Origin of the sequence: Planktosalinus lacus (assembly GCF_014640155.1) — a bacterium.
GTDB classification, from domain to species: Bacteria; Bacteroidota; Bacteroidia; order Flavobacteriales; family Flavobacteriaceae; genus Planktosalinus; species Planktosalinus lacus.
The window spans coordinates 1-57671 of sequence record NZ_BMGK01000002.1; the positions used below are offsets into that span (position 1 = coordinate 1).

The following is a 57671-nucleotide window of genomic DNA, read 5'->3' on the forward strand; positions in this document are numbered from 1 at the left end:
GTTCTGTAACCAGTTTTTCAAAATCATTCTGTTTTTCTATATCTTTCATATGTCTAAATTAATAAATTATTAATTTGACACACTTTTTTGAACAGTCTCACAAATCACCAGTCACTAATCACTTTTCTCTTCTCTCTTCTCTCTTCTCTATTTTCTCTATTCTAAATTACTTTCAATCAACCTCTTTGTAAGCTTATTAAACCGCAGATATAGCAGTAATGCAGAGGCAGAGAGAGCGACAAACAAGCCCAGCCAGATACCCATCGCTCCCAGGATTTCTTCTTGCCCTAAGTAAAAACACACCGGAAAGCCTACCAGCCAATAGGCCACAAAACAAATCCAAGAAGGGACTTTCACATCCTGCAAACCTCTCAGGGCACCCAGAAACACCACCTGAAGTCCGTCGCTAAGCTGGAAAATAGCCGCAACGACCAACAAACTCGATGCGATGGAAATTACTTCGGCATTGTCGATATAGAAGGTGGGTAAGATGCCTTTGGTGATGATAAACATCAAGGCAAATACAGCCTGTATCACCAAGACCATAAAGAAAATGGAAAAAGCAATGCGCCGCAGTTCGGTGAAATTTCGTTTACCTTTTTGGTTGCCCACCCTAATGGTGGCTGTTACACTAAAGCCAACGGCTATCATAAACGTCATTGAAGCCAGGTTGAGCGCTATTTGATTGGCTGCTTGTGCATTAGTACCCAACAATCCCGCGAGAAATATAGAGGCAGTAAACAAAGCGACTTCAAAAAACATCTGCATCGCCGTAGGAAAACCCAATCCGAAGAGGCGTTTAAAAATGGAACGGTCTAACTGTTTCCGTTTGGACCAGACAAAATAAGGAATGAACTTCTTTTTGTTTTTCAGAATTAAATAAATAAACGCCAGCATAAAAAACCGTGAGATCAAGGTACCAATGGCTGCTCCTTCCAGCTCCAGCCGGGGGAAAATCCACACTCCATAAATCAACAGGTAATTGAACACCACGTTCACTACATTGGCAAACAGGGTAGCAATCATCGCATATTTGGTTTGCGAAAGCCCATCAGCAAACTGTTTGAACCCCTGGAACAACATCAATGGAATCATAGAAAAAGCCACAATCTCCAAATAGGGAATCGCCAGATCAACCACTTCGGGAGGCTGATTTAAGCTGTAAAGTATGGGTTTGAGAAACAACAGCAACACAAACAAAAGCAAACCGTTGATGCCACACAAAATCATTCCGTGGTGGAAAAAACTGCGCCCGTTTTCAATGTTGTTTTCTCCATCGGCTTCCGCGATGAGCGGGGTGATGGCAAAAGAAAACCCTATACCGATTGAAAGTGCAATAAAAATCAAACTGTTGCCCAGCGAAATGGCTGCCAACTCAGCGGCACCCAGTTGACCCACCATCAGGTTGTCAACCAAGCCCACCATCACATGCCCCAGCTGCCCAAGCATCACGGGGTATGCCAACTTGAAGTTATAACGGAATTCTTTGGTATAAGCACTCAAGGCCATGGCTCAAAATACTAAAAATGAAAGCCGCAAAGTTAGCAGTATTTAAAGAATGTCTTTATGCCTTTAAGTGAAATATTTTAAATTGTTTTTTTGCTGTTTGCGGAATAGGTATTCAACTTATATCAAGAACTTATATCCAATTTTTATAAAGTTAAAAAGTATCCATTGGTAATCGCCACTACCAGTGACTATACTGAAAATACCCTACAAGAGTTTCAGTTAAACACAATGGGAAGAAAGGAATGATTGCAATTGATAAAATTAGAACCATTGACAAAACCCTTATTATCAAAGTTTTTGAAAAACTGACCAATGCTGAAATTGAAAAGTTTAAAGAAATGATCAAGGAAACCTATGTAGACTAATCCAGTAGACAGCCTTGCTCTATAAATGTAGTGGAGCACATTACTCAAACAGATCTTGCACTCCCACTATTTAAAATATGCTGTAAACTTCTTTACTTTGTTTGTAATTTGCTATCTTTACGAAGCAAGATTTGGCAAATAAAATAAAAAATAAACAACAGCTTTGTTATTTTCTTTGAAACCGTGTCAGTCAGCCAAGCCTGTCTAATAGTTTTGGAATCTGAATAGCAATACCAAAAACTTGCTAAGACGTGTATCCCACTATTTGATTTCTCCCCACACATTTATTTCGATTTAACATAAACCCCTAAATAATAGCAATTGCATATGAATATGCTTAACTTTATAACATGATTTCAAAAAACATCCACATCCTGCTTGCCGATGACGACTTGACTGATTGCCTCCTGTTTCAGGAAGCTTTGGAAGAACTCCCGGTAACTGCAACTTTAACCATTGTACATAATGGCGATCAGGTAACAAAATTGCTTACCAAAAAAGGAAACAAGCTGCCTGATGTGTTGTTTTTAGACATTAATATGCCGCGAAAAAACGGTTTTGCGACTTTAGGAGAAATAAAACGCACTAAAAAGCTGGAGGAACTCCCCGTGATTATCTTTTCTACTTCAAATGAACTGGAAGCGGTTAAGAGGGTTTACAGTGACGCGGCACACTATTACATCTGCAAGCCTGCTAATTTTTTGCAACTAAAAAAAGTGATTTATGAAGCGCTGAGTCTTTTAACCAAGCAAAAAAAATCTATGCCGCTCAAAGAAAATTTTATGATAACAGGCAATTCCATTCTAATTCCTGACAGCAATGAAAATTAAACAAAGAGTAAATAGGTCTGAGAGCTGTTGTTTACCATACATAACTATCAAATTGCCCTACTAACAATGAAAAAGAGCAAATCAAAATCTGCCAAATCCAAGGCTCTTCCCGCATCCAAAAATAATTTTCCCGTTGTTGCCATTGGTGCATCGGCCGGTGGGCTGGAAGCTATGATGGAGTTATTAAAACACCTTCCGCCAGACACGGGTATGGCGTTCATTTATGTGCAGCACCTCAGCCCCGATCACAAAAGTATGCTGACTGAAATTTTGTCGAAAAAGACTGAAATGAAGGTGCAGGAAATTGACGACATGGACAAGATCAAGCCCAACAATATTTTTGTCATTCCCTACAATAAAGGCATTGAAGTCACAGACGGACACATAAAATTGATTCCCCGTTCAGAAAGTACCACAGCCATTTCTATTGATATTCTATTTTCCTCACTTGCCCAGGCGCAAAAAGAAAGAGTGATTGGTATCATCCTTTCTGGCAGCGCCAGTGATGGTACCGTGGGTATCAAAGACATCAAACATGAAGGTGGTTTAACTTTTGCACAAGATGAAAGTGCACGGTTCACAAGCATGCCCCACTCTGCCATTGCAGCGGGTATGGTAGACTTTATTTTATCACCCAAAGAAATTGCCCTCGAATTGGCGAGGCTTAGCAAACACCCGTTTGTAAAAACTGCCAATGGCGGAGAAAAAACGGATAGCGAGGATTTGATTGATAATAGCGATCCTGATTTAAAAGTCATTCTCAATAAATTGTATAAAACCACTGGAGTCGATTTTAGTGAGTATAAAATGAATACCGTCAAGAGGCGCATCAGTCGCAGAATGTTATTATACAAATTAACAAACCTCAAACAATATGCAAAAATGCTTACTGAAAAAAATGAGGAAACTCATATCCTATATCAGGATTTGTTGATTAATGTCACCCGTTTTTTTCGCGACAGCGACACGCACACCTATTTACTAAGACATCTTTTCCCTAAATTATTGAAACGAAAAAAAGAGGGAGAAACACTTCGCATCTGGGTGCCGGCCTGTGCAACAGGTGAAGAAGCCTATTCCATGGCCATGATGTTGCTTGAAATTAATGAGAAACAAGCCACCAGCACAGCCATTCAGATTTTTGCTACCGACCTCAGTGAACACGCCATTGGTAAAGCCCGCATTGGAATTTACACCAAGCAGGAATTAGAAGCTGTTTGTCCTAAGCGCATACAACGTTTCTTTACAAAAGCAGAAGGTAGTTATCGAGTGAATAAAGCCGTGCGCGATATGTGTGTGTTTGCTCCTCATAATATTTTGATTGACCCGCCTTTTTCACGTCTTGATTTTATAAGCTGTTGCAACCTTTTTATTTATTTAGATACCGCGGCACAAAAAAAAGCGGTCAGCACGTTTCACTATGCTTTAAACAGTGATGGGTATTTAATGCTTGGCAAATCAGAAAACATCAGTCATTCAACCCATCTTTTTACAATCTCCAACAGCAAGTATAAAATATTTTCGCGCAAAACAAACTCAGGAGCACGCCGGTTACCGGAACTTTCCCGAAGCTATACACAGCAAACTGAAACTAAATTTCAAAAAAATATACCGTCAAGAAACCGAAATAAAACAGACATCAATATTTCTGTTTCACAACAGGAGCTTGACAATGCCATTGATGACGTGCTTGTTTCTGATTTTATGCCTGCAAGTGTTGTGATCAATCACCAAATGGAAATCGTTCAATTTCGAGGCACCACCGATGTATTTCTTACCCACCCAAAAGGCAAAGCCACTTTTAATATCCTAAAAATGGCCCGTCCTGAAATTGCTTTTGAATTGCGTGGTGTCATTACAAAAGTGATTAAATCAAATCAACGCATTCGCAAAACCGGAATTGAATTGAAATTAGATTCGGCTGTAAAGATTATAAGTTTAGAAGTTGTCCCGCTTGATATAGAATGGAATGAATCCCTGCTCCTGGTTATTTTCACTGAACATGAACAAGCAGAAATTTATTCACAGCTGGCGAAAAGCGGTAAGGATACTTCGCAAGCAAAAGACCGGAGAATAAAAAAACTGGAACAAGAATTGGCCGCATCCCATGCGGATGCGCTTTCGATCTCACAGGAGCAAGAAGCCTTTACCGAAGAACTGCAAAGCGCGCATGAAGAAGTAGTCTCCAGCAACGAAGAGTTGCAAACCGTGAATGAAGAATTAGAAACTTCAAAAGAAGAAATAGAATCTACCAACGAAGAACTTATTACCAGCAATCAGGAATTGCAAACACGCATTGACCTGCTCAATGAGTCGTATGAATATTCCAATGCCATTGTTTCTACTATGCACGACCCCTTGCTGGTGTTGGGAAAAGACCTTCGTGTGAAATCTGCAAACAAGGCCTTCTATGATACATTTGATGTTGCCGAAAAAGACACCGAAGGAGTGCTTTTATATGAATTGGGCAACAAACAATGGAACATACCCGCCTTGCGCAAATTACTTGAAGACATTGTTCCAAAAAACACCCAATTCTTTGATTATGAAGTGAAGCACACCTTCCTGGACATAGGTGAAAAAATAATGTCACTCAACGCCAGCCGTATTGTCCAGAAAACACACCGTGAAGAATTAATTCTTCTAATTATTTCAGACATTACTGATGTGAGACGCCTGATCGTTGAAAAAGAAGAACGGGATAAAAAATTACTCAAGAAAGAAATTCGCGATCGCAAAGCAGAAAAAATAAAATTAGAAAGAGCCGTCAAAAATAGAACACAGGAATTAAAAGAAGCCAATGAATCGCTTGATTCCAGAAACAAAGAATTGCTGAACCTGAACAAAGAACTGGAAGCCTTTACGTATGTTTCCAGTCACGATTTGCAGGCACCGTTGCGCAAATTACAAACCTTTACGGGAATCATTTTAGAAAGAGAAGAGCATAAATTATCTGAAAAAGGGAAAAAATATTTCCAGCTTATGCTAAAGGAAACAGAAAGAATGCGGCAACTCATTCAGGATTTACTTGTCTTCTCAGGAATCAGTGCAGGTGAACGAAAGTTTGAAAACACTGACCTTAATGAAATTATAGACGCAGTAAAAGAAGATCTTAAAGAGTTGATTGAAGAAAAAAATGCTGTCATAGAAATAAAAGAGATGTGTGATGTGCATATTATTCGTTTTCAGTTTCAACAGCTTATGTTTAATTTGATCAGCAACTCCCTTAAGTATTCAAAACCTAATAAACCGCCTCACATAACAATATCAAGCCGGAAGGTTGAATATGAAAAATTAAAGATCAAGGAACTTCCCCCGCAAAAAGAATACTGTGAAATCAAAATCAGCGACAACGGCATTGGTTTTGAACAAAAATTCAGCAACAAAATATTTGAAGTGTTACAAAAGCTTCACGGAAAAGAAGAATTTGACGGAACAGGCCTCGGTCTCGCGATTGTTAAAAAAATAGTTGAAAACCACAACGGTGTCGTCACCGCCACCGGCAAACTGAATAAAGGAGCCACCTTCACTATTTACCTGCCTACCGACCAGAAAGGCATTTCCGTTTCATAAAAAAATAAATCAAATTGGAAAAAAAACCATTACATATCCTTCTTGCCGATGATGATGAAAGCGACCGTCTTCTTTTTATGGATGCTTTTGCAGAATTAAAAATTAACACCATTGTGAACACAGTAAATGATGGAGCCCAACTCATGGAGTGGCTCAATAAGGAAAGTAACCGGTTGCCTCATCTTATTTTCCTTGACCTCAACATGCCTCGCAAAGATGGAATGGAATGCCTCAAAGAAATCAAGAGAAATGAAAAACTAAAAGACATTTCCATCGCTATTTATTCAACCTCAGATAATGAAAAAGATATTGAAGAAACATTCCGAAATGGAGCCAATGTTTACATTACCAAACCCAATAGTTTTAATAAACTCAAAAAAGTACTTGAAAAAGCGGTTGTAACGGCCTATCAATATGAAGACCAATCCATGATAAGACAAAATTTTTTACTACGTATTTAATGAATGTTTTATCTAACTAAACAGCACTTTAATCAGTAAAAAGAAGTCGATAACATCAGAATATATACTTCATTGAATATGAATCGTTAACTCATATTTGATGGTTTTTAACTAAATTTAAATGTCATGAAGCAAGTAGCATTACTTTTGGGAGTTTTTTTAATCCACTTTTCATGTACAGATACAAAAGAAAACTTTTACAATGAAGACAGTGTTAAACAAGAAATACTTCAACTTGGTGCATTAATAGTTCTGGCTTTGAATGAAGGTGATACAGAAACTCTTATAAGAGATTTTTGGCAATCAGATTCTGCCTTGTTTTTAATAGATGGAAATAAAATACAAGGGTATGAAAATATCTTATCTGTACTGAATGGAATTCCCACCCGAAGAAAAGACCTGGTTCTTGATGTTGACCATGAAGAGGTAGTCGTTTTATCGGAAAACATGGCCCTTCACATAGTAGAGTTCCAAGAGAAAATTACCCATATGAATGATACCACTTCAAGAGGTCAAGGAGTATGGTCGACTTTGTACAAAAAAATAGAAGACAACTGGAAAATAATAATGGTTCATGAATCCCACTTAAAAAAACAGGATAATTGAAAACTACTATTGTATTTTTTCTTCAGGAGTCGACGCATCAATTAAACCCTTAGTTCCTGCTTCTGCCGGAAAACAATTTTAATTCCCCACTTTTTAATCCCCACATTGGTTAATGTCAACTTTAAAAAATAATAAAAATGGAAACTATTTGGTTTGAAAATTGGGACAGCATACTCAGAATACTTATCATAACGCCCTTAGCCTATTTCACTTTGATCTTTATGTTGCGGGTTTCCGGTAAAAGGACATTGGCAAAAATGAATGCTTTTGATCAGGTTGTTACCATTTCTTTAGGAACAATTCTCGCGAGTGTTGCACTCAATCATGACATTCCGCTTGCTGATGGTATCACTGCTTTCATCGTTTTTATTGGGTTTCAGTTTTTATTCACCTGGTTATCTGTTAGGGTTAAGGCAGTTAAAACCTTAATCACCAGCAAACCCTCACTGATTTTCTATAAAGGTGAATTTAACTATACGGCTATGAAAAAGGTAAGAATAACCGTTGAGGAAGTGAATAGCGCCGCCCGTATCAAAGGTTTTTCATCATTAAATGGCATCGATATTATAGTTTTAGAAACCACAGGAGACATCGCAATCATTGAAAAGATCACAGAGCATACCGAAACTACTTTTGATGACGTGGAGTTGACACCCTAAACAGAACTGGGGATACTACAGATTTAGATTTAGTAGCGAGCTCATAAAATGGCTAAGAAGATAACGAAACACAAAGTGCAAGTTTTAATTTTGACAATCACTTAACAACTTAAAAAATGGAAAAGCTATTGTTTAGATGGAATGAATTAAAAGCCACTTTTTGGTTTGTACCGGTCATTATAATTATTTTTTCAATCCTGCTCTCATTAGGACTGGTTTATTTAGACGGCCAGATCACTATTCCTCAAAACAGCTTAAGCCGTTTCTTTTTTGTGAGCAGTCCTGATTCTGCCCGAAGTATCTTAGCAACCATTTCCGGAGCCATGATGGGTGTGGCAGGAACCGTTTTTTCAATCACGCTGGTAGCCTTGACGCTCGCCTCTTCACAATTCGGTCCGCGGCTCATTAAGAATTTTATGTATGTTCGGCTCAATCAAGTAGTGCTGGGTGCCTATGTTTCTACCTACCTCTATTGCCTGCTCGTTTTAAATGCCATACAAGACGCTAACGATTATACCTTCATCCCTTCTTTATCTATCCTGGTTGCCATTTTTGCGGCTATTTTAAATATTATTTTACTCATTGTTTTTATTCACCAAATTGCCATAAGCCTGCAGGCAGATAAAATAATCTCTGATATTTCAGAGTTTATTTCTAAACAAACAAAAGTGCTGTTTCCAGATAAAGCAGAGGAAACAAAAGAAAGAGAAGAAAACATTGATCTCGCTGCTTCTCTTTCAAAGTATCACAATCGAATTTCAATACAATCACCGAAAAGCGGATATCTGGAATACATAGACAAGGAGTCTTTGATAGAAACAATCAGTGAGCATGATTCACTACTGGTGTTGTTTCAAAGACCCGGAGGGCATTTGGTGGAAGGCATGGAAATAGGTTTACTGTATTCAAATAGCCATTGGGAAAAAGAGGCGTTGGAAAATATTATCAGCCAATTTGAAATCGGGAAAATCAAAACCTCTCAACAAGACCTTGAATTCTCTATCCACCAGATGGTCGAAATCGCTTTAAGAGCGCTCTCTCCCGGAATAAATGACCCCTATACAGCCATTGCCTGTATTGACAACCTCACAGCCGTTATGTCTTATTTAGCAGAAGCTAAATTCCCCTCAAAATATCTTTTTGATAAAGAAGAAAACCTCAGGATTGTTACTGACACGTTTGAGTTTGAAGGCCTTCTCGATGTCGCATTCAACCAAATCAGACAGTTCTCAGGTAGCAGTCCTGCTGTGATGATCCGGTTGATGGAAGCATTGATAACCATCAATAAATTCACAAAGAATGAACGCCACAAAAAGGCAGTCATCAAACATGCAACTATGGTTTTAAATGTTGGAAAGCGATCCATAAAAGAAACGCATGACTTGGATGATCTCAATAAAAGAGCAGAAAAAATATTAAAATAAGAAAGCAACGTCCAGAATATTGCAAACCGCTTTACAAGCCTTTGATTCTTGAAATCTCTATTGGGATTCCTAAAATCAGAAATCCGCAGGTTTATAGGTGAACGAATAGATTTTCATCCATATTATAACTTTCTTTGTAATTGGCTATCTTTGGCTCGCGGTGATAAACTCCACAGAGATTATTAACCCGTAAACATAGCCCACAACCCAAATAGAACGAAAACAAAGCACAGATGAGTATAAAGAAGTTAAACCCCATAAAAAACAGCCTTTTAAAATTTCTTACCAGCTTTTTTAAAAACACCAAACACCCAAAAGGCATCAACCTTAATTCCAATAAACCCTTACATATTTTAATCACCCGACCCAACCACCGATTGGGAAATCAATTGTTGTTCACTCCCCTGCTTCAGGAATTGGAACACAGGTTCCCCAATGCAACCATTGATATCATGGTGAACGGCAACTTGTCGTTTATTTTATTTTCTGAATTCGATTCCCTCAGGAATACATACAACCTCCCTAAAAAACCATTCAACAACATCGGTCAATATCTCAAAAAAGTGATGCAAATGATGTCAAACAAGTATGACCTTGCAATTGCCGGAGAAGAAGGCTCAAACTCCTCAAAAATATTTGTCAAGCTGTCAAGGTCAACAAACAAGATTTATAATTCCGGGGAGTTTACAACTGATAAACCAACCCATATTAGCAAAAAACCAATTTATAGCCTGTTAAAATACATCGAACCCACTTTAGATTTAAAAAACTACGCATATCCCAAGCTGACTATCAAACTTACAGAAGACGAAATAAAACAAGGTAACACCCTACTCAAAAGCTTGTTTAATAACGAAAAAGAAACGATTTGCATTTATACCTTTGCAACCGGCAAGAAATGCCATTCAAAAGAATGGTGGTCTGAAACTTACAACGCCCTAAAAAAGGAGTTTGTCAACTACAACATCTTAGAAATGCTACCCATTGAGAATGTATCTCAAATAGACTTTGAGAGTGTGCATTACTATAGTAAAGACCTGCGTGAGATAGCTGCGATCCTTGAAAACTGTAAGGTCTTTTTTGGTGCAGACAGTGGTATGATGCATCTCGCTGCTGCTACAAACACAACAACCATGGGTTTGTTCAATGTTACCAAACCTNTGATACCAATACCACACAGGTAGATGAAATCATAGAAAAAATCAAAGCGACACTAATCTAAACTAATACTTAATTATGTTCCTTACTGTTTCACCACTTTATACACACTCCTGCCCTTGGCTGTTTCGATGACAACCGAATAAAAACCGGTCGTCAAAGTGGAGACATCAATGGTTTTAGGGTTGCCGGTGACTTCCAGTGCCTTGATGCCTTCAACGGTATAAAATTGTACCCGTTCAATAGCTCCCTCATAAGCAATGTGTATAAATGCTGTTGCGGGATTGGGGTACACCACAGCCCCATTGTCTTGAAAATCATCTGTATTCAAAATAGTTAAATTTTCAAACCACATTAACTCCCTGCCAGGGGATGTTGTTAAAAACAAATCTAAATCACCATCACTGTCAACATCAGCTAAGTTTAAATTGCCGGGTTTAAAAAAATTAGAATCTATAATTTCTGCTTCATCAAATGTACCGGCATTATCGATGTTTTTAATCCAAATGATATGGTTGTTTTCAGGAAACACATTGGCTAACAAGCCCACTATGTCAGGAAACCCATCGTTGTCAATATCACCAACTTTTACATCTGTAACATCTGTTGATCCGAACTCAGTTTGAAACAAGATTTCAAAGTTGCCAAAGTTACCTTCACCATCATTTTTACGCCAGCCTATGTTTGATGGGTTTGAAGTGCTTTCAAACGTTTTAGAAGAAACAAGATCCAAATGACCATCCCCATCCATATCAACCAACTCAAATGATCTTTCATAGAGTCCATTAAACTCGATTATATGCTGCTCCCATTGTTGCCCGATCCCGTCTAAATTTTCATACCATGCCATCCAATTTGTACTGACCATATTAGATACAATATCCAGGTCACCATCTCCATCGACATCCCCCACCCGCTGGGTGCGGGCTTGTGAGGGGGTGGCGTCCACCATGTGCAACTGCCAGGTCACGCCCTGTCCATCCACATTTTCTGCCCAATAAAACCCTGTGCCATTTACAATCCCTATCACGATATCCATATCGCCATCTTGGTCTAAATCTACCGGTAACACATTAAAACAACTATCCAAACCATTGGCAATAATTACTTTTTCTCCAAAGTTCCCCGAGCCGTCGTTGGGGTACCAGGCTACATAATCCAGGTCAAAATAGGAAACAATTATATCCGTAAACCCATTTTGGTTCATATCAGCAGCATTAACGCTATAAGCCTGTGATTGATCCAATTCAATGGGGATGGCCTCACTAAAGCTACCTTGACCGTCTGTGTTTTGATACCAGGAGACGATATCAATGCCACCCATCAACACATCAGGATGTTCATCCTCATTCAAATCAACAACTTCGATATCCCTGTAGATAACATCGGTGTCAATTAGTTGCCGCGGTCCATACAGTTGCCCTGAAACAGGTAACCATAGAAACAAACTCATCATCCATAGTAAATGGGTTTTATAGTTGCTAATATATCCTCTAAGTTTATTCATTTTCCTTTAAAATGATTGTTTGTTCAACTGCTCCATCCTCATAGTGTTTTTCTATGGCATACAAACCCGGGTCAAGATTGTTGATGAGTTGAGGATTGTTGATGGCTGTGGAGTCTTGCTCTGTGATGGTGACGTTGGCATTAAAAACATTGTCATTAAACTTGGTTAATAAACCATCTTTCGCCGGACTATTCCAGTTGTCGTAACAAGCTTTGACTTGATTCACGCCCAAAGCAGTGTTCAATTCAACTAATCTTATAGCAGAATGGTTTGGGTGAAAAATAGTACTATAGTCTGTTTCGTTTATTGAAACATATTTTACCAATCCATTTATATTATAAGTAAATGTCTCATTATAAGTAGCCGGTACGTCAAAATCTCCTTCACAATGGACAAAAAAATAAGTGAAACCGGATTGAAAATAGGGAATGTGGTTATTGCCGGGGAATCCGTCAAAAAAATACTCCCCTTTATAAGGCTTATAAAGAGACGCATAGTCTGTTTTTACATCTTCATACACACCTTGACAATCCACAACAAAACCTTCATGAATTCGTATCATTTGACCGGTTGTAAAGAGCGAAGTGCAGGTGGTAGGCGCATAGCCCATAATATTAGCAATATCATCTTCATCAAATATCCAAGGAGTATTAGCGCAATCAGCTCCATTTTGATTTTCATATACACATCCATCTAAGTAATAATTTTCAGTGTAGTCAGCAGCCGCAGCAAATGCATCGGGATATGACATACCTTGATCCATATAAATATTGATTAATTCCGTTCTATGTTCATCTCTAAAATTGGGAATGGCATTGGTATCAACAACCCGGTCACCATGGGTATCAGCATTAAAACCACCCACTCCCGGTGTACGAGAAACTTTTTCACAGTCTGCAAAACCTTGATATATTTCACCATAATAGCTCCTCCATGTATGTGCTAACCCAAGTGCATGACCCATTTCATGAGGATTGGTAGTATGGTTCTCATCATAAAAAACCCCTCTGGTTACTCTAAATTGTTTTGAAAAAATACTCCTTGCTGCACTATTCTCATATTTAGCAGTTACATATACATTTATTGCGTTTTCATTAATAGTAGTGAAACCAACGTTATCTTGGGAATCTTCAATATCATCTAATAAATCCCAAAACCCTGAATTCGAACTATCATAGTTATAAATACTATTATTTTCAATTGAGTTATAGCCTCTATATTTAAAAAATATCTTATAGGGATTGAAAACCTTGTTATACTCAGCGATCATATCCAAGGTTTCCTTTTCAAAATCCCAGTTTGGATAAGAGTCTCCTGAAGCGACAGTGCCGTCATCTTGCAACAATTCCCAGAAATATACATTGAGGACTACCGGTTCAAAAGCATCCAAAGTAGCCTGGTCATAAGCTGCTGAAAAATCATCATCACAAGGTAATGCACCGGGTCCATCCATAGCACACTTTATGGTATTTTGTTGTGCGAATACACCGGTGTTTGAAAAAAGTATTGAGATAAACATCAAATAGGTAAATAGCCTTGCTTTTAAATGAATAAAACTATTAGAGCAATTGTGTGTGTGTGTGTGGAAACACGGTTTTAATTGATTTCATTATTGGTTGGTTTTTGTTTATTTCACTAAGATAGCAAAAAATAATGAACCCGTTAAAACGGTGCAAACTACAACATCTTAGAGATGCTACCCATTGAGAATGTATCTCAAATAGACTTTGAGAGTGTGCATTACTATAGTAAAGACCTGCGTGAGATTGCTGCGATCCTTGAAAACTGTAAGGTCTTTTTTGGTGCAGACAGTGGTATGATGCATCTCGCTGCTGCTACAAACACAACAACCATGGGTTTGTTCAATGTTACCAAACCTGAAATTTATGCCCCTTACGGGAATAAAAATCTATTCATCGATACCAATACCACACAGGTAGATGAAATCATCAATCAAATCAAAGCAGTAACCGTTTAAAACAAAACTTCAACAAAAAAAGCACTCCCTTCACTTCTTTTTTTATTGGCTCACTAATTTTCTTTGTGAAACCTAAGTATTAAAAGACCACTTTTAATACGCTGATCCAACGTTCCTGAAAAGTAGGAAAGGTATCAAAAACACCCTTTGAAAAAATATTGTTATATTTGAATGCTGCGCCCTTTTATAAAGCCCCCTAATTTACTTTACCCTCTGCTTTTCGCAACCCTACTGTCGAAAAAACTGGACCATTCAGCTTTTGAACCAATTTAAAACAATATATATGAAACCAACTAAATCACCTTTTACTAAACTCATTTTTTTGCTCACCACTCTTGTTCTTTGCTTCGGAATACTTTCGTGCAAATCTGATAAAAAGGAAGATACAGACGAAACTCAGACGATGGCTGATACTGAAAAAGAAGCTGTCATAGAAATCATCACTGAAGCCATGGAGTTTCAAATGCAGGACACCATTCCGGCGGGCTGGAATAGCTTTCACTACAAAAACCAATCTCCTCAAACACACTTTTTCCTGATTGAAAAATACCCCGATGGTAAAACCCTTGAAGATGCTTTAAAAGAAGTAGTACCGGTATTTACTGAAGGTATGGACCTCATTAACAAAGGCCAATTTGACGAGTCTATGGCTGCTTTTGGAAAACTACCTGAATGGTATGGTGAAGTGCAGTTTATGGGAGGCTCCGGTTTGCTTTCACCCGAAAGAACAAGTGAAAACACCCTCAAACTCGATCCGGGTTACTATTTGATGGAATGCTATGTAAAAATGCCCAACGGTGTTTTTCATACCAGTATGGGTATGATACGCGACTTTGTGGTTTCAGATGAAGACTCAGGCATTGCAGAGCCGGAAGCTACAATCGCTTTAGAAGTTTCAGGTGCAGAAGGCATTGTCGTGAATGATTCCATTACTGCAGGAACGCATACCTTTTCTGTTTTCTTCAAAGACCAAAAAGTACATGAGAACTTTGTGGGCCACGATGTCAACCTTGCCAGGCTTGAGGAAGGTGACAATTTTGATATCCTAGAGCAATGGATGGACTGGTCAAGCCCTGAGGGACTTATAGAACCTGCTCCTGATGGTTTTACCTTTTTGGGCGGTGTAAACGATATGCCCCAGGGAGGCATCGGTTATTTTACTGCAACCCTTGAACCCGGCAACTATGTGCTGATAGCAGAAGTGCCCAATACCCGGGAAAAAAACATGCTAAAGAAAGTGGTGGTTCATTAAGTTGTCGTTGGATCGTACCTTTAAAACACCCTAGGATCCTGCAAGCTTTGCACTTAAGTGGGTTCATTGGGTATTAAAATATTGTTTTAACCACAACTATATACTATATTTGGATACCTTTTTCTGACTATACTATTGATTTTATACAGTAACCATTGAACGAACAAAACGCAACCCCCACTTGTGATGTGCCTGCACTTTGGATGGAGCATAAAACAGCACTCTATCACTACATCCTCAAACGGGTGAAGGATCGGGAAATGGCAGAGGACATCCTTCAGGAAGTACTGCTCAAGGTGTATCACTTCTGCCTTACCAAGAGCGGGGTGCGCAATCTGCGCAGCTGGCTCTTTCAAATTGCCCAAAATACCATAACCGATGTTTACCGGCACAACCAAAAAGTCAAAACCACCGATAGCTTCCCCACATTAGCTGAAGAAGATGAACAACAAGCCTTTCAGGAAGCCCTTCCTTACATACTCCCTATGCTCGACTTTTTACCGGAAGCCTATGCACGCCCCCTTAAAATGGCCGACATAGACGGGATGAAACAAGCAGAGGTGGCAACAGCTTTAGGACTTACACTCACCGCTGCCAAGTCGCGCATACAACGGGGCCGCGAACTGCTAAAAGCCGAGTTCATCACCTGCTGTCACTTTGAAACCGACAAGAACGGAAACCTGATTTCGTTTGATATCAAGGAGAGTTGCAAGCCGCTTCAGGAACTCAAGAAAAAAAATACTTAATTTATTGCGTCTTTTTAAAAGCCCTTCCGTCATGATGGTATAAACTTTAAAACAACACCATTATGAAACGATTTCACGTACACCTCAGAGTAAAAAACCTGGAAGAAAGTATTGCTTTTTACACCGCCCTGTTCAAGACTACTCCCACAGTAGTTAAACCCGACTATGCCAAATGGATGCTGGAAGACCCCAGGATAAACTATGCCATTTCTACCGGTCACGCCGAAACAGGTATCGAGCACCTGGGTTTACAAACCGAAAGCGAAGTGGAGCTACACGACGTCTATGAAGCGATGCAAACAGCCAAAGGCACTATCAGGGAAGAAGGGGAATGCACTTGCTGCTATTCAAAATCTCAAAAGAGCTGGATCACTGATCCCCAGGGAGTAGACTGGGAAGCGTTTTACACCCACGGCACCGCTACAGTCTATGGCGAAGGCATCAATGCCCGCCCCGCCCCGGAAGCCATGGAACAATGGAACGAAACCCCAACCACGATTACTGAAGCTCCTGTAAAAACGCACAGCAGCTGTGAAACGGGCAGTTGTGGTGTATAATCACATTTAAAAAGAGATACTTAGGGTTACTTATAAAAAAAGCTGCACATTCGTTGCAGCTTTTTTTAGTAGTATGTCCCGTCCTGAACTAATTGACAATAAATCAACAACAGCTACTGTTTCACCACTTTATACACACTCCTGCCCTTGGCTGTTTCGATGACGACCGTATAAAAACCGGTCGTCAAAGTGGAGACATCAATGGTTTTAGGGTTGCCGGTGACTTCCAGTGCCTTGATGCCTTCAACGGTATAAAATTGTACCCGTTCAATAGCTCCCTCATAAGCAATATGTATAAATGCTGTTGCGGGATTGGGGTACACCACAGCCCCATTGTCTTGAAAATCATCTGTATTCAAAATAGTTAATTTTTCAAACCACATTAACTCCCTGCCAGGGGATGTTGTTAAAAACAAATCTAAATCACCATCACTGTCAACATCAGCTAAGTTTAAATTGCCGGGTTTAAAAAAATTAGAATCTATAATTTCTGCTTCATCAAATGTACCGGCATTATCGATGTTTTTAATCCAAATGATATGGTTGTTTTCCGGAAATACATTGGATATCAAACCCACAATGTCCGGATAGCCATCATTATCTATATCACCCACCCTAACATCTGTAATATTTATTGATGAGAACTCTGTTTGAAACAAGATTTCAAAGTTGCCAAAGTTACCTTCACCATCATTTTTACGCCAGCCTATGTTTGATGGGTTTGAAGTGCTTTCAAACGTTTTAGAAGAAACAAGATCCAAATGCCCATCCCCATCCATATCAACCAAATCAAACGAATTTTCAGCAATGCCGTTAAATTCAATAATGTGTTGCTCCCACTGCTGCCCGGTGCCATCTAAATTTTCATACCAAGCCATCCAATAGGATCCACTCATTCTTGACACAATATCCAAATCGCCATCCCCATCGATGTCCCCCACCCGTTGGGTGCGGGCTTGTGAAGAGGAAGAATCAACCGTATGCAACTGCCAGGTCACGCCCTGTCCGTCCACATTTTCTGCCCAATAAAATCCTGTACCATTTACAATCCCTATCACGATATCCATATCGCCGTCCTGGTCTAAATCTACCGGTAACACATTAAAACAACTATCCAAACCATTGGCAACAATAATTTTTTCTCCAAAATTACCCGTGCCATCATTGGGGTACCAGGCCACATAATCCAGGTTAAAATAAGAGACCACGATGTCGTTGATCCCATTCTGGTTTATATCAGTAATTTTAACACCATAAGCATTAGACTGGTCCAATTCGATGGGGATGGCTTCGCTAAAGGAGCCTTCCCCGTCAACGTTGCGATACCAAGCCACCAGATCGACACTTCCTATTAAAATATCAGTATGACCATCGCCATCAATATCACCCAATTCTATATCTCTAAATATTTTATCAGTATCAATTAGTTGCCGTGGTCCATACAGTTGCCCTGAAACAGGTAACCATAGAAACAAACCCATCATCCATAGTAAATGCGTTTTATAGTTGCTAATATATCCTCTAACTTTATTCATTGTCCTTTAAGATGATTGTTTGTTCAACCGCTCCATCGTTGTAATGTGAAAAAACCCAATTTTTGTTTGATGTCATAAAAAGAGACTCCATTTATCATTTCTCTAAATTAGTGATTATTATTGTAATCATCTAAGTTGTTAAAACAAGCCTACCCTAGAACAACCATAAACAGTCACGAGTCCCGTGCATTACTTCAGTACAATAAACTAACATCCAATGCTATAAAAAAAAATAAATGATATACAACCCAATGACCCCATTTGACCCCTTTTGACCCCTTTTGACCCCTTTTGTCAAAATTGGAGAGGTTTTCTCCAAGTCTTGTTCGAGAATTGTTTGAGAAAAGCCTTTAAAAGAGTAGCTTTTAAAGAGAATCCTCAAACAATGGTGGAAGGTTTTGCAATGGAAAGACAAGATCCCCGCCCCTACCTTCGCTGAAGCTTCGGCAGGCAAGTTCGCGGGTATTTTAGAGGGTAATATTCCCATGCTTCCGGTTAGGAAATGAATGGGCAAGTCCCACTTTGATGGACGAGATACCCGCCTGCGCGGGTATTTAGAGAGGAATGTTCCCGTGCTTTCGGTCAGGGCGGTTCACTGTCTTGCTTTCCAGTAAACTGAAAGCTTTCAATAGTTTCCTGCGGGTGTCGCGGGGCATGATGACCTCATCGATGAATCCGCGTTGGGCGGCTTCAAAGGGTGTGGCGAACTTCTCGGCATACTCGGTTTCTTTTTCCTTGAGTTTGGCTTCGGGGTCATCCGCCTGTTGGATTTCTTTTCTAAAGATGATTTCACTGGCACCCTTGGCGCCCATCACGGCAATCTCCGCCGTGGGCCAGGCATAGTTAAAGTCGGCACCAATGTGTTTGGAATTCATCACATCATAAGCACCGCCATACGCTTTTCGGGTAATCAATGTGACACGCGGTACGGTGGCTTCGCTTAACGCATACAGCAACTTGGCACCATGCAAGATGATACCATTCCACTCCTGGTCAGTTCCGGGAAGGAAACCGGGAACATCCACGAGAACCAATAACGGAATGTTGAAACAGTCACAAAAACGCGTAAAGCGGGCAGCCTTTTTGGAAGCATCCACATCCAGCACCCCTGCCAGACTCATGGGTTGATTAGCAACAATACCAATGCTGCGCCCACCCAAACGGGCAAAGCCCACGATGATGTTTTGGGCATAATCCTTATGGATTTCAAAAAAGCTATCGGTATCGATAATCCCCTTGATTACGGCGTGCATGTCATAGGGCTTGTTGGAACTGTCGGGCACAATGCTTTCCAATTCGTCACTGTATTCTTCTTCAGCTGTAAAAGGCAGCTTTGCCGTGGTTTCTTTGTTGTTCTGCGGGAGAAAGCTCAGCAACTTTTTAACGTCTTCCAAACACGCAATATCACTCACAGAGGTCACGTGCGTCACTCCTGATTTGGTAGCGTGGGTACTCGCCCCTCCCAATTCTTCTGAAGTCACGTTTTCATTGGTCACGGTTTTCACCACATTGGGACCCGTAACAAACATATAGCTGGTGTCTTGTACCATCAGGGTAAAATCAGTCATTGCAGGCGAATACACAGCCCCACCGGCACAAGGACCCATAATAGCAGACAGCTGTGGGATCACCCCCGATGCCTGCACATTGCGGTAAAAGATATCGGCATAACCGCCCAGTGACCTTACGCCTTCCTGTATACGTGCTCCGCCGGAGTCGTTTAGGCCTATCATAGGCACGCCCAGCTTCACGGCCAGGTCCATGGTCTTACAGATTTTCTCGGCATGGGTTTCTGAAAGCGCCCCGCCAAACACGGTAAAGTCCTGTGCAAACACACACACGGGACGCCCGTTGATGGTTCCGTAACCGGTCACCACCCCGTCGCCATAGTATTTCTCCTTCTCCATCCCAAAGTCAGTCGTGCGGTGGGTCACCAGAATCCCGATTTCCTCAAAGGAACCTTCATCCATCAAGTACTCCACGCGCTCCCGGGCGGTGAGTTTTTTCTTTTCGTGTTGCTTGTCAATGCGTTGCTGCCCGCCACCCAAGTGGGCAAGGGCGATCTTTTCCTGTAGTTTTTTCGTATTGTCACTCATATCATATGCCCGCGAAGGCGGAATGTCATGTCCACGCAAGTGGGCATCTCGTTAATTATTTATCAATTCTTATTTCAATTATCCATATTTTGGATAGTTACTTTTATAAGTTTACGTCTTTGTTGTACCACTGAGGTTTCACGCAAAGCAGCGCAAAGGGTTTCACAAAGAACGCAAAGCAATTCGGTTTGTCTCTTTTCTCTATTCTATGCTCTCTTTTCTATCATCTCATGTCTAACATCTCCTGTCTCAAATCTACTCCGGCAACCGCAACACTTCCCTATCCTTCAAATACGCCTTTAAGGCGACCATTGCAGCGAGTTTGGCTTCGGCGTTGTTCTGCTCCAATAACTTTTCAGCAGAATAGTATTTCTTGACAAAATGGGTATCAAAGTCACCACTGCGGAAAGCCTCGTGTTCCATCACAAACTTGCCGAAGGGCAAGGTGGTGGACACCCCTTCAATTTCATAGCCGGCAATCGCTTCTATCATGCGTTGAATGGCTTCCTCGCGGGTGTTGCCATAGGTAATGAGTTTTGACAGCATGGGGTCGTAATAAATGGGTACTTCCATACCTTCTTCAAAACCGTCGTCCACACGAATGCCGGCTCCTTGTGGCGGGCGGTATCGGCTCAAGGTACCCACGCTGGGCATAAAGTCGTCGAGCGGATCTTCGGCATAGACGCGTAGTTCCATTGCATGACCTTTAATACTTAAATCTTCCTGTGCAACCGAAAGGGTTTCGCCCCGGGCGATTTTGATTTGCTGTTCCACCAGGTCGAGGCCGGTGATGAGTTCGGTAACGGGGTGTTCTACCTGCAAACGGGTGTTCATTTCCAGGAAGTAAAAGTTCTTGTTTTCGTCCAGCAAAAACTCCACGGTACCCGCGCCCACATAGTCACAGGCTTTGGCTACCATAACAGCCGCCTCACCCATTTGTTTTCTTATTTCAGGTGTCAACACTGATGAGGGTGCTTCTTCCACTACTTTTTGGTGGCGGCGCTGAATGCTGCATTCTCGTTCGAAAAGGTGTACCACATTGCCGTGGGTATCGGCCAGCACTTGTAGTTCGATATGGCGTGGGGAGCTAACATATTTTTCGATAAACACCGAACCATCCCCAAAAGCCGATTCGGCTTCGCTGATGGCGCGTTTCATTTGTTCTTCCAGGTCGGCTTCCTTTTCAACGATGCGCATCCCTTTTCCTCCACCCCCTGCAGAGGCTTTGATCAAAATGGGAAACCCTATCTCTACAGCAATGCTTTTCGCTTTGGCAACATCGGTCACGGCTTCGTCGATTCCGGGTACCATTGGGATGTCATACCCTTTGACAGCCTCTTTGGCAGCGAGTTTGCTGCCCATAATACGGATGGCGTGCGGCTTCGGACCGATAAAGGTGAGTCCGTTTTTCTCTACAGCTTCCGCAAACCCGGCATTTTCACTCAGGAATCCATAACCCGGGTGGATGGCATCCACGTTCAGGCTTTTAGCCACTTCAATGATGTGGTCGCCCCGCAAATAAGATTTATTGGAAGCGGCTTCCCCCACACAAACGGCCTCATCGGCAAAGCGCACGTGGGGTGCGTTACGGTCGGGTTCAGAGAAAATGGCCACGGTTTTGATGCCCATCTTACGGGCGGTTTTCATCACCCGCAATGCGATTTCTCCCCGGTTTGCTACTAATATTTTTTTCATATTCATTGCCCGCGTAGCGGGTATCTAAATGCTCGCGTAGGCGGGCATCTCGTTAATAATATTTCTTATTTATATCATCTTATCTAACACGTATGCGACCCCACCGGGGTCTGTTTTATGGTGTCTCATTTTCTAAATGCTCGCGTAGGCGGGCATCTCGTTAATAATATTTAAATCTATTTCATTTTATCTCTCACGTATGCGACCCCGCCGGGGTCGGTTTTTATGGTGTCTCATTTTCTACAAATAGTTGACCCCGCCGGGGTCGGTTTTTTGGTGTCTCATTTTCTTAATGCTCGCGTATGCGGGCATCTCGTTAATATTATTTCTTATTTATATCATCTTATCTAACACGTATGCGACCCCCGCCGGGGTCGGTTTTTATGGTGTCTCATTTTCTACAAATAGTTGACCCCGCCGGGGTCTGTTTTATGGTGTCTCATTTTCTTAATGCTAGCGTATGCGGGCATCTCGTTAATATTATTTCAATCTATTTCATCTTATCTAACACGTATGCGACCCCGCGGGGGTCGGTTTTATGATGTCTCATTTTCTACAAATAGTTGACCCCGCCGGGGTCGGTGTACATAATAAACTTTAAGTACACATATCTGATATAATATCTATTGTCTCCAGTCCATCGTCTAAAGTCTATCATCTATACTCACTCCATCTCAATCAACAACTGACCTTTATCAACGGTATCCCCTTTTGCTATAGCAACCGCTTTTACCACACCATCGCGGGGTGCGGTGAGGGCATTTTCCATTTTCATAGCTTCCAGTACCAGCAGGTAATCGCCTTCCTTGACGGTATCGCCGGCTTTTACGGGCACATCGAGAATCAGGCCGGGCATAGGGGCTTTGATATCGTTTACGGCAACAGCCTCTCCCAGGGAAAGCCCCATCGCCTCGATAAGCGCGTCAAGTGGGGTGCCGATTGCAACCCTGTAGCTACTCGAATTGATTTTAACGGTATAGGTTTTATTAATGAAATCGGTGGCGGTGACTTCTATGGTTTTAGACTGATTTTGGTGTATGAGATGCAGACTGTTGTCAGTTATTTGCTGAATGTCCAGGTTTTGTATTTCATTTTCGGTCAGTGAAAAGTCAAACTCCTCATTAACCTGTAGACGGTATTTAGTCTCCATATAGTGTAGTGCTTAGTATCAATTTATAAAGGTAAAGATACATATTTCGGAACGAACTCAAAAAAGGATTTGTTGATGATTCCTAACTGATTCGTGAGCAGTGTGTTTCAAATTCTAAGTCTTGGAACAGGAATTGAAAGTGTGTCTACCTTGCTTACCTAAACATTTGGAACACGGCATTGGTTATGAATATGTGATTGTAATTGTTCTGCGAACTCTAGGATTCTTGCATAGAATATATTTAGAGTCTTTCAGGAAACAAGTTAATTGAACTCAATGAAGAATCAACCGACCTTAATAGTCGTTTCCATACTGATTTTTGAATGTATGGAATTTGAAATCAAACAATGGTGTTCACTTTTATCAAGAATGCGTTCTGCACGTTCTTCTTTTTCGGTTGAAGGAATGGTGAGCGTGGGATACAGATGAATTTCTGTGATTTGAAACTTACCGTCTTTTTTAGCTAGTATTCCTTTGGCATTGCAATCAAAGGCTATAAACTCCAGTTTTGAGTTTTCGGCAATTGCCAGAAACGTAGTCATCAGGCAACTGCAAACAGAGGCCACAAACAAATGCTCGGGCGACCATATTCCGGGCATTCCTTTGGGAAACTCCGGAGGGGTTGCCACTTCAATTTTGGTATTTAATACCGGCGAACTCATGGACCCTTTTCGGTCGTGTTGCCAGTTTAAATCTACAGTATATTCGTGTGCTTCAGTCATGATGTAAGGTTTTGAAATAAATTTAGCATACCAAAGTTAGTTTGATAGATGCAAACAAACTATGACAAGAGTCAGTAATGGCTTAACTATCGTGCTTCAAATAAGGTCAGGTAAAGATGGGAAGCCATTTTACGGGCATTGTTTTTGGCGCGATTGGCATTTTCGCCTTCAAACAGGGAGTCGATGGTTTCAAACCAAAGATTGATCCAATTCCCGAAATGCTCCATTTGAAGTGCATTGTGGTATTTTTGGTCTAATTTGATATGCGCTTTTGCAGGATTGCCTTTGAATTTGGCTTTAAAAAACAGATTGCTTTCCCAAAAGTCTGTGAGTTTTTCCAAATGTGCATCCCAGTCAGTAATGGTGTCATTGAAAAAATGGCCTATTTCCGCACTCTTTTGCACTTTGGCATAGAACGAAGAAACAAGTAAATAAACATCTTCTCTGTTTTTTATGTCTTGCATGGACTGTTTATTCAAAATATTGAAAGTAAACCGGTATGTGTTGGTTTAAGTTGGCTACTGCTTTTTGAGCTGTTTCCGGGTCTTTTGTCAGATCTTCAAAGAGTGCTTTCATAGGGTACAGAAAGTTGTGCAATTGGTCGTGAGATTCACCTTTCATAGTGCACTTTTCAAATACATATGCAAATTCGGTTTCCAGTTGGGTTTTTAAAGTAGTGTAATCATTACTTTCCTCCTCGAGGAACGTTGTAACATGCTTTTGCATTGCTTGAACACCTTCGGTTGTTTCAGCATTTGCTTGCCATTTAGAGCCGTTGTTGTGTTTTAAATTGAGATGCCCTTCGGGACTACCTGTATGCAGTTCAGAGCTTTCAGGTGTAGCGGTTTTTTTATCACTGTCTGCACAAGACACCAAAGTAAAACACACAAGCAGGGTTGACAATATATAGCTTTTCATAATAATATTTTTTAAAGGTAAAGCATTGTTAAATGAAATACAATAAGCACCACACTGATTAGCAAACTCAACACCAGGGAATTGTAAACAAACTTCGCTTTGAGCTGAGCCAGCACACTGGCATTGTACCACATGGCCACCGCTACTACTAAAAAGAGCTGGACCATTTCTGCTGCAGAGGTTCCACTCATCAATATTAACATAGCCGCAATTGAACCGATACAGCTGGAAGCAATGACTCCTAAAACTGCATAGGTATAGTACATTTCCTGAAATTCTGTGAGACCTTTTTGATACAAATTCATTATTCACATTGGTTTTTTGGTTCAATGTGTAAAGTTAGAATCTGTACAAGTTTCTATTTATGACCTGAGTCATAACCCGGCTAGCGGAATAATTTTCTGTTTATTATTTTGAGTTCCCCCTTTTTTTCCAGTGACTTGGTAGCCCTGATTACTGTTTCAACCCTTAAACCGGTCAAATCTGCAATTTGCTGACGCGTGATATCCACCTGAAAAGAAAACGGAGTATCGAGATGGTGGACATACTTCTTGAGGTAATCGAGTATTCTTAAAATGCGGTGTTCCGGTTCTTGGGAGGAAAGTTCAGTCGCCATGATGGCTTTGTAATACAGTCGGCTGGCAAGCGCTTTTGTAATTGAGAGATGTTCATCAGGATGTGCTTTGAGCAATTCCAGGAAATTGTCTTTTGAAACCCTTAAAACCTCAGCATCTGAAAGCGCCTCAGCATGTGCAGGATATTTCACATCTGCAAACAAAGGAGGTTCACCAAAACTTTGCCCTTTAAAGAAAATGCCCTGGATAAACTCTTTTCCGTCATCGTTGAAGTTGTTCATTTTCACTTCACCGCTCAGGATTTGAAAATAACACAAGGCCGGTTGCCCTTCAGAAAAGATTTGATCTCCTTTTAAAAAAGTTAACTTCTCTGCTTCAAATTTATATAAAATGTCCTCTGCAATCATTTACTATGCTGTTGGATAATTTGTATCAACTCGTGTTTTTGCAATACCCCCGATTGCCGCCACAATTGTTTTCCATCTCTGAACAATATCATAGTGGGTACTCCCCTAACCTGATACTGAGCCGCCAGTGGCTGATTTTTATCGACATCGATTTTAACAATTTTAATGGCTTCTCCCAGTTCTGATTTCACGTCAGTTAAGATGGGTGCTAACATTTTACAAGGTCCACACCAGGTGGCAAAAAAGTCAACCAAAACAGGTTTCTCATCCTTGATTATCTCACTAAATTTTGATTTCATATCGTTACATTTTTCTTCCTCTACACAAAGATACAACTCCCTTTTAAAACGCATCAGGAAGTCTTAAAAATACACAAAAAAACTATCTTTGCAGCATGAAAGAAACGGCATTCCAAACTTTTAAAAAACCAATTGCAGGCATTCCCATTCCTGAAAAATTCACCTTCCCTTTTTATTATACACCACACCCCTTGTCAAAGATTGCAGCCGAGGAACTTCAGGATTATTTGAGCCTTCAAAAAGAGTTTCAACACAACTTTGGTTTAAACCCAAATGAGCGGGGACCCGCAATAGGAAAAATGTTTGGGGTCTTGGTTTGTCAAAACAATGAAGGAGTGTTGGGCTATTTATGGGCCTTTTCAGGGAAACTGGCCGATGCCAACCATCACCAAAGATTTGTGCCTCCGGTGTTTGATATGCTGACAGAAACAGGTTTTTTTAAACTGGAAGAAGAAGTGCTCAATCAATATAACCGCGAAATTGAACAGCTTGAGCACTCTGCAGCCTACCTTCAGGCGTTGGAAAACAAAGAAAATGTAACCCTGGATGCTGAAAAGGATCTGGAGAAACAAAAAAAACGCATCAGGAAACTTAAAAAAGAGCGTGACCTTAAAAGAGCTGAAGCCAACACTGCACTCAATCAAACTGACTTGGATACACTGGAAACTCAGTTGAGTGAGGAAAGCAAAAAAGAGAGTATTTTGTTGAAGAAAATGACTAAGTACTGGAAGTTTCAAATAGAAGCCGCCTCAAAAACACTTGATGCTTTTAGATTGCATATTAAAGATCTTAAAGAAAAGAGAAAAAAGAAATCTGCCGCCCTGCAGCAAAAGCTTTTTGATAACTACAAGTTTTTAAACCAACAAGGCACATTGAAAAGTATTGGTGAGATTTTTGACGACAATCCGCCTGCCGGAGCCGGCGAATGTGCTGCTCCCAAGTTGCTGCACTACGCCTTTAAACATGGACTAAAACCAATTGCCATGGCTGAGTTTTGGTGGGGTGAGTCACCCAAATCTGAAGTGCGCAAACACAAACAATTCTATCCGGCTTGTAAAAGCAAATGTGAACCTATCTTGATGACCCACATGCTGGATGGGCTTAACCTGGAAGCCAATCCATTTCACTCCAATCCCGCTAAAGGCAAGGACTTGAAAATTGTGTTTGAAGACGCTTCTATAGTTGTCATCAACAAACCCGCAGAGTTTTTAACAGTTCCGGGGAAACTTTTATACGATTCGGTTTATACCCGGGTTAAAGCCCTTTACCCCAAAGCCACCGGTCCTTTAATTGTCCACCGATTGGATATGTCAACTTCAGGGTTGCTGTTGATTGCCAAAGATGAAGAGACCTATAAAAATCTACAGAAACAGTTTATTAAACGAACAGTTGAAAAAAGATATGTAGCGCTGCTGGATGGAATTCCAGAACAAACAGAAGGCTTGATAGATTTACCGTTACGTGTGGATCTGGATGACCGCCCCAGGCAGTTGGTTTGTTATGAACACGGTAAAAACGCACAAACCCGTTGGGAAGTACTCTCTACAAACAACAATCAGACACGGGTTTATTTCTATCCCATTACAGGGCGCACCCATCAATTGCGTGTACATGCAGCACATCAATTGGGTTTAAATACACCCATTGTTGGGGATGATCTTTACGGTAGTAAAGCAAACCGGCTTCACCTGCACGCTGAAAGTATCACTTTTTCACACCCCCAAACCGGGTTGTTATTTACAATTACTGAAGAAGCACCCTTTTAAATACTTTTAATTAAAACGATCATAAGCTGCTTTCTCCAACGCTTCACGGTGGTCAGGGTGTGCCAGTGAAATCAATGCTTTAGCACGCTGTTTTAGGTTTTTACCATACAGGTCAACCACACCATATTCGGTAGCAATATAATGCACGTGGGCTCTGGTAGTTGTTACCCCGGCTCCCTCTTTTAAGAAAGGAACAATTTTAGAAATTCCTTTATGTGTGATTGATGGCATGGCAATAATTGGTTTTCCGCCTTCTGAAAGGGCTGCACCTCTAATGAAATCCATCTGACCACCTACTCCGCTGTATTGCATTTTTCCAATAGTGTCTGCACAAACCTGGCCCGTGATATCAATTTCAATCGCGCTGTTAATGGCCGTTACTTTAGGGTTTCTTCTAATAATAGCCGTGTCGTTAGTATAAGCAGCTTCCTTGAAATGCACGATGGGGTTATCGTCCATAAAATCATAGAGCTTTTGAGAGCCAATGGCAAAACAGGTGACGAGTTTCCCTCTTTTAATCACTTTATCTTCACCGGTAATCACCCCTGATTCAATGAGTGGAAGCACTCCGTCTGAAAACATTTCGGTATGGATCCCCAGGCGTTTGTGATTGGTAAGGTTTGACAGCACCACATTTGGAATACCTCCAATGCCCATTTGCAAAGTTGCTCCGTCTTCCACAAGCTGCGCTACATGGTAACCAATTTGTTTTTCAATTTCGGTGGGTTCAGAGGTCTCTACGCTGTGAATGGGTTCATCGACCCACACTGCAGCATTGATATTGTTTTTATGGATAATTCCATCGCCGTGTGTTCGCGGTACTTTAGGATTTACCTGAGCAATGACAATTTTTGCTGTTTGTATTGCAGTGATTGTAACATCAATTGAAGTCCCCAGCGAGCAATAGCCATGCTTATCAGGTGGTGAAACCTGAATAAGTGCTACATCGAGTGGTAGAATATTGCGTTTGAATAACAAGTGTAATTCACTTAAAAATATGGGCGTATAGTCTCCGCGTCTGGTGTTAATGGCTTTTCTGACATTGCCTGCCACAAAACAACTGTTGGTAGTAAATGCGTCACTGTATGGTTCACGGGTATACATAGCGTCACCTTCGGTGTGCATTTGAACGATTTCTATATTTTGAAGGTTTTTATAGTTTTCACATAAGGTATTGATAAGGAATTTAGGTGTCATAGCAGCCCCTTGAAAAAACACTCTGTTGTTTGATTTCACTAAGGATACGGCTTCTTCAGCTGAGATATAATTCATTGTATTGTTAATTTTAAGTTGTTAGGTAAATTTTGATTTAAACGTGGCATTCAATTTTTGCGTCTACTTGTTGTGTCATTGGTTTTGGTGAGACGTAAGGAATTCCCAGTCCCATTCCCCGTAAGATAAATAAAATTCCGATAATGACCACGAAAACCGGAATTGCTTTACGGATTTTCTGGCGGTTGATGCCTTTTAAATATGAACTGGCGTAAATGGATATTGTCATCAGAGGAATGGTTCCCAATCCAAAAAACAACATATACAAGCTGCTTTGAGTTAATGAACCTGCTGCTATCGCTGCAAAAACGGCTATATAAACCAATCCGCAAGGTAAAAAGCCATTTAAAAAACCAATGGTAAGAAATGTGTCGGCCGTTTTCTTCTTAAAAGAAGCGCCCATCTTTTGTTTCAGTTTATTGACAAACCGGTAAAAGAATTGAGAAACCCGGGTGTTTTGAAACGGTTTGAGTGGCAGCACCACTACAAGTATCATTAAAACCCCCACTGCAATGGAAAGTTGTTGCTGCAGTCCAAAAAGTGAAAAGCTTTTGCCAAGCAGACCAAACACGAGGCCAATGAGCGCATAGGCGGTCAGCCTTCCTAAATGATAACTGCTTGTTTGAACAATTTTTTTTACCGGCTTTTTATGATCAACCGGAAGCATAAAAGCAATGGGGCCACACATACCCACACAGTGTAAACTTCCAAAAAGTCCCAATAAAAAGGCCGAGAGTAACATGGTTAAAAGTTGATTTTTTCTTTTGCTATATAGGCTTTGCCTTCCATTTCCCAGTAAAGACTTATATCCCAACGACCCTGAACCAACTCACTTTCAGGAATAAGCATTTGATGATTTGAAAGTTGTAGTTCTTTTTCAAAATCAAAGGCTTTATTGTTTACCCTGTAGAAGGAAACACTCCCGTTTTGAATGTTTGCACTCCAGGCTTCAGGAATGTTTATAAGCACTCCATTGGCTGCTTTTTCTATGCTTACTTTTTCAGTTAGCTGCGCTGCATTGTTACGGGCATCCAATTCATCCTGAAAACCGATTTCCTGCTTGTAATAATCTTCAATTACCAGGTCATGTTCAAATTCTTTACTTGTGGTCATTGTAATTACAAAATACAAAATGAATGCTATAAACAATGCAATTGCAATAACGATACCTGTACCCCAGTTTATTTTCATGATGAAGAGTTCTTTTTGATGCTTATGAATATTATTCTAAATGTATTGAACTTAATTAAAACTTCGTGGCCCCAGGAAGTTTGTACTGGTGGTTTCAATGAGTTGTCCGTTACTGTAAACTCCAATTTCTACCTTGTTTTTATGCCCTTGAAGTGCAGCGCGATTTAATTCTATAAATAAAGACCCTTCTACCAGGTCTTGCGGCGGAACTACAACTTCATTTTGCGCAACAAATTTGATTGTGCCTTTATGTGAAAGTAATTTTAATTCAATGTCTGAATATTCATTACTGGTTTTATTGATCAGTTTATAAGTATACACATTACTAACCATATTGTCTTCTTTTAACTCATACAATTGCCCGGGTAAGCGCAGTACTACGGCCTCTACATCACTTCGCAAGAACAACATTCCAATCAATACCCCAATCAGGATAACCAAAACGGCCACATAACCTTTCATACGCGGAGTAAATTCAAAAGGTTTTTTCTTAACGATATTCTCTTCGCTGGCATAGCGTATCAATCCTTTTGGGTAATTTACAGATTCCATGATACTATCGCAAGCATCCATACAGGCGGTACAGTTAACACACTCCAGCTGGGTGCCATTTCTGATATCAATCCCTGTGGGACAAACGTGTACACATTGAAAGCAATCTATACAATCGCCGTGACCCAGGGCTTGTCTGTCTTCGTTTTTACGGAATTTCTTTCTGCCTTCTTCGCCTTCACCCCGTTTGTGATCATAGGCTACGACAATTGATTTGGTGTCCAGCAACACCCCTTGCAAGCGCCCATATGGACAAGCAATAATGCATACCTGCTCCCGAAACCACGCAAAAATAAAGTAGAACACTCCTGTGAAAATCAGTAAACCTATAAAGGTACTCAGGTGCTCAAGCGGTCCTTCTATTATGTAAAGCAATAAACGATCACTTCCTATTAAATAGGCCAGAAACACATTTGCAATGATGAATGATATGATAAAAAATATAATCCATTTCAATAAACGCTTTCTGATTTTCTCAGCATTCCAAGGCATTTTAGCCAGGCGAATTTGTTTTCCCCTATCACCTTCAATGGCATATTCAATACGCCTGAAAACCATCTCCATAAATATCGTTTGCGGACAAATCCATCCACAAAATATCCTTCCGAAAGCAACGGTAAAAAGTGTGATAAAAACCACTCCAATAATCATGGAAAGGACAAATAGATAAAAGTCCTGTGGCCAGAAGGGGAAACCAAATACATTGAACTTCCGCTCCAGAATATTGAATAACAAAAACTGATTGCCTCCCACTTTAATGAATGGAGACGCAATGAAAAATATCAGTAAAAAGTAGCTAACATATTTTCTGTATTCATAGAACTTTCCACTGGGCTTTTTGGGGAAAAGCCACTTTCGTTTACCTTCTTCATCAATGGTATTGATGGAGTCGCGAAAGTTTTCTTGATTTTCCATAACGTTTTGAGGCTTTCGGGTTTATTGTTCTATTTCAACGTCGTCTTCCAGTTGTTCTTCTGTAAGCTCGGTTTGTTCAACCTTATCAGCCGCTTCTTCCAGTTTTTCCGGCGCTTTTTCTACATACAAATCACCTTCAGCTTCTTTAGCGTCGGGAGGGTTGGTGCCCTGGAAGGTTTTGATATAACTTGCCACCTGTGCTATTTGAAGTGGTTTTAAATCATTTTTCCAGGCAATCATTCCTTTTCCGGGACGACCCCCTTCAGAAATAACTTCATACATATTACTCAAACTACCACCTGCAATCCAATAATCATCTGTCAGGTTTGGACCAATTCCTCCTCCACCATCGGCTCTGTGACAGGCCACACAGTTGGTTTCGAAAATGGCTTTACCGGCTTTTAAATCTTCAGCATCGGTAAGTAACTCCACCGTACTGGCATCTACCAGACCCTTTGCAGTTTTACGATATTCTTCAATTTCTTTCTCTGCTACCGCCAGCTCTCGCTGATATTCTTCTTCTTGGGTTGGTCCATCAAAAACGTGGTAACGCACCATATAAACTACCGCAAAAATTATGGTCGCATAAAAACCATATAACCACCAGGGGGGCAGGTTGTTATCCAACTCTTTAATGCCGTCATAGTTATGATCAAGGATGATTTCAGCTTCTGTTTTGGCTTTTTTCTTTCCAACCAGTTTTCTATAAATAGTGTAAACCCAAGCAAATCTATTTGCTTCAGCTACAGCTTCTTTTTCTAAATAACGTGATTGTGCTTCTGCGTCCAGCGAGTGAAACAAAATGCGTTGCAATGAATTAACACTTATTTCAATTGCAACCATAAAGAGTATGATGGCAATCCAGACCAAAATTAAAATTGGGGTTTCCATGAGTGCCCACTGTCCCTCTGTTCCTGAAATTGCTTCAATCAAAAACAAAGAAAGGGTCGCGATGATTAAAATTCTAAAAACTGCTATTGATTTCATTGGTTCGTGGTGTTTTCGTCCTCTTCATTTTCCAGAGGAATGTTACTTACTTGATCGATATAATTCTTTTTTGCGGTAAAAACCCAAATAAAAAGGATTGCAAAAAAGATGAAAAAAATGAGTAGTGAGATAATGGGATACACTTCTATCCCATCAATCGATTCCATATGTCCTTTGATATACTTTAACATAATAACTTAGTTTTCAGTGTTTGTAACTTCTTCTCCACCTGACACTTTAATATCGGTTCCCAAGCGTTGCAGATATGCGATTACTGCAACTACTTCTCGGTTTTTCATTTCTGTAAACTCAATCCCGTTTTCCTGAGCATATTGTTTTTCAGCTTCATATACCCGTGCAAATTCTGGGTCGCTGTAAAGGTTTTCTTCAATTTGCGTTCCCTGCTCAAGCATCCATTCCTGAGCACGTGCAATTTGTTCCTCGGTATAAGGTACGCCCAGATTTACCATTACCTCCATTTTTCGCTCAGTTTTTGACTTATCAAGTTCGTTATTGATCAGCCACTTATAGCTTGGCATAATGGAGCCCGGCGAAGTACTTTGAGGGTCATAGAAGTGGTTGAAATGCCAGCTGTCTGAATATTTTCCACCCACGCGCAACAGGTCAGGACCTGTGCGTTTACTTCCCCAAAGGAAGGGGTGGTCATACACAAACTCTCCTGCTTTTGCATATTCGCCATTGTAGCGTTCAGTTTCACTTCTGAAAGGACGCACCATTTGGGAGTGACATCCCACACAACCTTCACGGATATATAAATCCCGTCCTTCTAACTCAAGCGGCGTATACGGTTCTACACTGGTAATTGTAGGTATGTTTGATTTCACCACCAGGGTAGGAACAATCTGGACAATTCCTCCAATCAAAATGGCAACAGTAGCAAGGATTGTTAATTGTACCGGTCTTCTTTCCAGCCAGGTGTGGTATGCTTCACCGGCAACACGTTTTTTAGTCACTCTTTCAAGGGCAATCGCTTCAGCAAGCTCATCTGCTACCGGAGTTCCTTGTCTTACAGTCTTCACGATATTGTAGAGCATAATGAATACCCCTAGGATGTATAAGCTTCCACCTATAGCACGCATCCAGTACATAGGCATAATTTCAACTACAGTTTCCATAAAGTTTCCATACACCAATGTCCCGTCCGGGTTGAATTGTTTCCACATAGAAGCCTGGACAAAACCGGCTACATACATTGGCAAGGTATAAATGATGATTCCAAGAGTACCAATCCAGAAGTGGAAATTAGCCAGACCGACAGAAAAGAGTTTGGTTTTAAATATTTTAGGTATCAACCAGTAAATCATACCGAAAGTCAGGAAGCCATTCCACGCAAGTGCACCCACGTGAACGTGTGCAATGATCCAGTCAGTAAAGTGGGCAATTGCATTCACATTCTTGAGGGACAACATAGGCCCTTCAAAAGTAGCCATACCATAACCGGTGATGGCAACCACCATGAATTTCAATGTTGGGTCTGTGCGTACTTTATCCCAGGCACCCCTTAAAGTGAGTAAACCGTTAATCATACCACCCCAGGATGGGGCTAAGAGCATGATTGAAAACGCAACTCCTAAACTTTGAGCCCAGGCAGGCAATGATGTATATAGAAGGTGGTGAGGACCTGCCCAGATATAAATGAAAATTAAAGACCAAAAGTGAACAATCGATAAACGATAGGAATACACCGGCCTGTTGGCAATTTTAGGCACGTAATAGTACATCAACCCTAAAAAGGGTGTGGTTAAGAAAAAGGCAACCGCATTATGACCATACCACCATTGTACCAAGGCATCCTGCACACCGGCATAGACTGAGTAACTTTTTAAACCATCTACTGGCAGTGCTAAACTGTTAAAGATATGAAGTACAGCCACCGTTACAAAAGTTGCCAGATAAAACCAAATAGCTACATACAGGTGGCGTTGTCTTCTGCGAAGGATGGTTCCAATCATATTGATTCCAAATGCAACCCAAACTACAGCAATTGCAATATCAATAGGCCATTCCAGTTCTGCATATTCTTTAGAAGAAGTATAACCTAAGGGCAACGTGATTGCGGCCGCCACAATAATAAATTGCCAACCCCAAAAGTTTATGTTACTGAGCCAATCACTGAACATTCTGGCTTTGAGAAGACGTTGCAAAGAATAATAAACTCCCGCAAAAATAGCATTCCCCACAAATGCAAAAATCACTGCATTGGTGTGCAATGGACGCAAGCGACCAAAGCTCAGCCAGGAAATACCATCGGTCATGTTTGGAAACATAAACATAAATGCCAGTAAGAGCCCTACTGACATTCCCACCACTCCCCATAATAGCGTGGCATAAATAAACTTCTTTACGATTTTATTATCGTAATAAAATTGCTGTAATTCCATAATTAGAAATCTGATTTATTAGTTGTTGATTTATTTTTAGTAGAAGTATTCTGGTGTTCTTTTTTTTCATCTGAAGGTTTGTCCTTAACTACCTCATCTTCAAAAAGCATACGCACTGAAGGGGTGTAAGTATCATCATATTGACCTTTTTTTAAACTATAAATGAAAATTGCGAAGAAAACAATAGCGACTAGAGTACTGATAATCAAGGTCAAGTAAATAACGTTCATCTGGTATAAGTTTCTTTCAAAAGTAATTGTACTCCATTCTTCAAAAAATGACAATTGTCATACTTCTTTAAAAATAACAATGCATTTATCTGAAACTTAAAAATACAAAAATTCAATGCTGACTAAAGAAGAACTCCTTTCAAGATTTAAAAAGTTTTCAAAAGCTGTTAACAAAAGCTGATTTTCTTTGCTTGATTATTTGTCTAAAAAAGTGTTCAAAAATTGAAGTTGATCAGTGGGAAGTTCTTTTCTTAAAGAAAGCAATTGCGCACTAACTTCTTCATTTTCTTTCAACAAGACACTTAACAGTTCACGGCTACTGCTTCTAAAACGCCAGTTGGGATGTACACACGCATCCAACAAATACATCAGATTTTGATTGGTAAAACCATCAAAACTATAGAGGTATTGAAATGCCAGTTGCCTTATTTCAAAACTGTATTTTGGAGCTGCATAACTGCTTAATTCATTAAAAAAATCTTGTTTTAAATGATTTTGATAACCCTCAGTTGCCAATGCTAATGTAAGCCATAACTGTCTTAAATTTTTATCCTGAAACCCAACAAGATCTATAGTTGCATCAAGATATTTTGGACGATCTTCTGGAAAATTAAGCCAAAGGTGATACAAGGCGGCTTCCTGTGTTACATAAGAAGTATCAGAAAGTAAAGACTCATAATTGGATTTTAAATGCTCAGGAATTTTGTCAAGACTTAAAGCAATGGCTTGTCGCACCAAAATTGATTCACTTTCAAAAGCTTTTAAATACAATGGGCTACTATGCTCAACAGACTCTTCAGATAGCTGAAAAACCACTGCTTGTCCTAAATAATCATTTACCGGTGGCTTCAACAGTGCATTGAAAATGGATTGTTTTTCTGATAAAGGCCTTTTTGCAATGGCTGACAAGTTCAAATATTGTTCAATAAATGGTGACTTCCTTAACGAATTTAGGGCTTGTGAAGCTTTAAACGCCGATTGGTTCAACCAGTCTTCCCGAAACCAATCTAGCTCATCATCAGTAATGGCCTCAATTTCATACAAAAAATCATCAGTGTTTGCTGAATTGAATTGATGTCGTGTTAAATAGTTTTGAACAGCTTGCCTAAATATCAACTCACCCACTCGCTCTCTAAGTATGTGCAATGCCCAGGCTCCTTTTTGGTAATAGGTCAATGAACTCGCACCTTTTTTTAATAGCGGCTCCCCTTTTCCTTCATCACTCAAACTAATCAACTGTTCAGCAGATTCATAGAGCTTCCAGTAATAATAATCATCACCAAAAATTTTACGTTCTGCAAGCAAGGCATAAAAAGTTGCAAATCCTTCTTGCAGCCAGTGGTGTTCCCCACTTTTTGCCGTAACTAAGTTTCCAAACCACTGATGTGCAAGTTCGTGCGCATTTACATTTACATAATTGCGATCTACAAAACCAATGGAATCTACCACAAAAGCTTCCGAAAAAATGGTCAGGCTTGTGTTTTCCATTCCGGCATAAAGAAAATCCCTTACGGGGACCTGTTTGTAGTTTTCCCATGGATAGTCTACACCAATTTCAGTTTCAAAAAAATCAAACATTTCACGAGTGTGCCGATACGTAGCAGCAATGTTTCCTTTGTCTTCCGGGTTAATATAATATTCCAACGGAATTCCTGAAGAAGATGTTTCTGAATACTTTTCAAATCTACCCATAACCAAAGCAAGCAAATAACTGCTCATTGGTTTTTTCATTTGGTAACTCCACAGCTTTGTTTCGTTGTTAATATGTTCCTCCTGCACACAAACTCCATTGGCTAAAACTGTAAATTGTGCAGGAGCTTTGATATGCAGGTTAAAAATAATTTTATCATTCACATCGTCAATGGAAGGAAGCCAATGTGAAGTTTCCTTTCCCTGACCCTGAGTCCATATTTGATCTTCAAAAAAATACATAGCTTGCCCGGGCTTAGCCTCATAGCTTATTGAAACCTGATATTCCTTTCCCGGTTTAAAAGAATCAATCAACCAGATTTTATCAACTGTTTGTTTTATTTTTATAGGAGAATTGGAAGTGCTTTGCTGTTCTAACTGAATGTTTTTTGCATCAAGATAAACTGAATCTGTTTTTTTAAGTAGTTGAAATCTGTAATGTGCTGTTGCAACAATCTTTTTCTCTGATGGAAACAGTTCAATATCACCGGTGATTTGCTTAAAATCCACCACTTCCAACTGCTGCGCATCACCCAATTGGCAGTAGATCAAACTGATAAATAGAACTAAAAGCCGAAATGAAGGAACCTCAAATAAAATCATAAAACAAAATAACTATTTTTTATTGATTGAATTAAGAAACATTAATTGAATTTTCTCTTTTAGGTTCCTTTCGAAAGAATTAATTTAGTAGAATGAATGCAACCTTTCTTCAAACCCCCATCGATTATCTTAAGGGAGTGGGTCCCAATCGGGCTGATTTACTCAGGAAAGAAATAGGCATTCATACTTACCAGGATCTACTTCATTTTTTTCCAAACAGATATATTGACAAAACCCGGTATTACAAAATCAATGAACTGCAACAAAGCAATGCCGAGGTTCAGATAATCGGAAAAATAATTCATATCAAAACCGTTGAACAAAAAAAAGGGAAGCGATTGGTCGCCTCGTTTACAGATGGCACCGGAACAATGGAACTGGTTTGGTTTAGGGGGCACAAATGGATTAAGGAAAATCTCAAGATCAATGAACCCTATGTCATTTTTGGAAAGATAAACTGGTATAACGGAACTTTTTCGTTACCACATCCGGAAATGGAACTTTTAAGTGAGCACGAAAATGGATTGCGCAGTGCCATGCAACCGGTGTATCCTTCTACTGAAAAATTAACTAACAGCGGTATTTCAAATAGAACTATCAATAAACTGATGCAACAGTTGTTTTTGGAATCTAAGAACAAATTTTCAGAAACACTTTCAAAAAACATCATTGAGGAACTCAAACTACTTCCTAAAAATGAGGCTCTTTTTAATATCCATTTTCCGAAAAGTCAGGAGCTTTTAGTGAAAGCTCAATACCGCCTAAAATTTGAAGAATTTTTTTATATCCAATTACAATTAATTCGAAAAAACTTAATCCATAAATACAAAATTAAAGGCTATCCTTTTGAGAAAGTAGGTCCCCTTTTTAATGACTTTTACAAATCACATTTACCCTTTGAATTGACCGATGCCCAAAAACGAGTGATCAAAGAAATCAGAAATGATTTGGGCAGCAATGCTCAAATGAACCGCTTGTTACAAGGTGATGTGGGTTCAGGTAAGACCATTGTTGCGCTAATGTCAATGTTAATAGCACTTGACAACGGTTTTCAAGCCTGTTTAATGGCTCCGACTGAAATTTTGTCAGTCCAACACTACAACAGTTTATTTGAACTATGTAAAAATCTAAATATCAGTATTTTATTACTCACAGGTTCAACTAAAACTTCAGAAAGAAAAGAAATTCATGAAAAACTTGAAAATGGGAATTTAAACATCCTAATTGGCACTCATGCACTCATTGAAGACAAGGTGAAATTTAAAAATTTAGGGTTAGCAATCATCGATGAGCAACACAGATTTGGAGTGGAGCAACGTGCAAAAATGTGGAAAAAAAATGAGTTGCCACCACATATTTTGGTGATGACGGCCACCCCTATTCCACGCACACTTGCCATGAGTGTATATGGCGATCTTGATATTTCGGTTATTGATGAATTACCCCCCGGAAGGAAAGAGGTGAAAACTGTTCATCGCTATGATTCAAACCGGTTGAAAGTTTTCAAGTTCATTAGGGACGAGATTGCCAAAGGAAGACAAATTTATATTGTATATCCACTTATTCAGGAAAGTGAAAAAATGGATTATAAAGACCTGATGGATGGATATGAAAGTATCGTTAGAGAGTTCCCTTTACCAAACTATCAAATCTCTATAGTTCACGGTCAGATGAAAGCGGCCGATAAAGAATATGAAATGCAACGATTTGTTAAGGGAGAAACACAAATCATGGTTGCAACCACCGTGATTGAAGTGGGAGTCAATATACCCAATGCCAGTGTTATGATCATTGAAAGCGCAGAGCGTTTTGGACTATCTCAACTACATCAATTAAGAGGTCGTGTGGGTAGAGGTGCTGAACAAAGCTATTGTATATTGATGACTTCATTTAAACTCTCCAAAGAAGCCAAAACACGCCTGGAAACAATGGTGCGCACCAATGACGGCTTTGAAATTGCTGAAGTAGATTTAAAACTAAGAGGTCCTGGTGATATTATGGGTACACAACAAAGTGGTGTTTTACAGCTTAAAATTGCTGATATTGTAAAAGATGGTGATGTGCTAAAGATAGCACGGAGTTATGCTTGGCAAGTCCTTAAATCTGATCCTTCTCTACAACTTCCTCAACATGCCCCAATTAAAAATACTTACACACAATTAACACGTTATAAAAATATTTGGAATTATATTTCTTAAACCACTAACTTTACCAAAAACAGTACATGTACTACCTCCTTTATCAGAACGATGATCTCGACAATGTAGAAAGTGACATTCTACCTCTTTTGAAGAATGTTAATTATGAAAAAATGCTGTATGAAGAGAAAGCTAAATTAAACTTTTCTGAAAATGATGTGATTCTCACTTATTTAAGTGATGACGTTTTACAAGAGTTTTTATCTGAAGTAACCAATGGTAAATGGCAACTGGGTGTGCTCCCCCATCCAAAAATGAACTATATAGCTTTGGGATTGGGCATTCCGGGAAATTTAGAAGAAGTTGTTAGTGAAATTATCGAGAGTGAAACTACCCATCAGGTAGATTTAATGTATTGTAATGATAAGCTGGTATTTCAGTCAGTCAATGTTGGTGAAGTATTTGAACTCGTTGATGATGGAAAAAGGAAAGGATTCTTTGGGCAGCTATTTCGTTTCTTAAAACAAATTAGAAAATTACGGGACATAAAGCACAGACCATTCACTATTTTTATTGATGACGATAAAATAATTGAAACCTCCGCAATGGGTTTAATTGCTGTTGAACACTCTAACAGTTCTCTACTTGCCAAAAAATCTGTAAAAACAAATATCAGTAACGATGGTTTGTTGCATTTGCTCATTCTTTCGCCCCAATACATTTGGCAATTGGTTTGGTACTTTTTAAAAAGTGTATTACCAGATTTTTTAGTTTCCAAAAATCGTCCGGCTTTTATTGGTCTAATGAAAATTCCCTCCGCTGTTATAAAAAGTACTTCTAAAATCGAGTACACTATCGACGGTGAAAAGTATGAAGCTGATGAGCTCAAATTTAGAGTAGATTTTCAGTGCTTAACTATGGCACACCCCATGCGAACAGAAGAAGTTGAAACAGAAAATCCGCAAAAAAAATCATTGCTCATCTCAAATCTTCCCAAAGGTGAAAAGAGAAATGAGTTGATTAAAAGAAGACTACCTTGGCTCAGAAGAGCCACTTATGAAGAGTTTAAGGAACTTTTTGTGGTACTCAAAGAGAATGCGAAACTCACCAATGCCTATTTGGTAATGATGGTTCTTTCAACACTTATAACCGCTTTTGGATTGTATGCAGACTCAGCTCCTGTCATTATTGGTGCGATGATTTTGGCCCCATTAATCTCTCCTATAGTCTCATTTTCAATGGGTCTCATCCGGTATGACGTGGTTCTCCTTAAAACAAGTTTTAAAACTATCATTTTTGGGACTCTTGCTTCCCTGATTTTTGCAGCCTTTGTCAGCTTAATAATCCCATTAAAAATAGTTACTTCAGAAATTGATGCACGTTTAACCCCCAGTTTACTTGACCTGGGTATTGCTGTGGCCTCAGGTATTGCAGCTGCGTTTGCACATGCAAAAGAAGGAATTGCTAAAAGTCTTGCAGGAGTTGCTATTGCGGTTGCACTGGTTCCACCATTGGTTGTTTCAGGAATTGGTATTGGCTGGTTAGACTGGAATGTATTTTCAGGAGCGTTTTTACTTTATTTAACCAACCTAGCCGGTATCATCATGTTTGGAGGCCTTACCTTTTTAATTTTAGGTTTTGCACCCTTTAAAACTGCCAAAAGAGGACTTATATATTCACTATTAATTGTTTTGGCTGTTTGCGTCCCACTTACATTTTCATTTTACAGAATTAAGCAGGAAGCAGAAATAACGCGCGCTCTGGAAGGAACCCAATTTGATGAAATCACCTTAAAAGATGTTAGGGTTCGTTATGGTGATATTCCCACCGTATCATTAAAAATTATTGCACCCAAAACCCTGCCAGATGTAAAGCTTGAGGAAATTAAAACTCAAATTGAAGAGAAAATCAATCAAAAAATCAACATTGAAATTATAACCGCTATTCAGTTTTAATAACTCCTTTATTTTGAGAGTTGAAAACTTTACTAAACCCAAGGGGTTTGTTATCTTTGCCCCTATTATTTTTTTAAGAATCACTATGAAAATTTCATACAACTGGCTTAAACAATTTATAAACATTGATTGGAATGCAGAAAAGACAGGTGCACTTTTAACTGACCTGGGATTGGAGGTTGAAGGAATTTCAACTTTTGAATCAGTTAAAGGAGGTTTAAAAGGCATTGTTGTGGGTGAAGTACTTACTTGTGAAAAACATCCCAATGCTGACAGGCTAAAAATCACTACTATCAACATTGGCAAGGATCAACCATTGCATATAGTTTGTGGAGCACCCAATGTTGACACCGGTCAAAAAGTGCCTGTAGCTATCATCGGAACAACTTTATATACTCCTGAAGGTGAAGCCTGGGAAATCAAAAAAGGCAAAATAAGAGGTCAGGTTAGTGAAGGCATGATATGTGCTGAAGATGAAATTGGCTTGGGAGAAAGTCACGACGGCATTATGGTTCTTGATTCAAAATTTAAACCCGGAACTCCTTTAACAGAGGTTTTTGAAATTGAAACCGATGAAGTATTTGAAATTGGCCTTACTCCCAATCGTGCAGATGCGATGAGTCACTGGGGTGCAGCAAGAGACTTGAGAGCCGGACTTTTACAACAAGGGAAACAATTGGAATTTATCACACCCTCCAATGTCAACTTCAGGGTTGATAACCGCACTCATAAAATCAATGTAGAAGTATTAAACAAGGAATTGGCACCAAGATATTGTGGAGTAACTATTTCAGGAATCAAAGTTGAGGAATCCCCTGCCTGGATACAAAATAGATTAAAAGCCATTGGTTTAAAACCAAAGAATAACATTGTTGACATTACGAACTATGTAATGCACGAATTAGGGCAACCACTTCACGCATTTGACAGCGGAAAAATTTCAGGTGAAAAAATTGAGGTCAAAACTGTTGAAGCAGGAACAAAATTTGTATCCCTTGATGAAGTTGAACGCGAACTCCATCAAGAAGACCTTATGATCTGTGATGCAGAAAAACCCTTGTGCATCGCAGGCGTTTTTGGTGGTGTTGAAAGTGGTGTTTCACTTAATACCACAAGTATTTTTCTGGAAAGTGCATACTTCAACCCTGTGAGTATCAGGAAAACAGCCAAAAGACACGGTCTGAATACTGACGCCTCTTTTAGATTTGAAAGGGGTATTGACCCAAACATAACTGAGTATGCGCTGATGAGAGCTGCTATTCTTATTAAAGAAATTGCTGGGGGAATGATAACAAGTGATGTAATAGATTTATATCCTAAAAAAATTGAAGATTTTCAGGTATTTCTTTCCTTTGAAAAAACGGCAAAATTGATAGGTGAAGAATTGCCTAAAGAAACCATTAAAAACATACTCACCTCCCTGGAAATTAAAATTAACAATGTAACCGAATCGGGCTTGGGACTCACTATTCCTGCATACAGAAATGATGTAACCAGAGAAGCAGATGTTGTAGAAGAAATTTTACGTGTTTATGGCTATAACAATATTAAGTTTACTGAAAAATTAAACGCGTCTATTTCAAAAACTTCAAAAGTTGAAGACTATCAAATCCAGAATAAATTAGCTTCGCAACTCAATGGACAAGGTTTTTATGAAATGATGGCCAATTCATTAACCTCCTCCAAACATTCCAAATTAAAGGATATTGTTGATGAGGAAACCACAGTTAAAATGCTCAATCCGCTGAGCCTCGATTTATCTGTGCTTCGCCAACATATGGTTATTTCAGCACTCGAAGCAATTGCTTACAACAATAACCGCAAGAGGCAAGACCTGCGATTTTTTGAATTTGGAAAAACATATCATAAAAAGCAAGACAAGTACATTGAAAATAAACACCTCACACTTACCATTTGCGGAAATCGCGAAACATCACATTGGAACACTCCCGACAGAAAAAGTGATTTTTTCTTTTTAAAAGGTACTGTGGAAGCTGTTTTGGAACGAATGTCTATTGCATTTAAAACTAATCCTACCCTGGAAAGCTCAATTTTTAGCGAAGGAATTTCCTATGAACATAATGGAAAAATTCTAGTATCCTTCGGTGTGATAAAAAAATCAATTACAAAACATTTTAATGTTGAACCGGAAGTGTTTTTTGCCGATTTTAATTGGGATTTAGTTTTAAAGCAATATAAAAACAATAAAATTCAACTCAAAGAAATTCCAAAATTCCCTGAAGTGATAAGAGATTTTGCTTTGCTATTGGATGATGCAGTAACTTTTGAAAGTATTTACTCCATTGCAGTTGCTGAAGAAAAAAAGCTTTTAAGAGATGTACAGTTGTTTGATGTTTATCTTGGAAAAAATCTTCCTAAAGGTAAAAAATCATATGCAGTGAGTTTTATTTTTAGAGATGATAAAAAAACACTCACAGATAAACAAATTGACAAAGTAATGAGTAAATTTCAGCAACAGTTTGAAAAACAACTGGGCGCTGAATTAAGATAAATAAAAAACGCTTTCATTTTGAAAGCGTTTTTTTTTGATACATACTAAATGCGCTCTCGTTACATCTTTGGTAAAACAACTGAGTCAATCACATGAATAACTCCATTAGATTGATTCACATCAGCGATGGTTACATAAGCTGTACCTCCATTTTCATCAACTAGTTGTACTTTGCCATCCTTTAATTTAGCCATAAGCTTTCCACCAGATACAGTACTGAAGGTAGCTGTGCCATTTGATTTTTCAATTGCTGCAATAACATCTGATGCGCTAAATTTTCCTGCAACAACATGATACGTCAATACCCCCTGTAAAGCGGCTTTGTTTTCAGGCTTTAACAAATTCTCAACAGTTCCATCAGGCAATGCTTCAAAAGCTTTGTTGACGGGAGCAAAAACGGTAAAAGGACCGGGCGACTGTAAGGTTTCTGCTAAATCTGCAGCTCTTACAGCAGCAACCAGAGTTGTATGATCTTTTGAATTTACAGCATTTTCAACAATGTTCTTAGAAGGATACATCGCTGCACCACCAACCATCTTAGTGTCTTTGCTACTTTTTTGAGCGAATACTGAAGTTCCTGCAATCAATGCAAATGTCAATACAAATGCACTTAATAAATTTTTCTTTTTCATAACATTTTTGTTTAATTGATTATTAATTTACTTACTCTATAAACGAAAATTAAATCGGTACGGTTTTATTTGCTGTAAGAATATTTACAAATAAATCTTAGATTTAATTTTTTGTTTAAAGATATAAACAATTTATTAAACAAAACATGTGTTAAGAATCAATTAGCACTTTTTTAACGGGAAATTAACCTGTTCAAAAACACAAACTTATATTCTAATTTTGAGTTTTAGAAAGGGCCAAATCTGTTGTTAAATGAAAAAAGCCTCTACTATGTTGGAAGTTGGTTTGAAGTAATCTAGTTTTTGACCCAGTGCCTGTTAAAAGGTAGATCGTATCTCCCTCAATTTTAAATCTGAGGTTTTTGCCACCAAGAGCCTTAAAGTTTGCACTTCCTTTACCTCTTTCTATAGCTTTTGCTATGGCGTGTTCATCAACCCTTCCGGGAATGATGTAATAAGAAAGAGTGTTTTTTAAATAATCGCGATTTCCCAAAGCTAAAAAAACTTCAATTTCTTCTTCGGTCATATGGGAAAAAGCCTCGTTTGGTACGACAAATAACGTGACCATTTCTTTTTCTTTAGTCAAAGTTTCAAAGTCCACCAATTCAAGAATTCTGGAATAAATGGAAAAGTTCTCAATTTTAGATAGGTTTACCTGAATTGAAAGATTTGAATAGATAGTGTCACCCTCTAATTGCTTAGTAGTGGTTGTTTGAGCAGATGTTGAATACTTGTTTTGACCGGAAACCGAAAAAGTAAAAAGTAAACAAAACAAAAATATCTGTTGAAATAGTAAGCGATGTGGCTTCATTTGATGAAATTAAAATGATTTAAGCAAATATAACATTAGAACTCATAACGCTCAATATTTTCAAATGTTTTAATTGTTTTGAGTATGTTAAAAATTTGCTTCAAAATGTATTAAAATATAATTTTATATCAAAAATGTGATATGAAAGCCACTTTGGATTTAATAACTTCTTTGGAAAACAAGAAAACTAATCAACTTCAAAGGACAGTTTCAATCAATAACAAAACTCCAAACCCGTTGGGTTTAAACCCTGAACTTTTTAATCAGACTGATGTATTTTTATTGGATGACATCAAAAGTTTGTGTATTGATTACAGACTCCGGTTTTTGGATTACAATTATTATAAAAACAGTATTCCGGTTGAGGCGATTGAAAAAATCAAAAAGCTTGAAGAGACATATAATATTAAGTTCAAAGAATTTAAAATTGTAGCTCCTGCAAAAGTTTTTCGCTTAAAAAATGCTGACGACCCGCTTTTATTTGCCGGCTTAGACAACAATTATTTCTTATTCATACACAAATGGGGAAACGATTTACACCCTTTGAGAAAAATATTTGTTTGGCCTTATAAAAGCTTAGAAAACACACTTTCAACAATTGTTCTGATAAGCATTTTATTGACATTTTTAGTGCCGGATGGTTTATTTTCTAAAGAACAATCTGTAAGTCAAACTTTTATTGTATTTTTATTTATGCTGAAATGGGTCGCCGGAATTGTACTTTTTTATGGTGTTGCCCGCGGCAAAAATTTTAATGAAAATGTGTGGAACAGCACCTATTTTAATTCATAATTAAATGGAAGAAAACGAAGATTACAAAAGAATTTACACTGGCCCAACGGTTATTATCAAAATGTTACAAAGCCATCTTGAAGAAGTTGATATTTATCCTATAGTTAAAGACAACCTTTCAAGTGGAACCTGGGGAGGTTTTGGAGGTGTGCCCGGAATGATTCAACTTTTTGTGCATCGCGATGAATATGATAAAGCTGAAAAAATTGTTGAAGATGTTCTTAAAAACATGGAATCTGAATGATACCAAAGTAATTTTACGCATTCCTATATAAGGTTTAACTACTGAATTTTAGTATTTTAGTAGTTAATTCTCAGAAAAATGTCTTCCGAAAGATGAATGCAAAAACTTTTTATGTCATCGGAATTGTAGCAATAACAGTTGCTATCCTTATCTTTTTAATATTAAGGCTTTTAGATTTCAATGATACCACCTCGATCATTGGGGGCATTTCAGGTGCCATTGTCGGTGCTGTAATTGGATATCTTATAAAAAGCTGAATACATCCCTCAGAGATATTACAAATAAGCTGATGGAATATTGTAAGATTTATGGAATTATATCCCGTAAACACAAAAACTAATTATTATACATTTTTTTTCTAAGTTCCTTAATTTTTGGATCCTCCATGTATTCATCAAAGGTTGCATAGCGATCAATGATTCCATTGGGAGTGAGTTCTACAACTCTGTTACCAACTGATTGGGCAAATTCGTGATCGTGTGTTGTAAACAAAACAGTTCCTTTAAAGTTTTTAAGTGAATTGTTAAAAGCAGTAATTGATTCCAAATCGAGGTGATTTGTAGGTTCATCCAGCATCAATACATTGGCCCTCATCATCATCATACGGCTTAACATACACCTCACTTTCTCACCTCCTGAAAGCACATTGGAAGTTTTTAAAGCTTCTTCACCACTGAAAATCATTTTTCCTAAAAACCCTCTTATATAAACTTCTTCTCGTTCTTCTTCTGTTTTTGCCCATTGACGCAGCCAATCTACCAAGGTGAGCTTGTTATCAAAAAATTCTGAGTTATCTAAAGGGAGATAACTTTGAGTAGTTGTAACTCCCCACTCAAATTTTCCTGAATCAGGTTTTAAATTATTATTTAAAATTTCATAAAAAGCTGTAGTTGCCCTGGAGTCTTTTGAATATACTACTACTTTATCACCTTTAGCTAAGTTTAAATGAGCATCTTTAAATAGAACATCATCATCAAGAGTTGCACTGAGGTGCTCGATATTCAGGATTTGATCGCCGGCCTCTCGTTCCCTTTCAAAAATAATTGCCGGATACCTTCTGCTTGAAGGTTTTATTTCTTCTATGTTTAACTTTTCAATCATTTTTTTCCGTGAAGTAGCTTGTTTTGACTTGGCTACGTTTGCACTGAAACGCTGAATGAATTCTTGCAGTTCTTTTTTCTTCTCTTCTGCTTTTTTGTTTTGTTGTGATCGTTGTCTTGCTGCTAGCTGGCTGGATTCATACCAAAATGTATAGTTTCCGCTGTAGTGATTTATTTTTCCAAAATCAATATCGCTGATGTGGGTACAAACCGAATCTAAAAAGTGACGGTCGTGAGAGACCACGATCACACAATTGTCATAATTTGCAATAAAGTTTTCCAGCCACGTTATGGTTTCGTAATCGAGGTCGTTTGTGGGCTCATCCATAATCAACACATCAGGGTTACCAAAAAGTGCCTGAGCCAATAAAACCCTTACTTTTTGTTTACCGTCAAGGTCTTTCATCAATGAATAATGCAGGCTCTCAGGAATGCCTAAATTTGATAGCAAAGCAGCTGCATCACTGTCTGCATTCCAACCGTTCATTTCTTCAAATTTTACCTGCAACTCACCAATACGTTCAGCATTTTCGTCTGAATAGTCTTCATACAAAGCATCAATTTCCTTTTTGATTTTATACAGTTCCTTGTTCCCCCTCACTACCGTTTCTAAAACAGGAAAATCATCATAAGCATTGTGGTTTTGCTCCAATACAGACATACGCTTTCCGGGTTCCAAATGAACTTTTCCGGAAGTGGGATCTTCCTTTCCTGAAAGAATACGCAAAAAAGTAGATTTGCCCGAGCCGTTTGCGCCAATTATTCCATAGCAGTTTCCCTGTGTAAACGTGGTGTTTACTTCATCAAATAAAACCCTTTTTCCAAACTGAACTGATAAATTTGAAACTGATAACATATGCAAATTTTTAAATTGGGCGCAAAATTAACCAAATACTTGTTCAAAGAGAAATATTAACGTTTTAATTATCGTTTTAACTCACAATTAACACACCATAAAAGCTTCAAACTATACATTTGTTAGATTGAACTTCACACAAGTTTTTGTAAATGAAATTAAAATATTTTCTCCCTTGTATCGCTTTTTTAATTTTGGGATGCAAAAATGATGCTGTCAATAAAGAAACCGGAGCTTGGTTTGGTGGTGAAATTATAAATCCAAATTCCAATTACATTATTCTTACAAAAAATGAAAACGTTCTGGACACCATTCCTTTGGATTCAAACAATCGATTTTTACATTATGTTGAAAATGTAGAAAAAGGAATTTATAACTTCATTCATAACGAATATCAAATTTTGTACCTAGAACCTGGTGACAGCCTCATGATTCGTGTGAATACGATAGAATTTGATGAATCTCTTGCCTTTACCGGAAAAGGCTCTGAACGCAACAATTTTTTGATTAATATGTTTCTCTACAACGAAGTTGAAAACCAAAAAATGACGCCGTTTTACAAACTTCCTGTAGACGATTTTATGGCCAAGCTTGACTCTATGCGAGAGTTACGACATAAAAACCTTAATAAATTTGTCAAAAAAAATAAACCCTGCAAATCTTTCAGTGAAATTGCTGAGGCCAATATTGATTATGACTATTTTACCAAACGTGAAATTTATCCTTATGCATTTTATGGCAGTGCAAATTTAGTTGAAGCCGATTTACCTGAAAACTATTATGATTTCAGAAATGATGTAGATTACAACAATGAAAATTTAATTTCCTATTATACCTATTATCGTTTTTTACTTCGTCATTTTGACTATCTGGCCCACAACAACTATTTAGATGAAAAAACATTAGAAAGAGAATCTGTTCATCACGTATTGGAAAAATTAAATACAATAGACTCTCTGGTTTCTTCACCTTCAATCAAAAACAGTTTATTGAGAACCTCCATAAGGTCCTATATTATAAGATGCAAAAATCCAGATGACGAAAAGCTCGCTTTAGAGCGCTTCTATGGGCTGTCAACTAATGAAGATCATAAAGATGAAATTAGAAAAATATCAGAGGCCTCTCTAAAATTAATGCCTGGAAATTCACTTCCAAACCTCTCTTTATTGGATTTTAAAAACAATAAAGTGAGTTTCGCTTCTATCTTAAAAAAACCATCAATTATTTTCTTTTGGTCAGTGAACTCAGTAAATCATTATAAAAACGTTCATTCAAAAGTCGATGAACTAAGGTTAAAATACCCTGAGTTTGATTTTATTGCCATCAATACCAATGACAATAAAAAAATATGGGAACAAATCATTAACAGGCAAGGTTTTAACAAAAGCTTTGAATTCCGTTTTGAAAACCCACAGCAAGCAATGGAGCAACTAGTTGTAAATACAATTAACAAAGTTATGGTTGTTGACGAAGACGGGAAAATTATTGACAACCACACCAACCTGTTTAGTGCCACTTTTGAAGAGGAACTTTTAGGTCTATTGAACCAATAAAAAAAACCTTTACCAAAGCTTACAAAAGCTTTAGTTTTATTTCTTTAATTAAGTTTAATTTCCTTTTTTATAATCTTCCAGAAATTTTGCCAAACCAATATCAGTCAATGGGTGTTTTAAAAGCCCCTCAATGGACGAAAGCGGTCCTGTCATAACATCCGCTCCTAGTTTTGCACAATCAATTATATGCATTGTGTGTCGCACTGAAGCCGCTAAAATTTCAGTTTCAAAACCATAATTATCATAAATCAATCTGATTTCAGCAATCAGGTTTAATCCGTCTGTTGAAACATCGTCCAGTCTTCCGATGAAAGGTGAAACATAGGTAGCACCTGCTTTTGCAGCAATCAATGCTTGTCCCGGCGAAAATATGAGTGTGCAATTGGTCCTGATGCCGTTATCACTAAAATATTTAATAGCTTTAATACCCTCTTTAATCATAGGGACTTTCACGACAATTTGCTCATGTAAACCTGCTAACTCCTCTCCTTCTCTAATCATCCCTTCAAAATCGGTTGCGATAACCTCAGCTGAAACATCGCCATCAACTATGTTGCAAATATCTACATAGTGTTTTAAAATGTTATTTTTTCCGGTGATTCCTTCTTTAGCCATTAAGGAAGGATTGGTAGTTACACCATCTAAAATCCCTAGGTTCTGAGCTTCTTTGATTTGGTCTAGATTGGCTGTGTCGATAAAGAATTTCATAAATGTTAGATTAAAGTTTATGTTGATTGCAAAATTAAGTAAGAAAAGTAGTTTTGTTGCAAATTTACCAAATATTTATACAAGCGGTATGTTGATAACTACTTTAATTTATAGTGGTTCATCAGCATTTTTTCATACACTTTTCCGGGCAGTGATTTTTTTAAAACAACTGAGGTTTTTTGTAGAAAATCACCCACTTTATAACGCACTTTTGGGTGTTTGGTCTCAATAATTTTGAAAATTGCCTTCGCCATTTCCTGAGGGTCTCTTCCATCATCAACACCTTCATTCATCAATTCGAGTGTTTCACTATAAGCTTTATTATAGGGAGACTTATCGAGTATGGGTGCGTGATAACGACCCGACACAATGTTAGTGGCAAAGTCACCCGGAGCCACATTGGTAATTTCAATACCAAACTGTTTGGTTTCCATTCTGAGTGCTTCTGTTGATATTTCAAGAGCCGATTTGCTGGCGGAATAAAAGCCTCTGTAAGGCAAGCCCATATAGGCTGCTATTGAAGTGATATTTATCACCAAACCAGATTGTTGTAATCTCATAAAAGGCAAAACCGCTTTAATCATTCTTATCGGTCCATAAAAGTTGGTTTCAAACACCCCTTTGATTTCTTCCTCAGGGGTTTCCTCAATGGGTCCCGTAATACCAACACCGGCATTGTTAATTAACACATCAATCCTTCCTGCTTTTGAGACCACTTCATCTATGAAGTTGGTGACAGAATTGGTATCTCTAACATCAAGCTGTAATAGGGGAAATATACTTTCTTTATATTTTTCAGGAGTACGGCTGGAACCATATACCCTAAAACCTTTAACCGTAAGATACTCTCCAATTGATTTTCCTATCCCTGAAGAAGCACCGGTAATACAAACAACTTTTGACATACAAATTTAGTTTGTACAAATATCTGATAATTTTTAGATATGCCTGAAGCGAAAAGTAAATAAATGATTATTCTAGGAGTGTGCTTAAAGTAGAGAACACGTTTTAATGGAAATAAAAAATGGCAAGCTACCTACATCACACCGCTACGACCGTCTACCCTTGCTGCGTTCCCACCCTGGGGGATTCAACAGGAGCTGGTTGTGTAGGACTTGCCGCTGCAAAGATACTACCTTTTTAAGGTTTTGCAAGAATTTTTTAATAATTAAAACTAAAAAGTTAGAACGCAAATAGTACATTTGTATGCAAATTATTACAACTCTCTTATTAATACGCAAATGAAATTTTATGTAGCCTTTTTTTTCTTCCTTACATTGCTTTTTTTTTCTTGTGGAAGCCAAAGTGAAACCAAAAATTTTACTATTGTTGTTGAAAATGCCAAACCATCGTTTAGCAATAACCAAATAATTTCAGTTACAGTTAAAAACCCCAACCAAAAGGAAATAGATTCCATTACATATTTCATTGATCAAAACCAAATGGGAAAAACTATTGAAAACACTTCCTTTTCCATCCCACTTGAAAATCAAAAATTAGGAAACCGAAGATTGCAAGCGACTGTTTACTTTAACAACAACACAGAGACAGCCACTAAAGATTTATATGTATTAGCATCTGAAAAACCAAAACTATACTCTTACAAAATCCTGAATGAGTATCCTCACGATATGGAAGCCTATACTCAAGGATTGGAATTTCACGATGACACGCTTTATGAAGGAACCGGTCAATATGGTAATTCTTCACTCCGAAAAACTAACTATAAAACCGGTGAAGTTCTTCAGAACATTCCCCTGGAGAGCAATTATTTTGGCGAAGGCATCACCATACTGGATAATAAAATTTACCAACTAACCTGGCGCGAAAATGTAGGTTTTATTTACAACCTCAAAACACTTGAAAAAACAGGAAGCTTTATCTACTCAAAAAGTGAGGAAGGCTGGGGGCTCTGCAATGATGGAAATACAATCTATAAAAGTGACGGAACTGAAAAAATCTGGACACTAAACAAAGAAAATCTCACTGAAGAAAGTTACATTGAAATTTACACCAACACCAGCCGGATTAAAAGTGTCAACGAACTGGAATGGGTGGATGGAAAAATTTATGCCAATATTTTTCAGAAAAACGCCATTGCAATAATCAACCCATTAAATGGTGCTGTAGAAGGTGTTATCGATTTAGGGGGCTTGCAAGCGCGTGTCACTCAACATCGATTTTTAGACGTTTTAAATGGTATTGCCTACAAAGGAGAACCTAACAAACTCTTTGTGACAGGAAAAAACTGGGATAAGCTTTTTGAAATAGAAATAATTGAGAAGCAATAAAATATCCTGTTGATGGTTATTAGTTAACAGTTAATGGTTATTTTTGAATGCTATTTTTTTAAATAAAAAATTTTAAATGAGATATTTATATACCCTGGGGCTATTGGTGATTGTTGTTTTGTGGAGTTCATGCCGAAATGATTTTGACACCCTACCCAGTACAGGAAACCTGGAATTTTCAAAAGATACTGTCTATCTCGATACAATCTTTTCGAATATAGGTTCCAGCACTTATACTCTTAAGGTCTACAACCGAAGTGACGAAGACATTTCAATCCCCACAGTCAGATTGAACCAAGGTGAAAACTCTTCTTATCGTTTAAATGTGAACGGTCGCGCCGGAAAAACCTTTAACAATGTAGAAATCCTCGCTAATGATAGCATTTTTGTTTTTATTGAAAATACTTTTGATATAAACAATCAGCCCGGAAACCTTGAATTTTTATATACTGATGCCCTTGAGTTTGACAGTGGAAACAATCAGCAGGATGTCACATTGGTTACCTTAGTAAAAGACGCTGTTTTTCTCTACCCACAACGTTTTGAAGATGGGACCATTGAAACCTTGCTCCTGGGGATTGATGAAGAAGACAATGAGATAAGAATCGAAGGGTTTTTCCTTGATGAACAACACCTCAACTTCACCAACGAGAAACCGTATGTAATCTATGGATATGCAGCCATACCTGCAACAAAAACGTTGACCATTGATGCCGGAGCACGCATTCATTTTCACGAAAACAGTGGCATCATAGCTTACAATCAAGCTACCATAAAGGCAAACGGATCACCTAGTACAGATCCTGAGTTGCTCGAAAACGAAATCATATTTCAAAGTGATCGCTTAGAGCCCGCTTTTGAGGATATTCCGGGGCAATGGGGTACGCTTTGGCTCACCGCTGGAAGTACCGCACACGAGTTCAGTAATACTACCATAAAAAATGCCACCGTAGGTATTTTAATGGACAGCAATGACGGAACTTCAAACCCCACCTTATCACTTAAAAACACACAGATTTATAACAGTGCCAATGTGGGTCTTTTGGCTACCACAGCTCACGTAGATGGTGAAAATGTAGTGATTACAAACAGCGGGCAAACATCACTCTATTGCTCGCTTGGAGGCACTTATAACTTCAGGCATTCAACTTTTGCCAATTACTGGAATCGGGGGTTTAGAAATTTCCCGGCTGTAATAATAGACAATTCACTTCAGGTGAGTGAAACAGAAGTCCTGATAGCAGACTTAAATGAAGCCTCGTTTAGTAACTGCATCATATATGGAAGTGAACCAAGGGAGTTTTTCTTAAATAAAGTGGAAGGTGCAGCTTTTAATTTTAATTTTAAAAATAGCTTGTTGAGATTTGAAGACCCACAAGGTCAGTTTGCAGATAATCCGTTATTTGATTTTTCTGACACTCAACTCTATTCCAATGCTGTATTTAATGAAGATCCGGTGTTTTTTAATCCGCTAACCAATGAATTATTTATCAGTAATGATTCAGGAGCAAATGGAATTGGTGACCCTGCGACCACTCAATTGGTACCCTTTGACCTTTTAGGAACTCCTAGAGGTAATCCGTCTGATGCGGGAGCTTATGAAAGTATCATTTTTCCGGAAGACTAAAATAAATGTTTATTAAAAAAAACCACATTATAAAAATGTGGTTTTTTTTATTTAAGGAAGTTCCTAGGTGCTAAATAAAGGTTTTACAGACATCAGTGCATGAACCCTGTCTCCAATCTGATTCAGAACCGTTTCATTTTCGAAATTAGTGATAACTTCATCAATTAAGTCAACAATATTTTTCATGTCATTTTCCTTCAATCCCCTTGTAGTTACAGCAGGAGTACCTATGCGAATTCCTGAGGTGATGAATGGTGATTTATCATCAAAAGGAACCATATTTTTATTGACGGTTATATCAGCTTTTCCTAAAGCCTCTTCCGCTTCTTTTCCCGAAAGTCCTTTATTTCTAAGATCAATCAACATCATATGATTGTCTGTTCCTCCTGAAACAACATCATATCCTTTTTCAACAAAAGCTTGAGCCATAACAGCTGCATTTTTCTTCACTTGAATCATATAATGTAAAAAATCGTCTGTCAATGCTTCACCAAAAGCCACCGCTTTTGCAGCAATGATATGCTCCAGAGGCCCACCTTGATTCCCCGGAAAAATTCCGCTGTCAAGCAAAGAAGACATTTTACGCAGATTTCCGTTCTTTAATTTGATTCCAAAGGGATTGTCAAAATCTTTTCCCATTACAATGATTCCACCACGTGGACCCCGCAGCGTTTTATGAGTTGTACTGGTACAAACGTGACAATGTGGAACCGGATCCTGAATGATTCCTTTGGCAATCAATCCCGCCGGATGAGCCATATCGGCCATTAAAATAGCTCCTACTTTATCAGCTATTTCGCGAAAACGTTTGTAGTCAATCTCACGGGAGTAAGCAGAAGCGCCGGCAATAATCATTTTGGGCTTTTCACGTAAAGCAATTTCCTCAACTTTATCGTAATCAATCCTTCCTGTTTCTTTATCCACACCATAAAAAACCGGATTGTAAAGTTTTCCTGAAAAGTTAACAGGTGAACCGTGAGTGAGATGACCACCATGAGATAAATCGAAACCAAGAAAAGTGTCGCCGGGTTTTAAACACACTGAAAATACAGCTGTGTTTGCTTGCGAACCGGAGTGTGGTTGTACATTTACATAGTCTGCACCAAAAAGCGCTTTAGCTCTGTCAATAGCCAATTGCTCAACTTGATCAACAATTTGACACCCTCCGTAATAGCGTTTACCGGGGTAGCCTTCAGCATATTTATTGGTAAGAACAGACCCTGCTGCAACCAACACTTCGGTGCTTACAAAGTTTTCTGACGCTATGAGTTCGAGTCCGTTTTTTTGTCTTTCTTCTTCTTTTTTTATCAGGTTGAATACTGTGGAATCTTGATACATAAAATTTGTTTTGTTAAATCTGCATCAAAAATAAGAATAACATTCGGTTAGTATTCTTAAAATTATATATTTGAATAGATTTTTTTTAACACTAACTAAAATTAAACACTATGTCGATTACAGCTAACGATCCAAAAAGAAAGTCCTGGCTTCCTGTTGATAAGGAGTCAGACTTTCCAATACAAAACATTCCCTTTGGTGTATTTTTAACCAGAGACGATGTCATAACTGTAGGTACTCGCATTGGTGATTATGCGATAGACCTGGGCGCACTTCATCAGCTGGGTTATTTTAAAGGAATTGAATTAACCGATGATATTTTTCTTCAGGATACATTAAATGACTTTATTTCTGACGGTAAGAAAACCTGGAGATTGGTGCGAAACCGTATTGCAGAAATTTTTGATGAAAAAAACACTGCACTAAAAGACAACAAAGCACATCACGACCGTGTCATTTTTACCATGGATGAAATTGAAATGCAACTGCCCGTTCAGGTGGGTGACTATACAGATTTTTATTCCAGTAAAGAACACGCTACCAATGTGGGAGCCATGTTTCGCGACCCAGAAAACGCATTATTGCCTAACTGGTTGCACATTCCCGTGGGTTACCACGGCCGTAGCTCCTCAATTATACCAAGCGGTATTAATGTTAGAAGACCAAATGGGCAAACTCTTCCTGCAGGAGCAGATAAGCCGATATTCGGCCCTTCAAAATTGATAGACTTTGAACTGGAGATGGCCTTCATTACCACCGATGCCAATGATCTTGGTGAACCCATCCCCATCGATGAAGCAGAAGACTATATTTTTGGGCTGGTATTGTTTAATGACTGGAGTGCCCGCGACATTCAGAAATGGGAATATGTTCCATTGGGACCCTTTCTAGCTAAAAATTTCGCTTCCACCATTTCTCCCTGGATTGTAACCCTGGATGCGTTGCACCCATTTAAAGTGGAAAGCCCTCAACAAGAAATAGAGCCTCTGCCTTATTTACGCTCCAAAGGAAAAAAGAGTTACGACATCAACCTCGAAGCTTATATCACACCTGAAAACGGATCACCCAATCGTGTGACACAATCCAATTTCAAATATATGTACTGGAACATGAGTCAGCAACTGGCGCACCACACCATCAATGGTTGCCCCGTAAAAAGTGGTGATATGATGGGAAGTGGGACCATTTCAGGCCCCACACCAGACTCATATGGCTCAATGCTGGAGCTTTCTTGGCGTGGAGAAAAACCCATTAAATTAAACGACGGGAGTGAACGTAAATTTATCAATGATAACGATACAGTAACCCTAAAAGGATACTGTAAAAATGAAAGTGTAAGAATAGGTTTTGGAGATTGTTCTACCAAAATTCTACCTGCCCTTGAGCTTTAATTTTTTATAATGAATCAAATACCTGCACAGCCCTTTGAATGGATCAAAAGGCTGTGTTTTTTTATTTTGGCATCACAATTGTAAACAAAATAAC

50 protein-coding genes, 1 other RNA gene and 1 pseudogene are annotated in these 57671 nt (G+C 38.8%); 23 read left to right on the forward strand and 29 right to left on the reverse strand.

Annotated features, from left to right (window positions below; genetic code table 11):
- Positions 1–156: 156 nt before the first annotated feature.
- Positions 157–1509: an MATE family efflux transporter gene (locus IEV69_RS02170; RefSeq protein WP_188439032.1), complete on the reverse strand. Its 1353-nt coding sequence runs from the start codon at positions 1507–1509 to the stop codon at positions 157–159.
- Between the two features lie 209 nt (positions 1510–1718).
- Between IEV69_RS02170 and IEV69_RS13940 the strand changes: the two are divergent.
- From IEV69_RS13940 to IEV69_RS14035, 8 genes and pseudogenes are all read left to right on the forward strand, one after another.
- Positions 1719–1874, forward strand: a pseudogene (locus IEV69_RS13940) (type II toxin-antitoxin system PemK/MazF family toxin); the annotation flags it as partial.
- Positions 1875–2224: 350 nt separating this feature from the next.
- A complete protein-coding gene (locus IEV69_RS02180) occupies positions 2225–2704 on the forward strand; it encodes a response regulator (RefSeq protein ID WP_188439034.1) in 480 nt (159 codons plus the stop codon).
- A gap of 66 nt (positions 2705–2770) precedes the next feature.
- Entirely contained in the window at positions 2771–6277 is a 3507-nt protein-coding gene (locus tag IEV69_RS02185) for a chemotaxis protein CheB (protein ID WP_188439036.1), read from the forward strand.
- A gap of 14 nt (positions 6278–6291) precedes the next feature.
- The gene (locus tag IEV69_RS02190; RefSeq protein ID WP_188439038.1) at positions 6292–6738 is read left to right on the forward strand and encodes a response regulator; all 447 of its coding nucleotides are present in this window, start codon (positions 6292–6294) and stop codon (positions 6736–6738) included.
- 126 nt (positions 6739–6864) lie between these two features.
- Positions 6865–7344, forward strand: coding sequence for a YybH family protein (locus IEV69_RS02195; protein WP_188439040.1), 480 nt, complete (start codon positions 6865–6867; stop codon positions 7342–7344).
- 137 nt (positions 7345–7481) lie between these two features.
- Positions 7482–8003, forward strand: a complete 522-nt coding sequence (locus tag IEV69_RS02200) for a DUF421 domain-containing protein (RefSeq protein ID WP_188439042.1) — start codon at positions 7482–7484, stop codon at positions 8001–8003.
- A 116-nt stretch (positions 8004–8119) separates the two neighbouring features.
- On the forward strand, positions 8120–9427 hold the full coding sequence (locus IEV69_RS02205) for a DUF2254 domain-containing protein (RefSeq protein ID WP_188439044.1): 1308 nt from the start codon (positions 8120–8122) through the stop codon (positions 9425–9427).
- A gap of 974 nt (positions 9428–10401) precedes the next feature.
- On the forward strand, positions 10402–10611 hold the full coding sequence (locus tag IEV69_RS14035) for a glycosyltransferase family 9 protein (RefSeq protein ID WP_444543915.1): 210 nt from the start codon (positions 10402–10404) through the stop codon (positions 10609–10611).
- Positions 10612–10670: 59 nt separating this feature from the next.
- On the opposite strand, the gene IEV69_RS02215 is transcribed toward IEV69_RS14035, so the two are convergent.
- On the reverse strand, positions 10671–12092 hold the full coding sequence (locus IEV69_RS02215) for a T9SS type A sorting domain-containing protein (protein WP_188439048.1): 1422 nt from the start codon (positions 12090–12092) through the stop codon (positions 10671–10673).
- The gene (locus tag IEV69_RS02220; RefSeq protein WP_229741275.1) at positions 12085–13611 is read right to left on the reverse strand and encodes a zinc metalloprotease; all 1527 of its coding nucleotides are present in this window, start codon (positions 13609–13611) and stop codon (positions 12085–12087) included. Before IEV69_RS02220 ends, IEV69_RS02215 begins: the two co-directional genes overlap by 8 nt.
- 174 nt (positions 13612–13785) lie before the next feature.
- Here IEV69_RS02220 and IEV69_RS02225 point away from each other — a divergent pair, with 174 nt between their 5' ends.
- The 4 genes from IEV69_RS02225 to IEV69_RS02240 all read left to right on the forward strand — a co-directional run bounded on the left by IEV69_RS02225 (position 13786) and on the right by IEV69_RS02240 (position 16625).
- Positions 13786–14070, forward strand: coding sequence for a glycosyltransferase family 9 protein (locus tag IEV69_RS02225; protein ID WP_188439052.1), 285 nt, complete (start codon positions 13786–13788; stop codon positions 14068–14070).
- Between the two features lie 283 nt (positions 14071–14353).
- The gene (locus IEV69_RS02230) at positions 14354–15322 is read left to right on the forward strand and encodes a hypothetical protein (protein ID WP_188439054.1); all 969 of its coding nucleotides are present in this window, start codon (positions 14354–14356) and stop codon (positions 15320–15322) included.
- A 155-nt stretch (positions 15323–15477) separates the two neighbouring features.
- Positions 15478–16068 carry an RNA polymerase sigma factor SigZ gene (sigZ, locus tag IEV69_RS02235; protein WP_188439056.1) on the forward strand — a complete coding sequence of 197 codons (591 nt, stop codon included), beginning with the start codon at positions 15478–15480 and terminating at the stop codon, positions 16066–16068.
- Positions 16069–16130: 62 nt separating this feature from the next.
- On the forward strand, positions 16131–16625 hold the full coding sequence (locus IEV69_RS02240) for an ArsI/CadI family heavy metal resistance metalloenzyme (protein WP_229741277.1): 495 nt from the start codon (positions 16131–16133) through the stop codon (positions 16623–16625).
- A gap of 113 nt (positions 16626–16738) precedes the next feature.
- Here the strand turns inward: IEV69_RS02240 and IEV69_RS02245 are convergent, their stop codons facing one another.
- The 10 genes from IEV69_RS02245 to trxA form a co-directional block, all read right to left on the reverse strand.
- Positions 16739–18160 (reverse strand): T9SS type A sorting domain-containing protein, encoded by a 1422-nt coding sequence (locus IEV69_RS02245; protein ID WP_188439058.1) that lies wholly within the window; start codon positions 18158–18160, stop codon positions 16739–16741.
- Positions 18161–18714: 554 nt separating this feature from the next.
- Positions 18715–20256: an acyl-CoA carboxylase subunit beta gene (locus tag IEV69_RS02250; RefSeq protein WP_188439060.1), complete on the reverse strand. Its 1542-nt coding sequence runs from the start codon at positions 20254–20256 to the stop codon at positions 18715–18717.
- Between the two features lie 255 nt (positions 20257–20511).
- The gene (gene accC / locus IEV69_RS02255) at positions 20512–21951 is read right to left on the reverse strand and encodes an acetyl-CoA carboxylase biotin carboxylase subunit (RefSeq protein ID WP_188439061.1); all 1440 of its coding nucleotides are present in this window, start codon (positions 21949–21951) and stop codon (positions 20512–20514) included.
- A gap of 664 nt (positions 21952–22615) precedes the next feature.
- Entirely contained in the window at positions 22616–23101 is a 486-nt protein-coding gene (locus tag IEV69_RS02260) for an acyl-CoA carboxylase biotin carboxyl carrier protein subunit (RefSeq protein ID WP_188439063.1), read from the reverse strand.
- Positions 23102–23385: 284 nt separating this feature from the next.
- Positions 23386–23823, reverse strand: coding sequence for an OsmC family protein (locus IEV69_RS02265; protein WP_188439065.1), 438 nt, complete (start codon positions 23821–23823; stop codon positions 23386–23388).
- 86 nt (positions 23824–23909) lie between these two features.
- The gene (locus IEV69_RS02270) at positions 23910–24287 is read right to left on the reverse strand and encodes a group III truncated hemoglobin (protein WP_188439067.1); all 378 of its coding nucleotides are present in this window, start codon (positions 24285–24287) and stop codon (positions 23910–23912) included.
- A gap of 7 nt (positions 24288–24294) precedes the next feature.
- Positions 24295–24741 carry a hypothetical protein gene (locus tag IEV69_RS02275; protein ID WP_188439069.1) on the reverse strand — a complete coding sequence of 149 codons (447 nt, stop codon included), beginning with the start codon at positions 24739–24741 and terminating at the stop codon, positions 24295–24297.
- Positions 24742–24752: 11 nt separating this feature from the next.
- The gene (locus IEV69_RS02280; protein ID WP_188439070.1) at positions 24753–25046 is read right to left on the reverse strand and encodes a hypothetical protein; all 294 of its coding nucleotides are present in this window, start codon (positions 25044–25046) and stop codon (positions 24753–24755) included.
- Between the two features lie 80 nt (positions 25047–25126).
- Positions 25127–25723, reverse strand: a complete 597-nt coding sequence (locus tag IEV69_RS02285; protein WP_188439072.1) for a Crp/Fnr family transcriptional regulator — start codon at positions 25721–25723, stop codon at positions 25127–25129.
- Positions 25720–26022: a thioredoxin gene (trxA, locus tag IEV69_RS02290; RefSeq protein WP_188439074.1), complete on the reverse strand. Its 303-nt coding sequence runs from the start codon at positions 26020–26022 to the stop codon at positions 25720–25722. The genes IEV69_RS02285 and trxA overlap by 4 nt, the downstream gene beginning before the upstream one ends.
- Positions 26023–26117: 95 nt before the next feature.
- Between trxA and IEV69_RS02295 the strand changes: the two genes are divergently transcribed.
- Complete coding sequence (locus tag IEV69_RS02295; protein ID WP_188439076.1) at positions 26118–27788, forward strand: RluA family pseudouridine synthase; 1671 nt, start codon at positions 26118–26120, stop codon at positions 27786–27788.
- A 6-nt stretch (positions 27789–27794) separates the two neighbouring features.
- On the opposite strand, the gene IEV69_RS02300 is transcribed toward IEV69_RS02295, so the two are convergent.
- The 9 genes from IEV69_RS02300 to IEV69_RS02340 all read right to left on the reverse strand — a co-directional run bounded on the left by IEV69_RS02300 (position 27795) and on the right by IEV69_RS02340 (position 37629).
- Positions 27795–29060, reverse strand: coding sequence for an acetyl-CoA hydrolase/transferase family protein (locus IEV69_RS02300; RefSeq protein ID WP_188439078.1), 1266 nt, complete (start codon positions 29058–29060; stop codon positions 27795–27797).
- Positions 29061–29097: 37 nt separating this feature from the next.
- Positions 29098–29802 carry a sulfite exporter TauE/SafE family protein gene (locus tag IEV69_RS02305; protein ID WP_188439080.1) on the reverse strand — a complete coding sequence of 235 codons (705 nt, stop codon included), beginning with the start codon at positions 29800–29802 and terminating at the stop codon, positions 29098–29100.
- A 2-nt stretch (positions 29803–29804) separates the two neighbouring features.
- Positions 29805–30251, reverse strand: a complete 447-nt coding sequence (locus IEV69_RS02310; protein ID WP_188439082.1) for a FixH family protein — start codon at positions 30249–30251, stop codon at positions 29805–29807.
- A gap of 51 nt (positions 30252–30302) precedes the next feature.
- A complete protein-coding gene (ccoG, locus tag IEV69_RS02315) occupies positions 30303–31718 on the reverse strand; it encodes a cytochrome c oxidase accessory protein CcoG (RefSeq protein WP_188439084.1) in 1416 nt (471 codons plus the stop codon).
- Between the two features lie 21 nt (positions 31719–31739).
- Positions 31740–32705: a cbb3-type cytochrome c oxidase N-terminal domain-containing protein gene (locus IEV69_RS02320; protein ID WP_188439086.1), complete on the reverse strand. Its 966-nt coding sequence runs from the start codon at positions 32703–32705 to the stop codon at positions 31740–31742.
- A complete protein-coding gene (locus IEV69_RS02325; RefSeq protein ID WP_188439087.1) occupies positions 32702–32896 on the reverse strand; it encodes a CcoQ/FixQ family Cbb3-type cytochrome c oxidase assembly chaperone in 195 nt (64 codons plus the stop codon). The genes IEV69_RS02320 and IEV69_RS02325 overlap by 4 nt, the downstream gene beginning before the upstream one ends.
- A 6-nt stretch (positions 32897–32902) precedes the next feature.
- Positions 32903–35107: a cytochrome-c oxidase, cbb3-type subunit I gene (gene ccoN / locus IEV69_RS02330; protein ID WP_188439089.1), complete on the reverse strand. Its 2205-nt coding sequence runs from the start codon at positions 35105–35107 to the stop codon at positions 32903–32905.
- Between the two features lie 2 nt (positions 35108–35109).
- On the reverse strand, positions 35110–35337 hold the full coding sequence (ccoS, locus tag IEV69_RS02335; RefSeq protein WP_188439091.1) for a cbb3-type cytochrome oxidase assembly protein CcoS: 228 nt from the start codon (positions 35335–35337) through the stop codon (positions 35110–35112).
- Between the two features lie 195 nt (positions 35338–35532).
- Positions 35533–37629: a M1 family metallopeptidase gene (locus tag IEV69_RS02340; RefSeq protein WP_188439093.1), complete on the reverse strand. Its 2097-nt coding sequence runs from the start codon at positions 37627–37629 to the stop codon at positions 35533–35535.
- 92 nt (positions 37630–37721) lie between these two features.
- Between IEV69_RS02340 and recG the strand changes: the two genes are divergently transcribed.
- The 3 genes from recG to pheT all read left to right on the forward strand — a co-directional run bounded on the left by recG (position 37722) and on the right by pheT (position 44234).
- The gene (gene recG, locus IEV69_RS02345) at positions 37722–39827 is read left to right on the forward strand and encodes an ATP-dependent DNA helicase RecG (RefSeq protein ID WP_188439095.1); all 2106 of its coding nucleotides are present in this window, start codon (positions 37722–37724) and stop codon (positions 39825–39827) included.
- Between the two features lie 26 nt (positions 39828–39853).
- On the forward strand, positions 39854–41722 hold the full coding sequence (locus IEV69_RS02350) for a TIGR00341 family protein (RefSeq protein ID WP_188439097.1): 1869 nt from the start codon (positions 39854–39856) through the stop codon (positions 41720–41722).
- 85 nt (positions 41723–41807) lie between these two features.
- Positions 41808–44234 (forward strand): phenylalanine--tRNA ligase subunit beta, encoded by a 2427-nt coding sequence (gene pheT / locus IEV69_RS02355; RefSeq protein ID WP_188439099.1) that lies wholly within the window; start codon positions 41808–41810, stop codon positions 44232–44234.
- A gap of 59 nt (positions 44235–44293) precedes the next feature.
- Here the strand turns inward: pheT and IEV69_RS02360 are convergent, their stop codons facing one another.
- Both IEV69_RS02360 and IEV69_RS02365 read right to left on the reverse strand, forming a co-directional pair.
- Complete coding sequence (locus IEV69_RS02360) at positions 44294–44866, reverse strand: fasciclin domain-containing protein (RefSeq protein ID WP_188439101.1); 573 nt, start codon at positions 44864–44866, stop codon at positions 44294–44296.
- A 214-nt stretch (positions 44867–45080) separates the two neighbouring features.
- A complete protein-coding gene (locus tag IEV69_RS02365) occupies positions 45081–45677 on the reverse strand; it encodes a fasciclin domain-containing protein (RefSeq protein WP_188439103.1) in 597 nt (198 codons plus the stop codon).
- 141 nt (positions 45678–45818) lie between these two features.
- On the opposite strand from IEV69_RS02365, the gene IEV69_RS02370 reads away from it, so the two are divergent.
- From IEV69_RS02370 to IEV69_RS02380, 3 genes are all read left to right on the forward strand, one after another.
- Positions 45819–46469, forward strand: coding sequence for a hypothetical protein (locus IEV69_RS02370; RefSeq protein WP_188439105.1), 651 nt, complete (start codon positions 45819–45821; stop codon positions 46467–46469).
- 4 nt (positions 46470–46473) lie between these two features.
- Positions 46474–46713 (forward strand): putative signal transducing protein, encoded by a 240-nt coding sequence (locus IEV69_RS02375; protein WP_188439107.1) that lies wholly within the window; start codon positions 46474–46476, stop codon positions 46711–46713.
- Between the two features lie 92 nt (positions 46714–46805).
- A complete protein-coding gene (locus IEV69_RS02380; RefSeq protein ID WP_188439108.1) occupies positions 46806–46970 on the forward strand; it encodes a hypothetical protein in 165 nt (54 codons plus the stop codon).
- A gap of 79 nt (positions 46971–47049) precedes the next feature.
- On the opposite strand, the gene IEV69_RS02385 is transcribed toward IEV69_RS02380, so the two are convergent.
- A complete protein-coding gene (locus IEV69_RS02385) occupies positions 47050–48669 on the reverse strand; it encodes an ABC-F family ATP-binding cassette domain-containing protein (protein WP_188439110.1) in 1620 nt (539 codons plus the stop codon).
- 152 nt (positions 48670–48821) lie between these two features.
- Here IEV69_RS02385 and IEV69_RS02390 point away from each other — a divergent pair, with 152 nt between their 5' ends.
- Entirely contained in the window at positions 48822–50222 is a 1401-nt protein-coding gene (locus IEV69_RS02390; RefSeq protein ID WP_188439112.1) for a TlpA family protein disulfide reductase, read from the forward strand.
- A gap of 54 nt (positions 50223–50276) precedes the next feature.
- Here IEV69_RS02390 and fsa read toward each other — a convergent pair whose 3' ends face one another.
- The 3 genes from fsa to ffs all read right to left on the reverse strand — a co-directional run bounded on the left by fsa (position 50277) and on the right by ffs (position 52051).
- Positions 50277–50930, reverse strand: coding sequence for a fructose-6-phosphate aldolase (gene fsa / locus IEV69_RS02395; protein ID WP_188439114.1), 654 nt, complete (start codon positions 50928–50930; stop codon positions 50277–50279).
- Between the two features lie 98 nt (positions 50931–51028).
- Positions 51029–51835, reverse strand: coding sequence for an SDR family oxidoreductase (locus tag IEV69_RS02400; protein ID WP_188439116.1), 807 nt, complete (start codon positions 51833–51835; stop codon positions 51029–51031).
- 117 nt (positions 51836–51952) lie between these two features.
- Positions 51953–52051: signal recognition particle sRNA small type (ffs, locus tag IEV69_RS02405), an RNA gene on the reverse strand.
- Between the two features lie 120 nt (positions 52052–52171).
- Here ffs and IEV69_RS02410 point away from each other — a divergent pair.
- Together IEV69_RS02410 and IEV69_RS02415 are read left to right on the forward strand one after the other, a co-directional pair.
- Complete coding sequence (locus tag IEV69_RS02410) at positions 52172–53221, forward strand: glutaminyl-peptide cyclotransferase (RefSeq protein WP_188439118.1); 1050 nt, start codon at positions 52172–52174, stop codon at positions 53219–53221.
- 76 nt (positions 53222–53297) lie between these two features.
- Positions 53298–54848, forward strand: a complete 1551-nt coding sequence (locus IEV69_RS02415; RefSeq protein WP_188439120.1) for a hypothetical protein — start codon at positions 53298–53300, stop codon at positions 54846–54848.
- A 63-nt stretch (positions 54849–54911) separates the two neighbouring features.
- On the opposite strand, the gene glyA is transcribed toward IEV69_RS02415, so the two are convergent.
- Positions 54912–56186 carry a serine hydroxymethyltransferase gene (gene glyA, locus IEV69_RS02420; RefSeq protein WP_188439122.1) on the reverse strand — a complete coding sequence of 425 codons (1275 nt, stop codon included), beginning with the start codon at positions 56184–56186 and terminating at the stop codon, positions 54912–54914.
- A 110-nt stretch (positions 56187–56296) separates the two neighbouring features.
- Here glyA and fahA point away from each other — a divergent pair, with 110 nt between their 5' ends.
- A complete protein-coding gene (gene fahA, locus IEV69_RS02425) occupies positions 56297–57577 on the forward strand; it encodes a fumarylacetoacetase (protein WP_188439124.1) in 1281 nt (426 codons plus the stop codon).
- Positions 57578–57671: the final 94 nt, after the last annotated feature.

Bases quoted from the DNA above. Each gene is read 5' to 3' on its own strand.
- IEV69_RS02170 (WP_188439032.1), bottom strand. From the start codon at position 1,509: ATGGCCTTGAGTGCTTATACCAAAGAATTCCGTTATAACTTCAAGTTG.
- fsa (WP_188439114.1), bottom strand. From the start codon at position 50,930: ATGAAATTCTTTATCGACACAGCCAATCTAGACCAAATCAAAGAAGCT.
- IEV69_RS02225 (WP_188439052.1), top strand. From the start codon at position 13,786: ATGCTACCCATTGAGAATGTATCTCAAATAGACTTTGAGAGTGTGCAT.
- IEV69_RS02380 (WP_188439108.1), top strand. From the start codon at position 46,806: ATGAATGCAAAAACTTTTTATGTCATCGGAATTGTAGCAATAACAGTT.
- IEV69_RS02320 (WP_188439086.1), bottom strand. From the start codon at position 32,705: ATGAAATCAATAGCAGTTTTTAGAATTTTAATCATCGCGACCCTTTCT.
- IEV69_RS02240 (WP_229741277.1), top strand. From the start codon at position 16,131: ATGAAACGATTTCACGTACACCTCAGAGTAAAAAACCTGGAAGAAAGT.
- IEV69_RS02305 (WP_188439080.1), bottom strand. From the start codon at position 29,802: ATGTTACTCTCGGCCTTTTTATTGGGACTTTTTGGAAGTTTACACTGT.
- IEV69_RS02180 (WP_188439034.1), top strand. From the start codon at position 2,225: ATGATTTCAAAAAACATCCACATCCTGCTTGCCGATGACGACTTGACT.
- IEV69_RS02400 (WP_188439116.1), bottom strand. From the start codon at position 51,835: ATGTCAAAAGTTGTTTGTATTACCGGTGCTTCTTCAGGGATAGGAAAA.
- ccoG (WP_188439084.1), bottom strand. From the start codon at position 31,718: ATGGAAAATCAAGAAAACTTTCGCGACTCCATCAATACCATTGATGAA.
- IEV69_RS02360 (WP_188439101.1), bottom strand. From the start codon at position 44,866: ATGAAAAAGAAAAATTTATTAAGTGCATTTGTATTGACATTTGCATTG.
- ccoS (WP_188439091.1), bottom strand. From the start codon at position 35,337: ATGAACGTTATTTACTTGACCTTGATTATCAGTACTCTAGTCGCTATT.
- IEV69_RS02390 (WP_188439112.1), top strand. From the start codon at position 48,822: ATGAAATTAAAATATTTTCTCCCTTGTATCGCTTTTTTAATTTTGGGA.
- IEV69_RS02300 (WP_188439078.1), bottom strand. From the start codon at position 29,060: ATGAATTATATCTCAGCTGAAGAAGCCGTATCCTTAGTGAAATCAAAC.
- IEV69_RS02350 (WP_188439097.1), top strand. From the start codon at position 39,854: ATGTACTACCTCCTTTATCAGAACGATGATCTCGACAATGTAGAAAGT.
- IEV69_RS02220 (WP_229741275.1), bottom strand. From the start codon at position 13,611: ATGTTTATCTCAATACTTTTTTCAAACACCGGTGTATTCGCACAACAA.
- IEV69_RS02230 (WP_188439054.1), top strand. From the start codon at position 14,354: ATGAAACCAACTAAATCACCTTTTACTAAACTCATTTTTTTGCTCACC.
- ccoN (WP_188439089.1), bottom strand. From the start codon at position 35,107: ATGGAATTACAGCAATTTTATTACGATAATAAAATCGTAAAGAAGTTT.
- IEV69_RS02195 (WP_188439040.1), top strand. From the start codon at position 6,865: ATGAAGCAAGTAGCATTACTTTTGGGAGTTTTTTTAATCCACTTTTCA.
- IEV69_RS02295 (WP_188439076.1), top strand. From the start codon at position 26,118: ATGAAAGAAACGGCATTCCAAACTTTTAAAAAACCAATTGCAGGCATT.
- IEV69_RS02340 (WP_188439093.1), bottom strand. From the start codon at position 37,629: ATGATTTTATTTGAGGTTCCTTCATTTCGGCTTTTAGTTCTATTTATC.
- IEV69_RS02325 (WP_188439087.1), bottom strand. From the start codon at position 32,896: ATGTTAAAGTATATCAAAGGACATATGGAATCGATTGATGGGATAGAA.
- IEV69_RS02215 (WP_188439048.1), bottom strand. From the start codon at position 12,092: ATGAATAAACTTAGAGGATATATTAGCAACTATAAAACCCATTTACTA.
- IEV69_RS02385 (WP_188439110.1), bottom strand. From the start codon at position 48,669: ATGTTATCAGTTTCAAATTTATCAGTTCAGTTTGGAAAAAGGGTTTTA.
- IEV69_RS02365 (WP_188439103.1), bottom strand. From the start codon at position 45,677: ATGAAGCCACATCGCTTACTATTTCAACAGATATTTTTGTTTTGTTTA.
- IEV69_RS02270 (WP_188439067.1), bottom strand. From the start codon at position 24,287: ATGCAAGACATAAAAAACAGAGAAGATGTTTATTTACTTGTTTCTTCG.
- IEV69_RS02310 (WP_188439082.1), bottom strand. From the start codon at position 30,251: ATGAAAATAAACTGGGGTACAGGTATCGTTATTGCAATTGCATTGTTT.
- accC (WP_188439061.1), bottom strand. From the start codon at position 21,951: ATGAAAAAAATATTAGTAGCAAACCGGGGAGAAATCGCATTGCGGGTG.
- IEV69_RS02375 (WP_188439107.1), top strand. From the start codon at position 46,474: ATGGAAGAAAACGAAGATTACAAAAGAATTTACACTGGCCCAACGGTT.
- IEV69_RS02200 (WP_188439042.1), top strand. From the start codon at position 7,482: ATGGAAACTATTTGGTTTGAAAATTGGGACAGCATACTCAGAATACTT.
- IEV69_RS02265 (WP_188439065.1), bottom strand. From the start codon at position 23,823: ATGACTGAAGCACACGAATATACTGTAGATTTAAACTGGCAACACGAC.
- pheT (WP_188439099.1), top strand. From the start codon at position 41,808: ATGAAAATTTCATACAACTGGCTTAAACAATTTATAAACATTGATTGG.
- IEV69_RS02370 (WP_188439105.1), top strand. From the start codon at position 45,819: ATGAAAGCCACTTTGGATTTAATAACTTCTTTGGAAAACAAGAAAACT.
- IEV69_RS02185 (WP_188439036.1), top strand. From the start codon at position 2,771: ATGAAAAAGAGCAAATCAAAATCTGCCAAATCCAAGGCTCTTCCCGCA.
- trxA (WP_188439074.1), bottom strand. From the start codon at position 26,022: ATGAAATCAAAATTTAGTGAGATAATCAAGGATGAGAAACCTGTTTTG.
- IEV69_RS02410 (WP_188439118.1), top strand. From the start codon at position 52,172: ATGAAATTTTATGTAGCCTTTTTTTTCTTCCTTACATTGCTTTTTTTT.
- fahA (WP_188439124.1), top strand. From the start codon at position 56,297: ATGTCGATTACAGCTAACGATCCAAAAAGAAAGTCCTGGCTTCCTGTT.
- recG (WP_188439095.1), top strand. From the start codon at position 37,722: ATGAATGCAACCTTTCTTCAAACCCCCATCGATTATCTTAAGGGAGTG.
- IEV69_RS02415 (WP_188439120.1), top strand. From the start codon at position 53,298: ATGAGATATTTATATACCCTGGGGCTATTGGTGATTGTTGTTTTGTGG.
- IEV69_RS02285 (WP_188439072.1), bottom strand. From the start codon at position 25,723: ATGATTGCAGAGGACATTTTATATAAATTTGAAGCAGAGAAGTTAACT.
- IEV69_RS02205 (WP_188439044.1), top strand. From the start codon at position 8,120: ATGGAAAAGCTATTGTTTAGATGGAATGAATTAAAAGCCACTTTTTGG.
- glyA (WP_188439122.1), bottom strand. From the start codon at position 56,186: ATGTATCAAGATTCCACAGTATTCAACCTGATAAAAAAAGAAGAAGAA.
- IEV69_RS02280 (WP_188439070.1), bottom strand. From the start codon at position 25,046: ATGAATTTGTATCAAAAAGGTCTCACAGAATTTCAGGAAATGTACTAT.
- IEV69_RS02260 (WP_188439063.1), bottom strand. From the start codon at position 23,101: ATGGAGACTAAATACCGTCTACAGGTTAATGAGGAGTTTGACTTTTCA.
- IEV69_RS02245 (WP_188439058.1), bottom strand. From the start codon at position 18,160: ATGAATAAAGTTAGAGGATATATTAGCAACTATAAAACGCATTTACTA.
- IEV69_RS02250 (WP_188439060.1), bottom strand. From the start codon at position 20,256: ATGAGTGACAATACGAAAAAACTACAGGAAAAGATCGCCCTTGCCCAC.
- IEV69_RS02275 (WP_188439069.1), bottom strand. From the start codon at position 24,741: ATGAAAAGCTATATATTGTCAACCCTGCTTGTGTGTTTTACTTTGGTG.